Origin of the sequence: Mangrovicoccus sp. HB161399 (genome assembly GCF_013184745.1) — a bacterium.
Classification (GTDB): Bacteria; Pseudomonadota; Alphaproteobacteria; order Rhodobacterales; family Rhodobacteraceae; genus Mangrovicoccus.
On record NZ_JAATVU010000038.1, the window covers coordinates 1 to 53,608 of the forward strand.

At 69.5% G+C, this 53,608-nt stretch carries 47 protein-coding genes and 3 pseudogenes; 30 read left to right on the top strand and 20 right to left on the bottom strand.

Annotated elements, in window-relative coordinates; translation table 11 throughout:
- A pseudogene (locus HCC78_RS19415) lies at positions 1 to 777 on the bottom strand (IS110 family transposase); the annotation flags it as partial.
- A gap of 75 nt (positions 778 to 852) precedes the next feature.
- Positions 853 to 1,061 (bottom strand): annotated as a pseudogene (locus HCC78_RS33835) (IS110 family transposase); the annotation flags it as partial.
- A 302-nt stretch (positions 1,062 to 1,363) separates the two neighbouring features.
- On the opposite strand from HCC78_RS33835, the gene HCC78_RS19420 reads away from it, so the two are divergent.
- Positions 1,364 to 1,513 (top strand): hypothetical protein, encoded by a 150-nt coding sequence (locus HCC78_RS19420; protein ID WP_172330448.1) that lies wholly within the window; start codon positions 1,364 to 1,366, stop codon positions 1,511 to 1,513.
- A gap of 396 nt (positions 1,514 to 1,909) precedes the next feature.
- Here the strand turns inward: HCC78_RS19420 and HCC78_RS19425 are convergent, their stop codons facing one another.
- On the bottom strand, positions 1,910 to 4,195 hold the full coding sequence (locus tag HCC78_RS19425) for an NADP-dependent malic enzyme (RefSeq protein ID WP_172330449.1): 2,286 nt from the start codon (positions 4,193 to 4,195) through the stop codon (positions 1,910 to 1,912).
- 193 nt (positions 4,196 to 4,388) lie between these two features.
- On the opposite strand from HCC78_RS19425, the gene HCC78_RS19430 reads away from it, so the two are divergent.
- The 5 genes from HCC78_RS19430 to HCC78_RS19450 are packed head-to-tail and all read left to right on the top strand — an operon-like array spanning position 4,389 to position 8,965.
- Positions 4,389 to 4,775: a cytidine deaminase gene (locus HCC78_RS19430; protein ID WP_172330450.1), complete on the top strand. Its 387-nt coding sequence runs from the start codon at positions 4,389 to 4,391 to the stop codon at positions 4,773 to 4,775.
- A gap of 4 nt (positions 4,776 to 4,779) precedes the next feature.
- On the top strand, positions 4,780 to 6,090 hold the full coding sequence (locus tag HCC78_RS19435) for a thymidine phosphorylase (protein ID WP_172330451.1): 1,311 nt from the start codon (positions 4,780 to 4,782) through the stop codon (positions 6,088 to 6,090).
- Positions 6,087 to 7,295, top strand: coding sequence for a phosphopentomutase (locus tag HCC78_RS19440; protein ID WP_172330452.1), 1,209 nt, complete (start codon positions 6,087 to 6,089; stop codon positions 7,293 to 7,295). The genes HCC78_RS19435 and HCC78_RS19440 overlap by 4 nt, the downstream gene beginning before the upstream one ends.
- A complete protein-coding gene (locus HCC78_RS19445; RefSeq protein ID WP_172330453.1) occupies positions 7,292 to 8,278 on the top strand; it encodes an adenosine deaminase in 987 nt (328 codons plus the stop codon). The genes HCC78_RS19440 and HCC78_RS19445 overlap by 4 nt, the downstream gene beginning before the upstream one ends.
- 12 nt (positions 8,279 to 8,290) lie before the next feature.
- Complete coding sequence (locus HCC78_RS19450; protein ID WP_172330454.1) at positions 8,291 to 8,965, top strand: SPOR domain-containing protein; 675 nt, start codon at positions 8,291 to 8,293, stop codon at positions 8,963 to 8,965.
- A 683-nt stretch (positions 8,966 to 9,648) separates the two neighbouring features.
- Here the strand turns inward: HCC78_RS19450 and HCC78_RS19455 are convergent.
- Positions 9,649 to 10,677, bottom strand: a complete 1,029-nt coding sequence (locus tag HCC78_RS19455) for a hypothetical protein (RefSeq protein ID WP_172330455.1) — start codon at positions 10,675 to 10,677, stop codon at positions 9,649 to 9,651.
- Positions 10,678 to 10,736: 59 nt separating this feature from the next.
- A complete protein-coding gene (locus tag HCC78_RS19460; RefSeq protein WP_172330456.1) occupies positions 10,737 to 11,690 on the bottom strand; it encodes a hypothetical protein in 954 nt (317 codons plus the stop codon).
- A 381-nt stretch (positions 11,691 to 12,071) separates the two neighbouring features.
- On the opposite strand from HCC78_RS19460, the gene HCC78_RS19465 reads away from it, so the two are divergent.
- Genes HCC78_RS19465 through HCC78_RS19490 form a run of 6 tightly spaced genes read left to right on the top strand, consistent with a single transcriptional unit; the run spans position 12,072 to position 17,522 of the window.
- Positions 12,072 to 12,743: a glutathione S-transferase family protein gene (locus tag HCC78_RS19465; protein WP_172330457.1), complete on the top strand. Its 672-nt coding sequence runs from the start codon at positions 12,072 to 12,074 to the stop codon at positions 12,741 to 12,743.
- Positions 12,740 to 13,951, top strand: coding sequence for an acetyl-CoA C-acetyltransferase (locus HCC78_RS19470; protein ID WP_172330458.1), 1,212 nt, complete (start codon positions 12,740 to 12,742; stop codon positions 13,949 to 13,951). Before HCC78_RS19465 ends, HCC78_RS19470 begins: the two co-directional genes overlap by 4 nt.
- A 3-nt stretch (positions 13,952 to 13,954) precedes the next feature.
- Complete coding sequence (locus HCC78_RS19475; RefSeq protein WP_172330459.1) at positions 13,955 to 14,455, top strand: nuclear transport factor 2 family protein; 501 nt, start codon at positions 13,955 to 13,957, stop codon at positions 14,453 to 14,455.
- 8 nt (positions 14,456 to 14,463) lie between these two features.
- A complete protein-coding gene (locus HCC78_RS19480; protein ID WP_172330460.1) occupies positions 14,464 to 14,865 on the top strand; it encodes a GFA family protein in 402 nt (133 codons plus the stop codon).
- Positions 14,852 to 15,331, top strand: a complete 480-nt coding sequence (locus tag HCC78_RS19485) for a cupin domain-containing protein (RefSeq protein WP_172330461.1) — start codon at positions 14,852 to 14,854, stop codon at positions 15,329 to 15,331. Before HCC78_RS19480 ends, HCC78_RS19485 begins: the two co-directional genes overlap by 14 nt.
- Positions 15,324 to 17,522, top strand: a complete 2,199-nt coding sequence (locus HCC78_RS19490) for a 3-hydroxyacyl-CoA dehydrogenase NAD-binding domain-containing protein (protein WP_172330462.1) — start codon at positions 15,324 to 15,326, stop codon at positions 17,520 to 17,522. The genes HCC78_RS19485 and HCC78_RS19490 overlap by 8 nt, the downstream gene beginning before the upstream one ends.
- Before the next feature lie 54 nt (positions 17,523 to 17,576).
- Here the strand turns inward: HCC78_RS19490 and HCC78_RS19495 are convergent, their stop codons facing one another.
- Positions 17,577 to 18,425 (bottom strand): universal stress protein, encoded by an 849-nt coding sequence (locus tag HCC78_RS19495; RefSeq protein ID WP_172330463.1) that lies wholly within the window; start codon positions 18,423 to 18,425, stop codon positions 17,577 to 17,579.
- 1 nt (position 18,426) lies between these two features.
- Positions 18,427 to 19,932, bottom strand: a complete 1,506-nt coding sequence (locus tag HCC78_RS19500; protein ID WP_371743867.1) for a SulP family inorganic anion transporter — start codon at positions 19,930 to 19,932, stop codon at positions 18,427 to 18,429.
- A 207-nt stretch (positions 19,933 to 20,139) separates the two neighbouring features.
- Between HCC78_RS19500 and apbC the strand changes: the two genes are divergently transcribed.
- From apbC to HCC78_RS19520, 4 genes are all read left to right on the top strand, one after another.
- Positions 20,140 to 21,237: an iron-sulfur cluster carrier protein ApbC gene (gene apbC, locus HCC78_RS19505; RefSeq protein WP_172330464.1), complete on the top strand. Its 1,098-nt coding sequence runs from the start codon at positions 20,140 to 20,142 to the stop codon at positions 21,235 to 21,237.
- Between the two features lie 77 nt (positions 21,238 to 21,314).
- The gene (locus tag HCC78_RS19510) at positions 21,315 to 22,244 is read left to right on the top strand and encodes a cation diffusion facilitator family transporter (RefSeq protein ID WP_172330465.1); all 930 of its coding nucleotides are present in this window, start codon (positions 21,315 to 21,317) and stop codon (positions 22,242 to 22,244) included.
- A gap of 342 nt (positions 22,245 to 22,586) precedes the next feature.
- Positions 22,587 to 23,252, top strand: a complete 666-nt coding sequence (locus HCC78_RS19515; protein ID WP_172330466.1) for an NAD(P)H-binding protein — start codon at positions 22,587 to 22,589, stop codon at positions 23,250 to 23,252.
- A gap of 59 nt (positions 23,253 to 23,311) precedes the next feature.
- Positions 23,312 to 24,451 carry a capsular biosynthesis protein gene (locus HCC78_RS19520; protein WP_172330467.1) on the top strand — a complete coding sequence of 380 codons (1,140 nt, stop codon included), beginning with the start codon at positions 23,312 to 23,314 and terminating at the stop codon, positions 24,449 to 24,451.
- Positions 24,452 to 24,518: 67 nt separating this feature from the next.
- Here HCC78_RS19520 and HCC78_RS19525 read toward each other — a convergent pair whose 3' ends face one another.
- Positions 24,519 to 25,532: an LLM class flavin-dependent oxidoreductase gene (locus tag HCC78_RS19525; RefSeq protein WP_172330468.1), complete on the bottom strand. Its 1,014-nt coding sequence runs from the start codon at positions 25,530 to 25,532 to the stop codon at positions 24,519 to 24,521.
- A gap of 78 nt (positions 25,533 to 25,610) precedes the next feature.
- Between HCC78_RS19525 and HCC78_RS19530 the strand changes: the two genes are divergently transcribed.
- The 6 genes from HCC78_RS19530 to HCC78_RS19555 all read left to right on the top strand — a co-directional run bounded on the left by HCC78_RS19530 (position 25,611) and on the right by HCC78_RS19555 (position 30,459).
- A complete protein-coding gene (locus tag HCC78_RS19530) occupies positions 25,611 to 26,006 on the top strand; it encodes a VOC family protein (protein WP_172330469.1) in 396 nt (131 codons plus the stop codon).
- 78 nt (positions 26,007 to 26,084) lie between these two features.
- Positions 26,085 to 26,384, top strand: a complete 300-nt coding sequence (locus tag HCC78_RS19535; protein ID WP_172330470.1) for an SH3 domain-containing protein — start codon at positions 26,085 to 26,087, stop codon at positions 26,382 to 26,384.
- Positions 26,385 to 26,514: 130 nt separating this feature from the next.
- Positions 26,515 to 27,537, top strand: a complete 1,023-nt coding sequence (locus HCC78_RS19540; protein WP_172330471.1) for an aspartate-semialdehyde dehydrogenase — start codon at positions 26,515 to 26,517, stop codon at positions 27,535 to 27,537.
- 86 nt (positions 27,538 to 27,623) lie between these two features.
- Positions 27,624 to 28,202, top strand: a complete 579-nt coding sequence (locus HCC78_RS19545; RefSeq protein WP_172330472.1) for a hypothetical protein — start codon at positions 27,624 to 27,626, stop codon at positions 28,200 to 28,202.
- 158 nt (positions 28,203 to 28,360) lie between these two features.
- Complete coding sequence (locus HCC78_RS19550) at positions 28,361 to 29,335, top strand: alpha/beta hydrolase (protein WP_216671231.1); 975 nt, start codon at positions 28,361 to 28,363, stop codon at positions 29,333 to 29,335.
- Positions 29,332 to 30,459: a dienelactone hydrolase family protein gene (locus HCC78_RS19555; protein WP_172330473.1), complete on the top strand. Its 1,128-nt coding sequence runs from the start codon at positions 29,332 to 29,334 to the stop codon at positions 30,457 to 30,459. The genes HCC78_RS19550 and HCC78_RS19555 overlap by 4 nt, the downstream gene beginning before the upstream one ends.
- Before the next feature lie 51 nt (positions 30,460 to 30,510).
- On the opposite strand, the gene HCC78_RS19560 is transcribed toward HCC78_RS19555, so the two are convergent.
- Positions 30,511 to 31,182 carry a carbonic anhydrase gene (locus HCC78_RS19560; RefSeq protein ID WP_172330474.1) on the bottom strand — a complete coding sequence of 224 codons (672 nt, stop codon included), beginning with the start codon at positions 31,180 to 31,182 and terminating at the stop codon, positions 30,511 to 30,513.
- A 180-nt stretch (positions 31,183 to 31,362) separates the two neighbouring features.
- Here HCC78_RS19560 and HCC78_RS19565 point away from each other — a divergent pair, with 180 nt between their 5' ends.
- The 3 genes from HCC78_RS19565 to HCC78_RS19575 all read left to right on the top strand — a co-directional run bounded on the left by HCC78_RS19565 (position 31,363) and on the right by HCC78_RS19575 (position 34,104).
- Positions 31,363 to 31,725 carry a hypothetical protein gene (locus tag HCC78_RS19565; protein WP_172330475.1) on the top strand — a complete coding sequence of 121 codons (363 nt, stop codon included), beginning with the start codon at positions 31,363 to 31,365 and terminating at the stop codon, positions 31,723 to 31,725.
- 206 nt (positions 31,726 to 31,931) lie between these two features.
- The gene (locus tag HCC78_RS19570) at positions 31,932 to 33,332 is read left to right on the top strand and encodes a M17 family metallopeptidase (RefSeq protein ID WP_172330492.1); all 1,401 of its coding nucleotides are present in this window, start codon (positions 31,932 to 31,934) and stop codon (positions 33,330 to 33,332) included.
- Positions 33,322 to 34,104 (top strand): NlpC/P60 family protein, encoded by a 783-nt coding sequence (locus HCC78_RS19575; RefSeq protein WP_172330476.1) that lies wholly within the window; start codon positions 33,322 to 33,324, stop codon positions 34,102 to 34,104. Before HCC78_RS19570 ends, HCC78_RS19575 begins: the two co-directional genes overlap by 11 nt.
- A gap of 21 nt (positions 34,105 to 34,125) precedes the next feature.
- Here HCC78_RS19575 and HCC78_RS19580 read toward each other — a convergent pair whose 3' ends face one another.
- Positions 34,126 to 34,473: a DUF2794 domain-containing protein gene (locus HCC78_RS19580; protein WP_172330477.1), complete on the bottom strand. Its 348-nt coding sequence runs from the start codon at positions 34,471 to 34,473 to the stop codon at positions 34,126 to 34,128.
- A 440-nt stretch (positions 34,474 to 34,913) separates the two neighbouring features.
- Positions 34,914 to 36,554 carry a DNA polymerase Y family protein gene (locus tag HCC78_RS19585; protein ID WP_172330478.1) on the bottom strand — a complete coding sequence of 547 codons (1,641 nt, stop codon included), beginning with the start codon at positions 36,552 to 36,554 and terminating at the stop codon, positions 34,914 to 34,916.
- A 157-nt stretch (positions 36,555 to 36,711) separates the two neighbouring features.
- Here HCC78_RS19585 and HCC78_RS19590 point away from each other — a divergent pair, with 157 nt between their 5' ends.
- Both HCC78_RS19590 and HCC78_RS19595 read left to right on the top strand, forming a co-directional pair.
- On the top strand, positions 36,712 to 37,377 hold the full coding sequence (locus HCC78_RS19590; RefSeq protein ID WP_172330493.1) for a phosphatidylserine decarboxylase: 666 nt from the start codon (positions 36,712 to 36,714) through the stop codon (positions 37,375 to 37,377).
- Positions 37,378 to 37,380: 3 nt separating this feature from the next.
- The gene (locus HCC78_RS19595) at positions 37,381 to 38,133 is read left to right on the top strand and encodes a phosphatidylcholine/phosphatidylserine synthase (RefSeq protein ID WP_172330479.1); all 753 of its coding nucleotides are present in this window, start codon (positions 37,381 to 37,383) and stop codon (positions 38,131 to 38,133) included.
- A gap of 21 nt (positions 38,134 to 38,154) precedes the next feature.
- On the opposite strand, the gene HCC78_RS19600 is transcribed toward HCC78_RS19595, so the two are convergent.
- From HCC78_RS19600 to HCC78_RS19635, 8 genes are all read right to left on the bottom strand, one after another.
- Positions 38,155 to 39,885 carry a methyl-accepting chemotaxis protein gene (locus HCC78_RS19600; protein WP_172330480.1) on the bottom strand — a complete coding sequence of 577 codons (1,731 nt, stop codon included), beginning with the start codon at positions 39,883 to 39,885 and terminating at the stop codon, positions 38,155 to 38,157.
- Positions 39,882 to 40,187 (bottom strand): hypothetical protein, encoded by a 306-nt coding sequence (locus HCC78_RS19605; protein ID WP_172330481.1) that lies wholly within the window; start codon positions 40,185 to 40,187, stop codon positions 39,882 to 39,884. Before HCC78_RS19605 ends, HCC78_RS19600 begins: the two co-directional genes overlap by 4 nt.
- A gap of 127 nt (positions 40,188 to 40,314) precedes the next feature.
- Complete coding sequence (locus HCC78_RS19610) at positions 40,315 to 42,798, bottom strand: mechanosensitive ion channel domain-containing protein (protein ID WP_172330482.1); 2,484 nt, start codon at positions 42,796 to 42,798, stop codon at positions 40,315 to 40,317.
- Positions 42,799 to 43,173: 375 nt separating this feature from the next.
- On the bottom strand, positions 43,174 to 44,385 hold the full coding sequence (locus HCC78_RS19615) for a biotin/lipoyl-binding protein (protein WP_172330483.1): 1,212 nt from the start codon (positions 44,383 to 44,385) through the stop codon (positions 43,174 to 43,176).
- A complete protein-coding gene (locus HCC78_RS19620) occupies positions 44,382 to 44,726 on the bottom strand; it encodes a hypothetical protein (RefSeq protein WP_172330484.1) in 345 nt (114 codons plus the stop codon). The genes HCC78_RS19615 and HCC78_RS19620 overlap by 4 nt, the downstream gene beginning before the upstream one ends.
- Positions 44,727 to 44,948: 222 nt before the next feature.
- Entirely contained in the window at positions 44,949 to 45,989 is a 1,041-nt protein-coding gene (locus tag HCC78_RS19625) for a glycine betaine/L-proline ABC transporter ATP-binding protein (RefSeq protein WP_172330494.1), read from the bottom strand.
- A 7-nt stretch (positions 45,990 to 45,996) separates the two neighbouring features.
- Positions 45,997 to 46,887, bottom strand: a complete 891-nt coding sequence (locus HCC78_RS19630) for a proline/glycine betaine ABC transporter permease (RefSeq protein ID WP_172330485.1) — start codon at positions 46,885 to 46,887, stop codon at positions 45,997 to 45,999.
- A gap of 64 nt (positions 46,888 to 46,951) precedes the next feature.
- On the bottom strand, positions 46,952 to 47,962 hold the full coding sequence (locus tag HCC78_RS19635) for a glycine betaine ABC transporter substrate-binding protein (protein ID WP_172330486.1): 1,011 nt from the start codon (positions 47,960 to 47,962) through the stop codon (positions 46,952 to 46,954).
- 1,736 nt (positions 47,963 to 49,698) lie between these two features.
- On the opposite strand from HCC78_RS19635, the gene HCC78_RS19640 reads away from it, so the two are divergent.
- Complete coding sequence (locus HCC78_RS19640) at positions 49,699 to 50,886, top strand: amino acid aminotransferase (protein WP_172330487.1); 1,188 nt, start codon at positions 49,699 to 49,701, stop codon at positions 50,884 to 50,886.
- An 84-nt stretch (positions 50,887 to 50,970) separates the two neighbouring features.
- Positions 50,971 to 51,522, top strand: a complete 552-nt coding sequence (locus HCC78_RS19645) for a hemerythrin domain-containing protein (protein WP_253949264.1) — start codon at positions 50,971 to 50,973, stop codon at positions 51,520 to 51,522.
- 4 nt (positions 51,523 to 51,526) lie between these two features.
- Here the strand turns inward: HCC78_RS19645 and HCC78_RS19650 are convergent, their stop codons facing one another.
- Positions 51,527 to 51,853, bottom strand: coding sequence for an SMR family transporter (locus tag HCC78_RS19650; RefSeq protein ID WP_172330488.1), 327 nt, complete (start codon positions 51,851 to 51,853; stop codon positions 51,527 to 51,529).
- A gap of 603 nt (positions 51,854 to 52,456) precedes the next feature.
- On the opposite strand from HCC78_RS19650, the pseudogene HCC78_RS33840 reads away from it, so the two are divergent.
- A pseudogene (locus HCC78_RS33840) lies at positions 52,457 to 52,679 on the top strand (IS110 family transposase); the annotation flags it as partial.
- Between the last annotated feature and the right edge of the window lie 929 nt (positions 52,680 to 53,608).

Sequence of the window (53,608 nt, forward strand, 5' to 3'; positions counted from 1 at the left end):
TCGCACAGGGGACGGCGTCGAACCGGCGGTCTGCGTCTCGTCGAGCAGGGCGTCGCGCTCCGACTTCACGGCATCGATCTGCCGGTTCAGAAGCTCGATGAGCTCCAGCTCGCGCAATGCCACCGCCTTCAAGTGCTGCGGCAGCGGACGCCCGTCTCCGGTGCGCAGCTCTTCCAGCCGGGTCCGCCGGTCCTTGTTCCGGGGCTCATAGTCTCCGATGCCCTGTGCGAAGAGGAGCCCCTTCACCCGGTTCACATGCCGGATGCGTTCTCCGGTCAAGCTCTTCAGTTCGCGGCAGATGCGGCGGCGATCTTCCTCCTCCGGGGTCGGCACGCGAACCATGGCGCAAACCCGCGGCTCGCCCCGCCTCCAGGCCATGAGGGTGCGGACAAGGGCCTCGCCGTCGATCCGGTCCGTCTTGGCGCGGCGGTGCCGCCTGGAGACCGCGATCGAGGCCGGGTCAACCACGTGGCTCTCGATCCCCGACGCAGCCAATGCGCGGTGGATCCAGAACCCGTCCAGTCCGGCTTCCTGGATCACGATCACAGGGACGGTTTGGCCGGTCCGGCGCTGGACAGTACTTTGCAGGTCTGCGAAACGCTTCAGCAGCTCCGGCACATCGCCGCCCCGGACCTGATGCCGCGACATCTTCGAGCCGAGAGGCGCGGCAAGGGCCGTCATCAGCCAGGTTGACCGGCTCAATTCCAAAGAAACGAAAATCGCGGCGAATTCGGGCGAGGCAATCGCGGTTGAGGTGCTGATCTCGGTCGTCGGCATGGCAATGATCTCCGTGGGGTGGGTGGCGCCCCGACTCTTCCAGACCGAAGGGCGCTGGTCTCCTCCTCATGGGATCTTCACATCGGCAGGAGGGACGAGCCTGATGTCATGGCCGGGCCAGTTCCCGGCCCCGGCAATGCGCGCCGCCGCAGGCCTCCATCGCCACCAGGCAGGGCGGCAGCCTGGCGAAGAACTCCGGCACCTCGGCTCTCCGGAGCTTCCTGCGCAGAACCGCAGCGCCCCCTGGCGCCAGCGCCGCGGACCTGGACCACATTCTCCGCCAGCCTCCCGGAGATTGCCGCGCATTCGCCTGCCGGTCGGCGGATCGAGCCCGGCCGCGGCAATCTCCGGCATGGCCGCCTCCCAATTCGGATTGTTGCGATCCCACCTTGGCACAGCGATGCCGTCGGGGGGCGGTTGCAGCATCAAGGCCGATCGCTTCTGCCCCGCTGCAACGCGAGGAGATGGACGCCGGGCGCTGCCGGAACTCGGGCGCAACGGGATCCCGCCGTCGTCAGCCCATCTCGGCCGGCCGCTCCGGCAGTGCCGGAGCGCCGGTCATCGGAGGAGCGGCGCTGAGACGGACATGAACGTCGCGAAGCTGCCCGGACGGCGGCTGATTTGCCGCGATTTCGGCCGCCAGATGGCACGGGACCGGATTTGCGTGGCCGTCCTCGGCGTCCCGGTCATTGTTGCCGCAGGACTAGTGTGTCCGGGCAAAGGGGCCATCAACTGATGTTCGCGACAGCGCCGCCGGAGGGGGCGATGGCTGTTTCGGGGCCTTCAGCTTTGCCGTCGATCCCCTTGGCATTCCGCGCGCGCCCTCGGAGGCCGTCGCTTGCCGGGCTGCGGTGCGTGTTGGTCTCCCATGCGCCAGACGTTGTTCTGAGCCAGCGCTTGGCGCTTGGGCGGCGGTCCGGAACGGAGGCGGGCGGAAGCCGTCCGAAAGGGCCCGGGCTGCCTCGGTCCCGTGCCGGCAGCAACAGGCGCTGGAGAGATGTCTGCAGGGAGCTGCGATGCTGCGGCTGCGGAAAAGGCGGGCAGCGCGGGCGCGGCGCGATGCAGAATCTGCGGGCACCGGCGCGGGGCAGGGTCGGGCTGCCGGAGCGCGGGGCCCCGGCAGCCGGAGGGTTCAGCCGTATTGCGCGACCGGCGTGCCTGCGATGGCGGCCATGTTCAGCAGGCCGCGGGCGGTGATCGCGGGGGTCACCACATGGGCGCGGTTGCCCATGCCCATCAGGATCGGCCCGATCTCCAGCCCGTTGGCGCGCGCCTTCAGCACGTTCTTCACCGCCAGCGCGGTGTCCGTCGAGGAGAAGACCAGCACGTTCGCCGGGCCCTTCAGCCGCGACGATCCGGCCTGCAGCACGCGGTCGCGCACCCGCGGGTCGAGCGCGGCATCGACATGCATCTCGCCGTCATAGGTGAAGTCGCGGTAGCCGTGGTTCAGGATCTCCATCGCGCCGCGCATCACGCTGCCCGAGCGGTTGTCGAGGTTGCCGAACTGGCTGTCGGAACACAGCGCGATCTTCGGCTCCAGGCCGAAGCGGCGGACATGGCGGGCGCAGGCGATCACGGTCTTGGCGACCTGCTCGGGCGTCGGGTCGGGGTTCACGTGGCCGTCGGCGATGAAAAGCGGCCCGTCCTCGAGGATCATCATCGACATCGAGGCGACCGGCTTCAGCGTGTCGGTCCCGAGCACCTGGGTGACGTAGTTCAGGTGCCACAGGTACTGGCCCGACGTGCCGCAGATCACCGCGTCGGCCTCGCCGCGCCGCACCATGACCGAGGCGATGGCGGTGGTGTTGGTGCGCATGATCGCCTGCGCCAGCGAGGGGGTGACGCCCCGGCGCTCCATCACCGAAAGGTACTCGGTCCAGTAGTCGCGGTAGCGGACATCGGATTCCGGGTTGGTGACCGGGATGTTCTCGTTGGCGCGCAGGTTGATGCCCAGGCGCTTGCAGCGCGCGTCGATGACATCGGGACGGCCGACGAGGATCGGCGTCTCGGTGGTTTCCTCGATCACCGCCTGGGCGGCGCGCAGCACCCGCTCGCTTTCGCCCTCGGCGAAGACGATCTTGCGGTTGGTGGAGCGTGCGGCCTCGAACACCGGGCGCATCAGGAAGGCCGAGCGGATCACCGAGCCCTCGAGCTTGCGCTTGTAGGCCTGGATCGAGGGCAGCGGCCGCGCGGCGACGCCCGACTCCATCGCGGCCTCGGCCACCGCGCCGGCGACGACCGAGATCAGCCGCGGATCGAAGGGCTTGGGGATCAGGTAGTCGGTGCCGAAGGTCAGCTGCTCGCCCGAATAGGCGGCGGCGGCCTCGGCCGAGGTGGTCTTGCGCGCCAGCTCCGCGATGCCGTCGATGCAGGCCAGCTGCATGGCATCGTTGATCTCGGTCGCGCCGACATCCAGCGCGCCGCGGAAGATGAAGGGGAAGCACAGGACGTTGTTGACCTGGTTGGGGAAGTCCGAGCGCCCGGTGGCCATGATCGCGTCCGGGGCGACCTTGCGCACCTCGTCGGGCATGATCTCGGGGGTGGGGTTGGCCAGCGCGAAGATGATCGGCTTGGAGGCCATCTTGGCGACCATCTCGGGCTTCAGCACGCCGGGGCCGGAGAGGCCGAGGAACAGGTCCGCGTCCTCGATCACCTCGTCGAGGGTGCGCAGGTCGCTGTCCTGGGCATAGGCCTCCTTCTGCGAGGTCATCTCCTCGTTGCGGCCCTTCCAGACCAGCCCCTTGATGTCGCAGAGCCAGACGTTCTCGCGCTTGACGCCCATCTTGAGCAGCATGTTGAGGCAGGCGATGCCGGCCGCGCCGCCGCCGGTGGAGACGACCTTGATCTGGCCGGGCGTCTTGCCCGCCAGGTGCAGCGCGTTCTTCGCCGCCGCGCCCACCACGATGGCCGTGCCGTGCTGGTCGTCGTGGAAGACGGGGATGTTCATCTTCTCGCGGCAGATCTTCTCCACCACGAAGCAGTCGGGCGCCTTGATGTCCTCGAGGTTGATCGCGCCGAAGGTCGGCTCCAGCGAGCAGACGATTTCCGCCAGCTTCTCGGGGTCGCTCTCGTTCACCTCGATGTCGAAGCAGTCGATATTGGCGAATTTCTTGAAGAGGACGGCCTTGCCCTCCATCACCGGCTTCGAGGCCAGCGCGCCGATATTGCCCAGGCCCAGCACCGCGGTGCCGTTCGAGACCACCGCGACGAGGTTGCCGCGCGAGGTGTAGCGGCTGGCATTGGCCGCGTCCTTCTTGATTTCAAGGCAGGCCTCGGCGACGCCGGGGCTGTAGGCGCGGGCCAGGTCGCGGCCGTTGGCGAGGGGTTTCGTCGCGCGGATCTCGAGTTTCCCGGGCTTGGGGTTCTCGTGGTAGTCCAGCGACTGTTCGCGGAAATCTTCGGATTTCGTGTCCGTCATGGCGCGGTTCATCCCCCAAAGGTCGTAGGCGCGGTGTTTTCCGTGTGGTTACGTCAAGTGGACGTCCAAGAACAGGGGACAATTTTGCAGAACCGCACCTCGCGCCTTGCATCCCGCCGCGCGGGGTTCCAGTGTCGGGACAGATGCCCCGGGCCGCCCCGGGGCCTGCGTTAGGCAGTGGAGCAGGACGGACATGAGCCTCAGGGATGCAGCCCTCTTCGTGCGCGAGCGCGCCTACGCGCCCTATTCCGGCTTCAAGGTCGGCGCGGCGCTGAAGGGATCGGACGGGGCGGTCTACCGCGGCTGCAACGTCGAGAACGCCGCCTATCCCGAAGGCACCTGCGCCGAGGCCGGGGCGATCGCCGCGATGGTCGCGGCCGGGGTGTCGCGGCTGACCGAAATCTACGTGATCGCCGACTGCCCGCGCCCGGTGCCGCCCTGCGGCGGCTGCCGCCAGAAGATCGCGGAATTCGCCGATGCCGACGTGCCGGTGACGCTGGCCACGGTGGCGGGCGAGGAAATGACCACCACGGTGGGCGAGCTCCTGCCCGGGGCGTTCCTGTCTTCCGACATGGAGTGACCGCATGGAGGTGCGGCAGTTCCTGGCCAAGCTGCGCAAGGGCGAGCGCCTGGAGGAGGCGGAGCTGCGCAGCTTCGCGTCGGGTCTCGCCTCGGGCGAGGTGACCGATGCCCAGGGCGCGGCCTTCGCCATGGGGGTCTGCAAGGGCGGGCTCTCCGACGGGGAGACTGCCGCGCTGACCTGCGCGATGCGGGATTCCGGCGAGGTGCTGGAATGGGACCTGTCCGGCCCGGTGGTCGACAAGCATTCCACCGGCGGCATCGGCGACTCGGTCTCGCTGGTGCTGGCGCCGGTGCTCGCGGCGATGGGCTGCTACGTGCCGATGCTGTCGGGGCGCGGGCTCGGGCATACCGGCGGCACGCTCGACAAGCTGGAGACCTTCCACGGCGTGCGCACCGAGATCGACACGGCGAAGCTGAAGCGCATCGTCGGCCGGATCGGCTGCGCCATCGTTGCCGCCAGTCCGAAGATCGCCCCTGCCGACCGCAAGCTCTACGCGCTGCGCGACCATACCTCGACGGTGGAGAGCCAGGCGCTGATCATCGCCTCGATCCTGTCGAAGAAGCTCGCCGCCGGGGCCGGGGTGCTGGTGCTCGACGTCAAGGGCGGCACCGGCGCATTCATGAAGAGCCGCGACGAGGCGCAGGCGCTGGCCGAGGGGCTGGTGCGGGTGGCGCAGGCGGCGGGCTGCAAGACGCGCGCGGTGATCACCGACATGAACCAGCCGGTCTGCCCGGCGGTGGGCAATGCGGTGGAGCTGATCGAGGTGCACCGCGTGCTGACCGATCCGAAGCCCGAGCAGCGGCTGTGCAAGATGACCCTGGCGCTGGCGGGCGAGCTGACCGCGCTGGCCGGGCTCTACGGCAGTGCCGAGGAGGGCGCGCGCGCCGCGCTGAAGGTGCTGAGCTCGGGCAAGGCGGCGGACAAGTTCGCCCATATGGTGGCAGAGCTCGGCGGCCCGATCGACGTGCTCGACGGCGATTTCCGCAGCTACCTTCCGCAGCCGGCGGTCACCCGCGCGGTCTTCCCGGCCGAGCCGGGGGTGGTCACGGCGATCGACGGCGTGGCGCTCGGCGAGCTGGTGGTCCGGCTCGGCGGCGGGCGGCGGCGCCCGGGCGACGAGATCGACCATTCCGTCGGCCTGTCGCAGGTCGCATCGATCGGCGAGAGGGCCGACCAGACGCGGCCGCTGGCCGTCGTCCATGCCGCGGACGCTTCGGGCGCCGCCGAGGCGGTTCGGGTCGTGCGCCAGGCGATGCTGGTCGGCGAAGAGGCGATCCTGCCGCCGATGGTCTACGGGAGGGTCGATCCGTGACGCGGGCCTTCCTGGTGGTTATGGACAGCGCCGGCATCGGCGGCGCGCCGGATGCAGGCGCCTTCGGCGACGCGGGCGCGGACACGCTGGGCCATATTGCGGCAGCCTGCGCCGCGGGACAGGCCGAAGACGGCCGCTCGGGTCCGCTGGAGATGCCCAACCTGGCGCAGCTGGGTCTCGGGGAGGCGATGCGGCTGGCCACCGGCGAGGCGCCGGAGGGAACCGGCCATTGGCCCGCGCCCGGTGCCGGGGCTTTCTGGGCGGCGGCGACCGAGGTCTCGCCGGGCAAGGACACGCCCTCGGGCCATTGGGAGCTTGCCGGGCTGCCGGTGCCCTTCGACTGGACCTACTACCCCGATGCCGATCCGGCCTTTCCGCCGCAGGATCTGGCGCTGGTGCGGGAGATCGCCGGGGTGGAGGGCACGCTGTGCAACGCCCACGGCTCGGGCACCGACGTGCTCGACCGCTACGGGGCAGAGCATATGCGCACCGGCTGGCCGATCTGCTACACCTCGGTCGACAGCGTCTTCCAGATTGCCGCGCACGAGGAGCGTTTCGGCCTGGAGCGGCTGCTCGGTCTCTGCGCGCGGCTGGCGCCCCGCCTGCACGAAAAGCGCGTCGGACGGGTGATCGCGCGGCCTTTCCTCGGCTCGCCGGAAAAGGGCTTTGCCCGCACCGTCAACCGCCGCGACTACGCGCTGATGCCGCCCGAACCCACGCTGTGCAACTGGGCGCAGGCGGCGGGGCGCGAGGTGCGCGCGGTGGGCAAGATCCGCGACATCTTCGCGGGCTCGGGCATCTCGTCGGTGAAGAAGGGCAGCGACGCCCAGCTGATGGAGCACCTGCTGGACGACATCCGCGACGCGCCCGAGGGCAGCCTGACCTTCGCCAATTTCGTCGAGTTCGACAGTCTCTGGGGCCACCGCCGCAACGTGGCGGGCTATGCCCGCGCGCTGGAATGGTTCGACGCGCAGGTGCCGCGGCTGCTGGCCGCGCTGCGCCCCGGCGACCTGATCCTCTTCACCGCCGACCATGGCAACGACCCCACCTGGCGGGGCACCGACCATACCCGCGAGCGTGTCCCCGTCCTCGGGCAGGGCATCGCGCCGGGAGCGAAGGGCGTCTGCGCCTTCGTCGATGTCGCCGCCACCGTGGCGCGCCATCTCGGCCTCAACGATACCGGACCCGGAACCCCGCTGACATGAAATCCCTCCCCAAGGTCGAGCTCCACCTGCATCTCGAAGGCGCGGCGCCACCCGCCTTCATCGCCGGGCTCGCGAAGCAGAAGCATGTCAACCTGCGCGGCGTCTTCGACGAGCAGGGCCATTACGACTTCCGCGACTTCCCGCATTTCCTCGAGGTCTACGAGGCCGCGACCTCGGTGCTGAAGACGCCGGAAGATTACGCCCGCCTCGTCACAGCCGTGACTTCGGAACTGGCGGAGCAGGGCGTGGTCTATGCCGAGACGTTCGTCAGCCCGGATTTCTGCGGCGGCGGCGACGTCTCGGCCTGGCGCGACTACGTGGCCGCGATGCAGGAGGCGGCGCTGGCCATCGAGGCGCAGGGCGGTCCGATCCTGCGCGGCGTGGTCACCTGCATCCGCCATTTCGGTCCGGACAAGGCCAAGCGTGCCGCGCTCTGCGCCGCCGAGACCATGGGGGATTTCGTCACCGGCTACGGCATTGCCGGGAACGAGATGATGGGCCGTCCGAAGGATTTCGCCTGGAGCTTCGACCTTGCCCGCGAGGCCGGGCTGGGCCTGACCGCCCATGCCGGAGAATGGGGCGGGCCGGTCTCTGTCAAGGAGGCGGTGGAGGACCTCCGGGTCAGCCGCATCGGCCATGGGGTGCGCGCGATCGAGGATCTGGCGCTGGTCGACCGGCTGGCCGAGGACGGCATCGTGCTGGAGGTCTGCCCGGGCTCGAACATCGCGCTGGGGCTCTATCCGAAATGGGACCGGCACCCGATCTGCCAGCTTTGGGAACGGGGGGTGAAGGTCACCGTCTCGACCGACGATCCGCCCTTCTTCCACACCACGCTTTCGGGCGAATACGACCGGCTGGCCCATGCCTTCGGCTGGGACGAGGAGGTGTTTTCCGGGATCAACCGGGTCGCGGCCGAGGCGGCCTTCTGCGACGCCGGGACCCGCGCGCGGGTCGTGAAGCGGCTGGGTGCCGATGCGGGATAGAGGACAGGCCGCATGAGCGGGGCCGCCCGCCTCGCCGCCGCGCTGGCCGTGGCGCTGGCGCAGGCCGCCGCGGCCCAGCCGGGCGCGGATGCGCCGCAGGGGGCGGGCGGCTCCTTCCTCGATGGCAAGGGCTGCGCCTGGCAGAAGGTGGAGATCGGCTCCCGCGTGCTCTGGGCGGCCCTGATCGGGCCGGGCGGCAGCCAGCTCTGCGATCCGGACAAGGCTGCCCCGGCCGCGGTCCTGCCGGGACCGGAGGCCTTGCCGCCCGCTGGCGGCGATGCGCAGACCGAGGCCGCAGGGGACGGGACGGCGCCCGCCGCGATGGCGATGGGCGCACCGGGGCCGGACATGGCGGCCGGCAGCGCGGAAGCGGGTCCCGCTGCCGCCCCGGCCAAGGCGAAGGCCCATGCCGTCCGCCAGCCCTCGCGCGTGCGCTCGCCGCAATTCCCCGAGCCGGGGCTCTACATACAGGTGGCCGCCTTCCGCGAGATGCCGAATGCCGAGCGGACTGTGCGCTGGCTGCAGGGGCTGGGCCTGCCTGCGCTGCGCCAGGATTTCCCGCGCCGGCAGGGCGCGCTGCGGCTGATCTATGCCGGGCCCTTTGCCGATGCCGCGGCGGCCGATGCCGGGATGGCCGCGATCCGCGGCCTCGGCTTCCGCGATGCCTTCGTCTGGGACCGGCGCTAGGCGCGCCCGGCCGGAAGCCGGCGTGCGCCGCCGCTTCCGCGTGCATCCGGACGGGCGCTGTCCTCATGCGTCCCTCTCCGCGGCTGGTCCTCGTCCGACCCTCTGCCGATAATGCAGGAGCGGCGTCTGTCCGAGGCGCAACATCCTGCTTTGCCTGCCTGCCTGCGGGACGGGCGCGGCCCGTGGCCAGATGCAGATCGTTGGCCGACGCGCGCGGGGTGCCGCGATGCACCGGCAGGCCCGTTTGGCGGGCCGTCCAGGTACTCGCGCTCCATGATCCATGGCGGATGTCTTGCGGACACGCGGGCGATGCCGGAAGCGCGGAAGACAGCGCCCCCCGGCTTGCGGGATGCCTTCGCTCGGGACCGTCGCCGGTGCGTCCGGCTGCAGGCGGATGGCTGACGCAGGCGGCTGGACAGGGGCGGTCGCCGATCACTCGCTCCGGGACGTGCTGTTGCAGATCCGGGCCTGACCTTTGCCAGCTGCGCCGCCGCCTGGCAGGGATGGGGCCGATCCCGTCCGGTTTCGCCGGTGCGTCCGTCCGCGGCCGGCGCCCGGCGCACTCCCGCTGGAGACGGACTGCCGCCGCAGGATGGCAACGCGGGTCCGTGAGGTGAGATCCGTGGCGCGCGGCGGCCGGTTCATGCCAGAGGCTGCGCCGCCGCGGCCGGCACCAGTGGCGGTCAGCTGCAGACCGATTGCAGCCGCAGCCAGTCGGCGTCGCTGAGCACCGGGACCGGCGTGCCCCCCGGGTAGGGATCGCCCTCGATCATCTCGATCCAGGCGTCGCCGCCGGGCAGGGCGGAACGGCCGTAGGGGCCGGAGGACAGCTCGGCCTCGGAGAAGCGCTGCAGCACCGGGTCGGGATCGGCCAGGCCCGGAACCAGCGCCGGAGGCAGCTGGCCGAGCGCCAGCGCGTCGGCGGCCTGGCCCATCAGCTCCTGCGGAACCACGCCGGTGGTGAGCATGCGGAAGGTGTGCCAGGGCCCGGCCAGCTCGAGGAACCAGACCATCGGATCCTCCTCCGCGCTCATAGCCGCCGCCGCCAGAAGATGGCCCGCCACCACGTCCGGCCCGTCCTCCTCGGACAGCAGTTCGCCGCCGATCACCAGGATGCCGCCGGGCAGGGCCTTCACGTCGGTGCCGTTCTCCAGCACGCGCAGCTCCCATGGCGCGTCGCCGAACAGCCGCTTCTGCAGCTTGCCGAGCGCGCGGCGCCCCGGAATGTCGCGGCAGGGGCGGCCGGAATAGGGCTCGAGCGCAATCACCAGGCGGCGGCCGATATCCTGCCGCGTCGCTTCGGGCAGCGCCTGGGCGGTATGCGTGACCAGCGCGCCGGGCAGCCAGAGCACCGCCGCCGCCAGCGCCGCCGCGAAGAGGCAGAGCGTCAGGAAGACCCGCAGCGCGCCGGAGCGCGGCTGGCTGCGCGCCACTGCGCGGCGCACCGTGTCGATGGCGGCGATCATGTCGGGATCGGTCAGCTCCAGCCGCTCGTCATCCTCGGGCCCCGGGGCGTAGATCGCCGGATCGTTGCCGGGCGCGATGCGGCGGATGGCGGCCAGCGACCAATGGGTCAGCGCGGCGTCGCTGCGGTCGTTGATGACAAGCGTGGCCTCGCCCAGCGAGACGAAGACGTCCTTGCGCTGGCTGTCGGGGCTTTCATGCCAGACCCCGGGGGCTTCGAGCCGCTGGTACTGGGTCAGGGCGGTCATGGCCGGTTCTGCTCGTCCTTGCCGTTTTCCCAGTGCTTACCCGATGACGCCACGTTCGTCTATCGCCTGCGTTCGGGGCCGGGGTTGCGGATCAGCCGCCCCAGCACGGTTGCCAGCGCGATCGCCAGCCCTGCCGCCATCAGGGCGGCCTCGCCGCGGAACACCGCCGCATCCGGGGTCGGCGCGGTCAGCAGGAGCAGCGCGACGGTCAGCGCGGCGGGCGTCCAGGGCGGTCCCGAAGGCAGGCTGTGCAGGCCTGCCAGCAGCGCGGCCAGCGCGATGCCGTAGGACAGCGGCGGGCGGCTGGCGCCGATGCTTTCCAGCAGGATCGCCGCGGCGGTGCCGATCAGCACGCCGAGGGCGAATTTCAGCGCCGAGGGCAGGGCCATGTGGCCGGGGGCGAGGCCGCGCATCACGAAGAACTGAACGACCCAGATCGAATGGGACGAGCGCAGGTGCCCGGCCAGCGAGACCGCCAGCGCCAGCCCGATGGCCAGGAACAGGGCGTGGCGCAGCCCGGCATGGTCGCCCTCGGGCGGCTGGGCGGGAAAGTCCTGCAGCGAAAGCAGCCGCGCGGCGGCGAGCCCGTAGGCCACTCCGGCGGCGTAGATCGGCAGGGTCAGCGCCGGGGCCGCCCCGGCCCGGTCGACGGCCACGATCAGCCCCATGGACATCAGCGCCAGCGTGAAGGCGCGGCCGCCGGGCCGGGCGGCCTCCCATCCGGCGGCCAGCGGCAGGGCGAGGGCGATCAGCCGGATGTCGATCCCGGGCAGGGCGACATGCAGCAGCAGCAGAAGCAGGACCAGCGCGCCGCTCGCCGCCGCGCGGCCGGGGCTGCCCATCATCGAGCCGGCGATTCCCAGAAGCACGCCGCCGGCCAGCGCGGGCACGGCCAGCGCGCCGAAGGCGAAATAGCCCGCCAGGCAGGCCAGGATCGAGGCGGCGGCGATCCCCAGCGTATCGTGCCAGGACAGCAGCTTGGGACGCGGCAGGGACTTCTCGGTCGGGGGCATGGCGGAATTGCGGGCTCCGGTGGCGGGTCCGGGATCTATGCCACCGATGCCGCGCTGCGGCAACAACTGCGGGCCGGGCGGTGTATTCGATTCGTTAACCATGTTCGGTGCAGATGGAGGGGCGGAACAGGCCGGCGGGCCGATGGCCGCGCGGCCGCGCCCGGCGGGGCCGCCGATCGACGCGCTCCGGAACGTTGCGGCCCGGCCGGTTTGCCGCTGGCGGCGCACCAACCACACCTCCGCCCCGCACGGCGCCACGTCCCGTTCCCTGCGTCAGCCGGGGACGCAACGTTCCGGACCCCCTCGCGGAATTTTCCCTTCCACGCCCGCGGCTCCTGCGGCTAGCGTGAGGCCAGCGCAGCAGCCCGGGAGGACGACGCGATGACATTGAAACTCTACTGCTTCGGCGAGAGCGGTCATAGCTACAAGGCAGCGCTGGCGCTGGAACTGGCGGGCATGGACTGGGAGCCGGTCTTCGTCGATTTCTTCGCAGGCGAAACCCGCGGCGCGGCCTACCGCGAGACCGTCAACGAGATGGGCGAGGCGCCGGTGCTGGTCGATGCCTCCGGGCTGCACCTGACCCAGTCCGGCGTGATCCAGATGGCGATCACCGAGCTCAGCGGCAAGTTCGGCGGCGAGACGCCCGACGAGGCGCGCGAGGTGCTGCGCTGGGTGCTGTGGGACAACCACAAGCTCAGCTCGATCGCCGGCATGGTGCGGTTCCAGATGAACTTCCTGCCGGAGGACAAGCGCGTGCCGGAGGTCATCGGCTTCCTCAAGGGGCGCCTGGCCGCCGCGCTGGAGATCCTCGACAAGCACCTGGAGGGACGCGAGTGGATCGTCGGCGAGGGACCGACCAATGCCGACCTGACCTGCGCGGGCTATCTCTACTATCCGGAGGAATTCGGTTTCGACCGCGCCGCGCATCCGGCGGTCGATGCCTGGCTGTCGCGGCTCTCGGGGCTGCCGGGATGGAAGCATCCCTACGAGCTGATGACCCCGGCCCATCCGGCGGTCCGCGGCAAATTCATGAACGAAGCGGTGAGCAAATGACCGACGCCTACATCTACGATGCCATCCGCACGCCCCGCGGGAGGGGGCGCAGGGACGGCGCGCTGCACGAGGTGACCGCGGTGCGGCTCTCGGCGCTGGCGCTGAACGCGATCAAGGAGCGGAACGGGCTGGAGACCAAGGCCCTCGAGGACGTGATCTGGGGCAATGTCACCCAGGTGGGCGAGCAGGGCGGCTGCCTGGCGCGCACTGCCGTGCTGGCCTCGGATTTCGACGACCAGGTGCCGGGGCTGTCGATCAACCGCTTCTGCGCCAGCGGCATGGAGGCGGTGAATCTTGCCGCCAACCAGGTGCGGGCCGGGGCCGGGCAGGCCTATGTCGCAGGCGGGGTGGAGATGATGAGCCGCGTGCCGATGGGGTCGGACGGGGCGGCGGTGGCGGTCGATCCGTCGGTCGCCATGGCGCATTACTTCGTGCCGCAGGGCATCGCCGCGGACATCATCGCCACCGAATACGGGTTTTCCCGCGACGACGCCGATGCGCTGGCCGTCGAAAGCCAGCGCCGCGCCAAGGCGGCCTGGGACGAGGGACGCTTCGCCCGCTCGGTGGTGGCGGTCAAGGACCGCAACGGCCTGCCGATCCTCGAGCGCGACGAATACATGCGTCCCGAGACCGACATGCAGAGCCTGGGCGCGCTGAAGGCGTCGTTCAGGGACATGGGCGAGGTGATGCCGGGCTTCGACCAGGTGGCGATCATGAAATACCCGCATCTGGAGCGGATCGAGCATGTCCACCATGCCGGCAATTCCAGCGGCATCGTCGACGGCGCGGCGGCGGTGCTGATCGGCTCGAAGGAATTCGGCGAGGCGCACGGGCTGACGCCGCGCGCGCGCATCCGCCACACCGCCAAGATCGGCACCGATCCGACGATCATGCTGACCGGGCCGGTGCCGGTGACCGAGAAGGTCCTGGCCGAAACCGGCCTGGCGATCTCGGATATCGACCTGTTCGAGGTCAACGAGGCCTTTGCCGCGGTCGTCCTGAGATTCATGCAGGCTTTCGGTGCGGATCCTGCTAAGGTCAACGTCAATGGCGGCGCCATTGCCATGGGACATCCCCTGGGCGCGACCGGAGCCATCATCATCGGCACGCTCCTGGACGAGCTGGAGCGGCAGGACAAGGAAATCGGCCTGGCGACGCTCTGCATTGCCAGCGGCATGGGGGCGGCGACGGTGATCGAAAGGGTCTAGGTCTTGGAAACCGGGGCAGCGGCGCAGATCATCACGATCGAGATGGTCCGGACATATCTGGACCGCTTGGCCGCGTCCGTGATGGAGCGCGACTTCGACACGTTCTCAGGAATGTACGAGTTGCCCTTCGTCATCCATACCCGGCTCCACCGCTACGAGCGGCGCACCCTCGAGGAGCTGCGCGCCAGCTTCGACCTCTGGCAGCGCACCATCGTGGTCAACCAGGTGACGGCGGTGGTGCTGCGGCCGCGGCGGATCGAGAGTTTCGGGCCCGACATGCTGATGGTCGATTACGACGCCGACCTGCTCAACGGCGCGCAGAAGATGCTGCCCACCTTCGGCAATGTCGTCCTCATGCGCCGCCGCGGCGGCATCTGGCGGATGGAACAGGCGATGACCGGCACCGAGAACGATTCCGACTCGCTGTTTCTCAGGGTCGACCCCGAGAACCCGCAGCCGCAGACGGAAACCTATATCCTGGACCAGCGTCCCAAGAAGGACTGAGAAGACAGATGGAAATAACGGGCGGATGCGCCTGCGGGCAGGTGCGCTACAGCAGCCCGGGGCCGGTGAAATTCGCGCTGCGCTGCGCCTGCCGGTCCTGCCAGCGGGACTCCGGCGGCGGGCACGGCACGCATGCGGCCCTGCCGCTGGAGGGCTTCGAGATCGAGGGCGGGACGGCCAGCTGGACGCGTTCCGGACGCTCGGGGCTGTCCGTGACCAAGGTGTTCTGCCCGGCCTGCGGCTGCCCGCTCTGGGGCCTGCCCGAACGGGCGCCGGCGACGGTGATGGTGGCGGCCGGATCGCTCGACGATCCCTCGAAGGTCGCGCCGGGCCGCGTCGTCTACCGCGGGGAGGCCCCGCCCTGGGACCTCCTGCCCCCGGAAGAGGAGCGCGGCCATGCCGAAGCTTGATCCCGCGAAGGTGCCGGTGAAGACCGGCTCGATCTATCCCGCGCCCTATGGCGCCATGATGGCGGGGCGCTCCTCGCTGCGCCTCGGGCAGGCGGGCGGGCTGACCCAGTTCGGCGTCAACCTCGTGACGCTCGAGCCGGGCGCGGTCTCGTCGCTGCGCCACTGGCACCTGAACGAGGACGAGTTCGTCATGGTCACCGAAGGGGTGCTGGTGCTGGTCGACGATGCGGGCGAGCACGAGATGCGTCCCGGCGACTGCGCAGCCTTCCCGGCGGGCGATCCGAACGGGCACTGCTTCGAGAACAGGACGGGAGAGGCCGCGCGCTTCCTCGTCGTCGGTTCCAAGGCGCCGCGCGAAGTGGCGACCTACAGCGACAAGGACCTGGTGGTCACCGTGGAGGACGGCACGGCCACCTTCGCCCGCAAGGACGGGCGGCCCTACGAACAGGAGGAGAGCGATGGCTGATTTTTCCTACGAGGTGGACGGCGGCGGCGTCGCGGTGATCACCTGGGACGTGCCGGAGAAGTCGATGAACGTGATGAGCCTCGAGGGGCTCGCGCTTTTCGAGGAGCTGATCGACCGGGCACTGGCCGATGATGCGGTCAAGGGCGTGGTCTTCACCTCCGGCAAGGACAGCTTCGCCGGCGGGATGGACCTCAACATCATCGCGAAGATGAAGGCCGCGGCGGGCGACAATCCCGCCAAGGGGCTGTTCGAGGGGATCTGCGGCATCCACCGGATGATGCGCAAGGTGGAACTCGCGGGCATGGACCCGAAGACCCGAAAGGGCGGAAAGCCGGTCGCCGCTGCGCTGCCGGGCACCGCGCTGGGGCTGGGGCTGGAGCTGCCGCTGGCCTGCCACCGCATCTTCGCTGCCGACAATCCGAAGGCCAAGATCGGCCTGCCCGAGATCATGGTCGGCATCTTTCCGGGCGCGGGCGGCACAACGCGCCTGTCGCGCAAGCTCGGCGCGATGGCGGCCTCCCCGGTGCTGCTGGAGGGCCGTCTCTTCGCGCCGGACAAGGCCAAGGGCGCGGGGCTGGTCGACGAGGTGGTCCCGGCCGGCGAACTGCTGGCGCGGGCTAAGGCCTGGGTGCTGGAGGCCAAGGAGGCCGATCTGGTGAAGCCCTGGGATGCACGCGGCGAGAAGATCCCCGGCGGCACGCCCTATCACCCGGCGGGCTTCATGACCTATGTCGGCGCCTCGGCGATGGTCAACGGCAAGACCAAGGGCGTCTATCCGGCGGCGAAGGCGCTGCTCTCGGCGGTCTACGAGGGCGCGCAGGTCGATATCGACACCGCGCTCAGGATCGAGGCGCGCTGGTTCACCAACGTGCTCATGAATCCTTCCTCGGGCGCGATGATCCGCTCGCTCTTCATCAACAAGGAGGCGCTGGAGAAGGGCGCGCGGCGGCCCGACGTGCCGGACCAGAAGGTCAGGAAGCTCGGCGTCCTGGGGGCCGGCATGATGGGGGCGGGGATCGCCCATGTTTCCGCGATGGCCGGGATCGAGGTGGTTCTGATCGACCGGAGCCAGGAGGCCGCGGAGAAGGGCAAATCCTATTCCGAGGGGCTGCTGTCCAAGGCTGTCAGCCGCCGCATGTCGACCCCGGAGAAGATGGCCGAGGTGCTGGGCCGGATCACGCCGGCCACGGATTTCGCCGCGCTGGCCGAGTGCGACCTGGTGGTCGAGGCCGTCTTCGAGGACCCGGAGGTGAAGGCCGCGGCGACCGCCAAGGCCGAGGCGCACCTGCCGGAGACGGCGGTCTTCGCGACCAACACTTCGACCCTGCCGATCAGCGGGCTGGCGAAGGCGAGCGGCCGGCCGGAGGAGTTCATCGGCATCCATTTCTTCTCGCCGGCCGACAAGATGATGCTGGTGGAGATCATCCGCGGCAGCCAGACCGGCGACCGCGCCGTGGCCAAGGCGCTGGATTTCGTCCGCCAGATCCGCAAGACGCCGATCGTCGTCAACGACGCCCGGTACTTCTACGCCAACCGCTGCATCCTGCCCTATGTCGACGAGGGCGTGCGGATGGTCCGCGAGGGCGTGGTCCCGGCGCTGGTCGAGAACGCGGCCAAGCTGGCCGGGATGCCGGTCGGGCCGCTGCAGCTGATCGACGAGGTCTCGATCGACCTCGGCGCCAAGATCGCCCGGGCGGCCAGGGCGGCGATGGGCGCGGCCTATCCGGCGGACAATACCGACGACGTGATCTTCTGGATGGAGGAACAGGGCCGTCTCGGCCGCAAGGCCAAGGCCGGCTTCTACGCCTATGACGAAAAGGGCAAGCGGACCGGTCTCTGGGAGGGCCTGGGCGCCCGCTACGACTGCACCGGCGACCAGCCCGAGCTGGCCGAGATCCAGCACCGGCTCCTGATGATGCAGGCGCTGGAGGCGGTGCGCGCCCTGGAGGAGAGCGTTCTGATGGATGTCCGCGAGGGCGACGTCGCCTCGATCCTCGGCTGGGGCTTCGCGCCCTGGTCGGGCGGGGTGTTCAGCTGGCTCGACATGATCGGCGCGGCCAGGGCGGTGGAAATCTGCAACGGGCTGGAGGCCAAGTTCGGTGCCCGCTTCGCGGCGCCCGAATTGCTGCGCGACCTCGCGGTGAAGGGCGAGGGCTTCTATTCCCGCTACCTGCCTGCGCAGGCGGCCTGAGCCCGCGCGGGCGAGGGGGCAAGGGGGAGAGGGCGGGCCCTCTCCCCCTCTCCGTCAGCGGATCAGCAGAACAGGCACATGGCAGCTGCGCACCAGTTCGGAGGTGGTGGAGCCCAGGAGCAGCCCGCGGATGCGGGAATGGCCGTACGCGCCCATCACCAGAAGGTCGGCGCCGCGCGCCTCGATCTCGCGGGCGATCACCTCGTCCGGGGCGCCGGGCAGGATGTCGCCCTCGGCGGCATGGCCCGCGCCGCGCAGCATCGCCAGCGCGCCGTCCAGCCGGCGGCGGCCCTCGACGGACTCGGTCCCGGCCATGATCACCTGGAAATCCAGCCCGGCGAAGATCGGGTCGCGCATCGCATGGTCAACCGCCTTCAGCGAGGCCGGCTTGCCGTCGAAGGCGATCATCACCTTGGAGATCGGCTTGAAGGCGCGCGAGGCGACGATGATCGGCTTGGTCGAGGACCGCGCCACGCGCTCGAAATTCGAGCCAAGGTGCAGCTTGGCATAGTCCGCCGCCTCGCCGCGCTTGCCGATCAGCACGTAGTCGGCGCCGCCCTCCAGCTCGGTGATCGCCTCGACGAGGTCGCCCGAGCGCAGCCGGACCTCCACGTCGCCGATCCCGGCATGCTCGATGCGGGTCATGGCGTCCTCCAGGATCGCCCGCCCGCGCTTCTGCGCGAGCTTGGCCTTGGCCGCGTCCAGCTCGGCCAGTTCCTCCAGCAGCTGGGTGCGCGCGCCGAGGCCGATATTGCCCGACAGGTCCTGTTTCACCCCCTGGCGGTGGCCCATCACGTGCACGGCCGTGACCCCGGCCTTGATGCGTTCGGCTGCCCAGGCCGCGAGGTCGCAGACGCTTTCGGAATAGGTGGATCCGTCCACCAGCGCGATCAGTTTGCTCATCTCAATGCCCCAGCAGGTCTTCCATGGCGCCCGGTTTATCATGGACCGCCAGCTGGTCCACGATGGTCTCGGAGGCCTTGTTCATGCCGACGATTTCGACCTCGGCGCCGTCGCGGCGGAATTTCAGCACCGCCATGTCCAGCGCCTGGACCGAGGAAATGTCCCAGATATGGGCCTGCGACACGTCGATGACCACCTTTTCCAGCGCCTCGCCATGGTCGAAGCTCTGCGCGAAGGCATTGGCCGAGGCGAAGAAGATCTGGCCCTGGAAACGGTAGGTCCGGGTCCGGCCGTCGTCCGACAGCACGCTTTCCACGCGGAAGAGCTGGGCGATCTTGGCGGCGAAGAAGATGCCCGACAGCAGCACGCCGGTGAGCACGCCATAGGCCAGGTTGTGCGTCGCCACGGTCACCGCGACGGTCGCAAGCATCACCGCCGAAGACGAGGTCGGATGCTCCTTCAGCGACTTGATCGAGGACCAGGAGAAGGTGCCGATCGAGACCATGATCATGATCGCGACGAGCGCGGGCATCGGGATCTTCGAGACCAGCACGTCGCCGAGGATCACCACCAGGATCAGCAGGAAGACGCCCGCGACGAAGCAGCTCAGCCGCCCGCGGCCGCCGGATTTCACGTTGATCATCGACTGGCCGATCATGGCGCAGCCCGCCATCCCGCCGATGAAGCCCGAGGCGATGTTGGCCAGGCCCTGGCCCACGCATTCGCGGTTCTTGTCGGATTTCGTGTCGGTCAGGTCGTCGACCAGCTGCGCGGTCATCAGGCTTTCCAGGAGGCCCACCACTGCGATCGCGGCGGATACGGGAAGGATGATGAAGATGGTCTCCAGGCTCACCGGGATGTCCGGGATCAGGAAGACCGGCAGGCTGTCGGGCAGCTGTCCCATGTCGCCCACGGTGCGCACGTCGAGCCCCAGCCCCATGGCCAGCGCGGTCAGCACGATGATGTTGACCAGCGGCGAGGGCACGGCGGTGGTGATCCGCGGGAAGAGGTAGATGATCGCCAGCCCGCCCGCGATCATCACGTAGGTCAGCCAGTTCACCCCCGGCGTGGCCGGGTTCATCTCGGGGATCTGCGCCAGGAAGATCAGGATTGCCAGCGCGTTGACGAAGCCGGTCATCACCGAGCGCGACACGAAGCGCATCACCTGGCCCAGCTTCAGCGCGCCCAGGCCCACCTGGATCACGCCGGCCAGCACCGAGGCGGCCAGCAGGTATTCCAGCCCGTGGTCGCGCACCAGCGTCACCATCAGCACGGCAGTGGCGGCGGTGGCGGCCGAGATCATGCCGGGCCGCCCGCCCGCGATGGCCGTCACCACGGCAATGCAGAAGGAGGCGTAGAGCCCGACCTTGGGGTCGACGCCGGCGATGATCGAGAAGGCGATCGCCTCGGGGATCAGCGCCAGGGCCACCACCAGCCCGGCCAGCAGGTCGGCGCGGACATTGCCCAGCCAGTCCTGCCGCAGATTGTCGAATACCGATGCGGTCACGGGCTACACCTCACTTCCTGTTCTTCAAACGCTGCCGCTTTAGCGCAAACGGGCCGCGGAATGCGACCCAAATATGCCACCGTGCCAATTCCACGCGGCCCGCGGCGGCCCCCGCCCTTGTGCCCCGGGCGGGACGGGCGCATTATCCTAGTAAAACAGACTGGTTTGCCTTCCGCCCGCGCGGAAGGGGTGAAAGGAGAAGCTCCGATGGTGACCGAAGCAGACGTCAAAGCCAAGCTCGCCCTTGTCACGGGGCCCGACAAGCAGGGCGACCTCGTCTCGCTTGGCATGATCGAGGGGCTGTCGATCCGCGGCGACCGGGTGACCTTCGTCATCAAGGTGCCCGCCGCGCGCGCCCGCGAGCTGGAGCCGATGCGCCAGGCCGCCGAGCAGGTCGTCGCCGAGATTCCCGGCATTTCCGGCGTGACCGCGGTGCTGACCGCCGAGCGCGACCCGAATGCGAAGCCGCCGGAAATGCCCAGCCTGAAGCCGAAGAAGGCGCCGCCCCATGGCGGGCTGAAGCCGAAGGCGCCGATCGCCAATGTCGGCGCGGTGATCGCGGTTGCCTCCGGCAAGGGCGGAGTCGGCAAGTCCACTACCTCCGTCAACCTGGCGCTGGCGCTGAAGGCCGAGGGCAAGCGCGTCGGCATCCTCGATGCCGACATCTACGGCCCGTCGCTGCCGCGGATGCTGGGCTCCACCATGCGGCCCGAGTCGGTCGGCCAGCGGATGAAGCCGATCGAGGCGCAGGGTCTGCAGGTCATGTCGATGGGCTTCCTCGTGGACGAGGCGGCGCCGATGGTCTGGCGCGGCCCGATGGTGATGTCGGCCCTGACCCAGATGATGCGCGAGGTCGACTGGGGTCCGCTCGACGTGCTGGTGGTCGACATGCCGCCCGGCACCGGCGACGCGCAGCTGACGCTCTGCCAGTCCGTGCCGCTGGCCGGGGCGGTGATCGTCTCCACCCCGCAGGACATCGCGCTGATCGACGCCCGCAAGGGGCTGAACATGTTCCGCAAGGTGGAGGTGCCGGTGCTCGGCATCATCGAGAACATGAGCTATTTCCTCTGCCCGTCCTGCGGCGACCGCTCGGACATCTTCGGCCATGGCGGCGCGCGCGAGGAAGCTGCCAAGCTCGGCATTCCGTTCCTCGGCGAGATCCCGCTGCACATGGACATCCGCCGCAATGCCGATGCCGGCACGCCGGTCGTGGCCAGCGAGCCCGACAGCGCCCATGCGCAGGCCTACCGTGCCATCGCGCGCGGCGTGCTGGAGCAGATGGCGAAGGAGCCCGCCACCGCCTGAGCGCGGGACGTCATCCCCGGAAACCAACGAACCTCCGGTCCCGCCGGAGGAGCACAGCGCAGCGACAGGAGGCGGGCATGCCGCACGACCATCACGGCGACGGCCGCGGGCATCACACCCATGTAGATCCGGCGGCCGGCGATGCCCGCGTCATGCTGGCCGTGGGCGTGAACATCGCGCTGACCGTCGCGCAGGTGATCGGCGGGGTGCTCTCGGGCAGCCTCGCGCTGATTGCCGATGCGCTGCACAACCTGTCGGACGCGATGGCGCTGGTCATCGCCTTCGCGGCGCGCAAGATCGCGCGGCGCCCGGCGGACGAGGCGATGACCTTCGGCTATGCCCGTGCCGAGGTGGTGGCCGCCCTTGTCAACTATACCACTCTGATCGTCCTGGGGCTGTTCCTGGCCTACGAGGCGGTGATGCGCTTCTTCTCGCCCGAGCCGGTGGCCGGCTGGGCGGTGGTGATCGTGGCGGGCATCGCGCTGGCCATCGACTTGGTGACCGCGGCGCTGACCTATTCGATGTCGAAGGACAGCATGAACATCCGCGCGGCCTTCCTCCACAATGTCGTGGACGCGCTTGGCTCGATTGCGGTGATCGTCGCGGGCAGCCTGGTGATCCTCTTCGACTGGTGGATCGTCGACCCGCTGGTGACGCTGGGCATCGCGGGCTACATGCTGTGGATGAGCTTCGCCGAGGTCGGCGGCGTCATCCGCATCCTGATGCTGGGCAGCCCGCCGCAGATGGATGCGGGCGAGGTGCTGGACACGGTGCGCGGCACCGACGGCGTCGCGGGCGTGCATCACGCGCATCTTTGGCTGATGGACGAGCGGGGGGCCTCGCTCGACCTGCATGTCGTCGTGCAGGAGGGTGCCTGGGACCGGGCCGACCTGATCAAGCACGACGTGCGCCGGCGGCTGAAGGCGGCACATGGCATCGGCCATGGCACGATCGAGCTGGAAAGCGCGGGCCATGCCTGCCGCGATGCACGGATCTGGGGCCACTGACGCTGGTGCGCCCGCCGCTGGTCCGGGGCGGGGGCGGAGCTTGATCCGGCTGGCGCAAGCGGACCCGGCGGCGGCGTAGCGGCCAGGCCGCAGGGGCGTGTGCGGCCGGGCATGGCTGCGGGACCGCCTGCCGGACGGCGGTCCGGCTGCCGCGCGGCGCCGGTGCAGGAACCGGTCCTGCCGTTCGGAGCCCGGCTGCCGCCGGGTCAAGGTTCCCGCTAGTGTCCGGCATGGCGTCAGGCTGCCTTGGAGCGTCCTTGCACGCTTTGCAGGGCCTGCGGCTGGAACTCCGGCCCGGGGCCGGGCATTTTGCCTTCCGGACCTGACGCAAGGAGTTTTCCCATGTCCCGCATCTTCGTCATCGGCGCCACCGGCGGCGTCGGCCGCCGCCTCTGTCCGCTGCTCGTGGCCGGGGGGCACCAGGTTTCGGGGCTGCACCGCGATCCCGGACAGGCGGCGGCGCTGCGCGCCGCGGGCGTTGCCCCGGTTGCGGGCGACCTGACGGAGATGACGGCGGATGCCATGGCGGCCGCGATGGCGGGCCATGACGTGGCGGTCTTCTCCGCCGGTGCAGCGGGCAGCGGGCCGGAACGCACCCGCACCATCGACGGCGACGGGCCGCTGAAGCTGATCGAGGCGGCGCGCCGCAACGGGCCGCGCCGCATCTACCTGGTCTCGGCCTTCCCCGAGGCGGGCCGCGGCAAGGAGCCGAAGGAGGGGTTCGAGCTCTACATGCGGACCAAGAAGGCGGCCGACGCGGCGCTGGCGGCGAGCGGGCTCGACTGGGTGATCCTGCGGCCCGGCACGCTCCTGCACGAGGAGGGCGACGGCAGGGTCAGCCTCGGTGCGGCGCTGCCCTACGGCCCGGCGGCGCGCGGGAACGTGGCGCAGGTGCTGGCGGCGCTGGTCGGCGCGCCGCAGATCCGGCGCGAGATCCTGGAACTGACCGACGGCGATGTGCCTGCCGATCAGGCGGTGGCGGCGGTCGGGCGCAGCCGCGCCGCCTGAGGCTTTGCCAATTCGGCTGCCGCCTGCTAACCCCCGGAGGAAAAGTGCGGAGACCGGCTATGTTCTACTATCTCAAGGATGGCGATCCCGAAATCGACAGGATGTTGGCCTCGGTCTGCGCGATGGGCGGCGAGGTCTCCTGCGTCTCCAAGGTGCGCTGGCGTTTTTCCGACTATGCCGAGACGGCGGACCGTTCGGCGGAGTCGCTGAAGCATGCCAAGCACCAGCCGCGCTCGAAGAACACCCGGGCACTGAAATCGAAGCTCTATGCCGTGCAGTACAACTGGTTCCGGCAGAGATTCGAGAGCGATCCCGAAGCGGTGGCGGTGGCCTGGAACGGGCTGACCGGCACGCGTCGGGCCTTCATGTCGGCCGCCAAGGATACCGGGACGCCGCATATCTATATGGAACGTGCGCCCTTTCCCGGACGGGTCACGGTGGACGAGGTCGGCGTGAACCAGGTGAACGGGCTGGCGCGCGAAATCGGGTTCTACCGCGATTGGGCGGATGCCGCGGACGGTCATGGCGGGGGCTGGCGCGCGCTTAAGGACATCCTCGTGTCCCGCAAGGCCAAGAAGCGCAGCGATGTCGGCCAGACCGACGCGACGGCGGATCTGGCCGAGACGCCCTACATCTTCTGCCCGCTGCAGGTGCCGGACGACACCCAGATCAAGATGTTCGGCGGCTGGGTGAAGAACATCAACCGCTTCATCGACCTTCTGGAGGTTGCCGCCGAGGCGCTGCCCGAGGGCTGGCACCTGCGCTTCAAGGAGCACCCCAGCTCCAAGATCCCGCTGACCGACTTCCTGGAGCAGGCAGCCGCCGCGCAGCCCGGCAAGATCGTCATCGACAACTCCACCGACACGTTCCAGCAGGTTGCCGCGAGCCGCGCGGTGGTGACGCTGAATTCCTCGGTGGGCTTGCAGACCTTCTGGTACGACAAGCCGGTGGTGGTGCTGGGCGAATGCTTCTTCCGCATGCCGGAGCTGGTGACGCCGGTGGACAGCATGTCGGCGCTGTGGAGGGTGTTCTCCGATCCGGCCGCGCTGGGCTATGACGCCGCAGCGCGGGACGCGTTCATGAACTATCTCGACCGGGTCTACTACCCGGAAGTCATCCGCGAGGACGGCAAGGTCGGCGTCGCCCCGGAAAAGGTCCTGCCGAAGATCGAGGCCGCGCTGGCGTCACGCCGCCGCTGAGGCGGCGTGCAGACCGGTGGCGTGCCGTCCGCTGGAGCGGCGTGCGGACCGGCGCCAGGTCAGGCTGTCAGCAGGCCTCGCGGGTTCCGGCCTCTGCGCCCAGCTCGCGCATGACCTCGGCGCCGATCTCGAAGGACCGCTTGCGCGCCTGGTGGTCGTGGATATGTCCGGTCAGGATGATCTCGTCCGGCTCCAGAATCTCGATCAGCCCGCGCAGCCGGTCCTTGACCGTGGCCTTGGACCCCACCACCGAGATGCGCAGCTGGTGGTTGGCCATGCGGATCTCCGGCTCGCTGGCCACCGTAGCCAGATCGTCGACCGGGCGGGGCAGCGGGCCCGCGGCACCCTTGCGCAGGTTGATGAAGCCCTGCTGCATCGAGGTGCGGATGCGCGCGCCTTCCGCGTCGGTATCGGCAGCGAAGATGTTGACCGCCAGCATGAAATGCGGGCTCTGGATCGCGCCGGGGCGGAAGGAGGCGCGGTAGACCGAGATCGCGTCTTCCAGCGCGTCGGGGGCGAAATGGCTGGCGAAGGCGTAGGGCAGGCCGAGATGCGCGGCCAGCTGCGCGCCGAAGAGCGAGCTGCCGAGCATCCAGACCGGCACCTCGGTGCCCGCGCCCGGCACGGCGACGATCTTCTGCCCCGGCTCCGGGTCGCGCAGGTAGCCCATCAGCTCCACCACGTCGTTCGGGAACTGTTCCGAGCGGTCGGCGCCGCGGCGCAGCGCGCGCGCGGTCAGCTGGTCGGTGCCGGGCGCGCGGCCGAGCCCGAGATCGATGCGCCCCGGAAACAGCGTCGCCAGCGTGCCGAACTGCTCGGCGATCACCAGCGGCGAGTGGTTGGGCAGCATGATGCCGCCGGCGCCCACGCGGATCGTAGAGGTATGCGCGGCCACCTGGCCGATCACGACCGCGGTCGCGGCCGAGGCGATGCCGGTGGAATTGTGGTGCTCGGCCAGCCAGTAACGGGTGAAGCCGAGCGCTTCGGCATGCTGCGCCAGGTCGACGGTGTTGCGCAGCGCGTCGGCCGGTGTGGCGCCCTGCGGGATCGGCGAGAGGTCGAGAAGCGAATAGGGGAGCATGGGGGCCTCGTCATCTGTTCCCTTCCGACATAGGTAGCTGGCGGACAGATGGAACCCCGAAAGGGCAAGGAGGCCGAGATGGCAAAGATGATCCACAGCATGATCCGGGTGCTCGACGAAGCGCGCTCGGTGGCGTTCTACCGGACGGCCTTCGGCCTGGAGATCGCCGACCGGCTGGATTTCCCCGAGTTCACGCTGGTCTACATGTCCAATCCCGAGACCGGCTTCGAGCTGGAGCTGACCGTCAACAAGGGCCGGGCCGAGCCATACGATCTGGGCGACGGCTATGGCCATCTGGCCGTGTCGGTGGCCGATCTGGATGCGGAACACGCCCGGTTCGAGGCGGAAGGCCTGGCGCCGCGCAAGCTGGTGGAATTCGCTCCGGCGGGCACCAGGGTGGCGCGGTTCTTCTTCGTGGCCGATCCGGACGGCTACCAGATCGAGGTGCTGGAACGCTCGGGCCGCTTCGGCTGAGGCGCATCTCCTGTTCATTTCGCGGCCTCCGCGCGGTACACTCCGCGCGAGGCAGAAGAACAAGAGCAGGAGAAAGCAATGCACAGGGCAATCCTGGCCGCTCTTGCGGCAAGCATGCTGGGCGGCGCGCTGTCCGGCCCGGCCACGGCGGAACCGCGCGGCCGTTACGAGGTCTACGGCGTCGAGGGCGAGGACATGCTCAAGATGCGCGCGGGTCCCGGCACCGGCTACAACATCATCGTCGGCCTGCCGAACGGCACGGTGGTGCGTCTGGCCAGCTGCGAGCAGACCGGCGGCACGCGCTGGTGCAAGGTGTCGCTCGACCGGGCGCGCGGGCTGACCGGCTACGTCTCCGAGGCCTATATCCGCAAGCTCTGACGCGGGGACGGCGCCGGACGGCAATTTCCGGAAAGTTTCCGGCCATGCAGGGGGCGGGATTCCCGCGCCCCCTTTCTATTTGCCGCAGTTTTCTGTATGCGGCCCCCGTCGAACCAAGGAGAAACCCGAAATGGGCTACAAAGTCGTCGTCTGCGGCGCCACGGGCAACGTGGGTCGCGAGATGCTCAACATCCTGGCCGAGCGCCAGTTCCCCGTTGACGAGATCGCAGCGCTGGCATCGCGCCGGTCGCTGGGCACCGAGGTGAGCTTTGGCGACAAGACACTGAAGACCCAGGACCTGGAGCAGTTCGACTTCGCGGGCTGGGACATCGCGCTGTTCGCGATCGGTTCCGACGCGACGAAGGTCTACGCGCCGAAGGCGGCTGCCGCGGGCTGCGTCGTGATCGACAACTCCTCGCTCTACCGCTACGACCCGCTCGTGCCGCTGGTCGTGCCGGAAGTGAACCCGGAAGCGGTCCACGAGTACAAGAACAAGAACATCATCGCGAACCCGAACTGCTCGACGGCGCAGATGGTGGTGGCGCTCAAGCCGCTGCATGACCGCGCCAAGATCAAGCGCGTCGTGGTCTCGACCTACCAGTCGGTCTCCGGCTCCGGCAAGGAAGCCATCGACGAGCTGTGGAACCAGACCAAGGGCATGTACGTTCCCGGCCAGGAGGTCGAGCCGACGGTCTATCCCAAGCAGATCGCCTTCAACGTGATCCCGCATATCGACGTCTTCCTCGAGGACGGCTCCACCAAGGAAGAGTGGAAGATGGTCGCGGAGACGAAGAAGATCGTCGACAAGAACATCAAGGTCACGGCCACCTGCGTCCGCGTCCCGGTCTTCGTCGGCCATTCGGAATCGATCAACATCGAGTTCGAGGACTTCCTCGACGAGGACGAGGCCCGCGAGATCCTGCGCGAGGCGCCGGGCATCATGGTCGTCGACAAGCGCGAGGCCGGCGGCTACGTCACCCCGGTCGAATGCGTCGGCGACTACGCCACCTTCATCAGCCGCATCCGCCAGGATTCGACGATCGAGAACGGCCTGAACATCTGGTGCGTCTCCGACAACCTGCGCAAGGGCGCGGCCCTGAATGCCGTGCAGATTGCCGAGACGCTGGGCAACCGCGTTCTCAAGAAGGCCTGATTTCCGGGGCTGCGGCCCCGAAGCAGCTGGTTTGCCGGGCCGGAGCGGGTACGCTCCGGCCCGGTTGCGTTTGAAAGGGTGCTGCGATGTCATGCAGGCAGGGCGGGGCGGTTGCGCTCCTGGCGGGGTGTCTCGCTGCGGCCGCTCCGGCCGGGGCGGAAGAGTGGCGCTCCGCGCTGTCGGTCTTCGCCGGGCGCATGACCTGGGGCGATTACGGCACAATCGCCTATTCCCCGCAGGATATCGACTGGGCCGGTTCGCGGCTCTACGGGCTGGCCTGGTCGCGCGACCGCCCCGCCGGCTGGGGCGGGCTCAGGGTCGGCTGGGAGGCGCAGCTGGTCGCCCACGAGGGCGTCAGCAACCATGTCGCGGTGAACCTGCCCGCCACGGTGCGCTACCGCTTTGCCGATCCGGTGATCCCCTGGCAGGGCGCGGCCTTCGGCCTGGGCGTGTCCATCGCCAGCGAGCCGCCGGAACTGGAGGAGGAGCGCAAGGGCCAGAGCCAGCAGGTGCTGCCCTACTGGCTGATGGAGCTGGAATTCGGCAGGCCCTCCTGGCGCGCGGCGCCTTTCCTGCGCATCCACCACCGCTCCGACGGGTTCATCTTCGCGCCGTTCGACACCGGCTCCAACGCCGTTGCAGTGGGGCTGCGCGTCTCCTTCTGATCTCCGCTTCCGCGCGTCGCGGCCTCCCGCTCCGGGATCTGCCGTCATTCTGCGGCAATTTGATCAACTAGCATATTAGCAGAGAAGAATCCTTGCCCCAGGCCGGAACGGGCCCCAGACTGGGCCAAAACAACGGAAATTCTGGGAGGAAACCGGCTGTGTCCGAAACCGTGCGCGCCTGCGGGCGCTTCATCGCCCTTGCCGTCTGTCTGTCGACCGGAGTGCCTGCCATGGCCGAGCCGCTGACCCACGAAGCGACCCTGAGCCTCTGGGGCGGCCGCGCGCCCGGCGCGCCTGCCGGTCTGGAGCAGGTGATCGCCGAGCGTTCGAAAAGCCTCTACCGCGCCGACCGGGCGCTGATGGGCATCGCCGATCCCAGCCTGACCGTCTTCCTGCCGGAGAACCCCAGCGGCGTGTCGATGATCGTCGCGCCCGGCGGCAGCTACCGCAGGGTGGTGCTCGACAAGGAGGGGATCGAGATCGCCAGGGCGCTGGCGCCCCGGGGCATCACGACCTTCCTGCTCAGCTACCGCCTGCCCGGTGAAGGGCACGAGAACGCCACCGAGGCGCCGCTCGCCGATGCGCAGCGCGCGGTGCGGATGGTGCGCAGCCATGCCGCGGAATGGGGGCTCGATCCGGCGAAGGTCGGCTTCCTCGGCTTTTCGGCGGCAGGCCATCTCGGCGGGGCCATCGCCACCATGTATGACCGCGAAGTCTACGATCTCGGCGATGACGAGGCCTCGGTCTCGGCGCGGCCGGATTTCGTCGCGCTGGTCTATCCGGTGATGACCATGGAGGACGGCCCGGTCCACGAGGGATCGCGCGAGGCGCTGCTGGGTGCAGACCCCGCGCCGGAGCAGATCGCCGCCTGGTCGCCGGAGCAGCATGTCACCGCGCAGACGCCGCAGACCTTCCTGCTTCATGCCGATGACGATCCGTCGGTCGATGCCGAGAACTCCATCCGCTTCTACATGGCGCTGCACAGGGCGGGCGTGCCGGCGGAGTTGCACATCTTCCGCGACGGCGGCCACGGGTTCGGCATCCGGGCGGCAGGCGAGAAGCCGGTGGGCGAGTGGCCCGCGCTGCTGTCGGACTGGCTCGGCGCGATCGGCATGGCGGAGAACACGCAATGAGGGGGCTGATCATGGCGCTTGCGATGGGCGCGGCAACCACGGCGGCGGCAGGCGGCTACGAAACGCAGATCGTCGACGAAAAGAACCTGCCGGTCTTCTACCAGGCGCTGAAGGCGCGGCTGACCTATCCGCTGGCCTATCAGGGCGGCGACCCGGCAGAATGGCACGAGCGGGCCATGGCGGCGGCGTCCCCCCTGATGCTGCCCTACGAGGCGGAGGCGCCCTTCGCGCCGGAGGTGATCGACGAGGTGGACCGCGGCAGCTACATCGCCCGCCGCGTCGCCTTCAACGTCACCGACGAAAGCCGCACCGCCGCGATCCTGCTGGTGCCGAAGGGCGAGGGGCCGTTCCCCTCTGCGCTGATGCTGCATGACCACGGCGCGCGCTTCGACATCGGCAAGGAGAAATGGGTTTCGCCCTGGTATGACGAGGTCCGTGCGGCCTCGGCCGAGGAATGGGCGGGCAAGTATTTCTCCGGCCGTTATCCGGGCGAGGAACTGGCGAAGCGCGGCTATGTCGTGCTGGCCACGGACGGGCTCGGCTGGGGCGACCGGGAGGGCAACGGCTACGAGGCGCAGCAGGCGCTGGCGGCGAACCTGTTCAACCTCGGCTCCTCCCTGGCAGGTCTGATGGCGCTGGAGGACATGCGCGCGGCCGAGTTCCTGTCCGGCCAGCCCGAGACCGATCCCGGGCGGGTCGCGGCAGTGGGATTCTCGATGGGCGCCTTCCGCGCCTGGCAGGTCGCCGCGCTCTCGCCGCACATCAAGGCGGCGGTCGCGAATTGCTGGATGGGGACGTACGAGGGGCTGATGGTGCCGGGCAACAACCAGCTGAAGGGGCAGTCCGCGTACTACATGCTGCATCCCGGCCTGCCGCAGCTGATGGACTACCCGGATGTCGCCGCGCTGGCCGCACCGAAGCCGATGCTGGTCCATGCCGGGGCCGAGGATCCGCTTTTCCCGGTGGCCTCGGTGGAGGCGGCCTTCGCCAAGATGCACGGGGTCTGGGACGCGTTCGGCGACGACGCCGCGCTGACCACGCGGATCTGGGAGGGCAAGGGCCATACCTTCACCGCCGACATGCAGGACGCCGCCTTCGACTGGCTCGATGCGGCGTTCCGCTGATCATGTGCCGGAGGGGCCGTTTCCCTCCGGTTCCGGCCGGCTCCGGGGCAGCTAAATGCTGCCGAACTCGCCGGATTCCGGGTCGTACTGGCTGAGCGTGCCCGACCCGATGTCCATGTAGAGCCCGTGCACCGAGAGCATTTCGTTGTCCAGCGCCTCGTGCACGAAGGGGAAGGTCATCAGGTTTTCCAGCGAGACGACGACGGTCTGCTTCTCCATGGCGATGCGCAGGTCCTCAGGGTCGTCGATCTCCTTCACCCGCTCGTAGCCCGGGCGCAGCACGTCGAGCCAGCGGCCCAGCATGCTCTCCTTGACGTCGAGCTCGGGCGCGTGGCCCTGGCACATCTCCTTGCAGCCGGCCGCGCCACCGCAATGGGAATGGCCCATCACGATCAGGTTCGACACCTTCAGCGCGGTGACGGCATACTCGATGCAGGCCGAGGTGCCGTGATGCTGGCCGTCGGGCTCGAAGGGGGGAATCAGGTTGGCCACGTTGCGGTGCATGAAGAACTCGCCCGGGCCCGCGCCGAACAGATTCGTCACGTGGACCCGGCTGTCCGAGCAGGAGATCACCATGGTGCGCGGGCGCTGGCCCTCTTCGGCCAGTCGGCGGTACCAGGCCTTGTTCTCCTGGTGATCCGTGGCGCGCCAGCCATGGTATCTTTCGCTGAGATAGGACGGAAGCTTGCTGATCTTTGCAAGCTGCTGGCTGGGTACATCCATGATCGGTCTCCACGCTGCGTCTGCCGCTTAATAACCATGAATGATCCGAAATTTTAGCGGAAAATCCACGGAGATTGCCGCTTTGCTGAAACGGTTTCTTGAGGCTGCCGACGCTAGAAGGGCTGCACGCTGTGGGGGCGTTCTATCTTCGACGGGGTTATGTCTGTGGCCGTTATTTCCATGAAGTTCGACGAAGCTGTCCGCTTCGAACCGCGCAAGCTTGCCGATTTGTACCGCACGCTGGGCGAGATCGGCGCCGAGAATGTGCTGTGCGACACGATGGAGGAACTGACCATCCAGCTGGTGCGCATCGAGAAGCTGGGCCGCCGCGCGCGGTTCGACGACGTGCGCGAGATCGCCGAGCGCATCGCGCCTAAGGCCGACCAGATCGGCCTGGCGGGACTGGGCAATGTCGCCCGTGCCGTGGCCGACTGCGTGCGCAACGGCGATCTGGCGGGCTTTTCCGCGACGCTGGCGCGGCTGACGCGGATGGGCGACAAGTCGCTGACCGCAATCTGGGACCCGCAGGGCATGATGCTCTGATCTCCCGGCATGGATCGCGGCGGGCGCGCAAGCGCCCGCGGCGGGGACGGTGCCGCAGCCGCGGGACTGGCAGGCACGGCAAGCGGGCGGCCCTCGGGCCGCCCTTGCCGTTTCGCGGCGCGGTTAGGGCTTGCGGGGGGAAGGCCAGCCGATAGAGTGGGGCCAAGACCCAAGTCCCGTGAGGTTTCTCCTTGCCAGATCTGCCGATGGCCACCTTCGCCGCAGCGCAGGACGCCGCGCGTCCCCTGCATCTCGTCTTTGCCGAAGACCTTTCCGATTTCACCGGCACGTTGCCGCCCGATGCCGCCGCCTGGGCCTCTGCCGCCGGGTTCAAGGCTGCGCAGGGCGAGCTGCTCCTGCTGCCCGGCGATGGCGGGGTCGGGTCGGCCGTACTCGGCCTCGGGGCGAAGGCCCTGGCGGAGCGCAGCCGGTTCGCCGTCGCCCAGGCCGTGCCGCGGCTGCCCGCGGGCGCCTGGAAGATCGCGACGCCGCTCGATCCGGCGGCCGCCGGCGAAGCCGCGCTGGCCTGGCTTCTGGCAGGTTACAGCCATACGCTGAAATCCGGGGCCGAGCCGCCGAAAATGCCGTCTCTGGTGCCGCCCGAGGGCGTCGACGCGGCGCGGATCGCGGCCATCGCCGCGGGCGAATGCCTGACGCGGCAGCTGATCAACACGCCGTCGAACCTGCTGGGTCCGGCGGAGCTGCAGGCGGCCGCCGAGGCGCTGGCCGCCGAACATGGCGCCTCGATCGAGGTGATCGAGGGCGACACGCTGCTCGAACGCAACTTCCCGATGATCCATGCGGTCGGCCGGGCCTCTGACCGCACGCCGCGCCTGATCGACATCCGCTGGGGCGGCTCGGGCCCGTCGCTGACGCTGGTCGGCAAGGGCATCGTCTTCGACACCGGCGGGCTCGATCTCAAGCCGTCCTCCTCGATGGCGCTGATGAAGAAGGACATGGGCGGCGCGGCGACGGTGCTGGGGCTCGCCCACATGATCATGGCGACGGGCATGCCGGTGAAGCTGCGCGTGCTGCTGCCGGTGGCCGAGAACGCGGTGGGCGGCTCGGCCTTCCGTCCGGGCGACGTGCTGACCTCGCGCGCCGGGCTGACCGTGGAGATCAACAACACCGATGCCGAAGGGCGGCTGGTGCTGGCGGATGCGCTGGCCTATGGCGGCGAGGAAAGCCCCGATCTGATGGTGTCGATGGCGACGCTGACCGGCGCCGCGCGGGTCGCGGTCGGCCCGGACCTGGCGCCGTTCTACACCGGCTCCGACAGCTTCGCGGCGGCGCTGTCCGCCGCCGGGGCGGAGGTGCGTGACCCGGTCTGGCGCATGCCCTTCCACGCGCCCTACGAAACGATGATCGAGCCGGGCATCGCCGATCTCGACAACGCGCCGAAGGGCGGCTTCGCCGGGTCGATCACCGCGGCGCTGTTCCTGCGCCGCTTCGCGGGCGGCGCGAAGGACTACACCCATTTCGACATCTACGGCTGGCAGCCCTCGGCGGCACCGGCCCGTCCGCTCGGCGGGGCCGGGCAGGGCGCCCGGGCGCTCTTCGCGGCGCTCCCCGGGGTCCTGGGATTGGACGGGCAAGATGCTGTTTAAGAAGAAGCCGCCGGAAATCCTCAATGTCGCCGTGCCGGTTGCGGATATCCGCGACAAGCCCGGCGGCGCGCGGCTGCGCCAGCTGCTGTTCGGCGAGACGGTGAAGATCCTGCGCAACAAGGGCGACCATCTGGCAATCGAGGCGGTGCGCGACGGCTACAAGGGCATGATGGCGCGCGCGGATCTCGGCGATCCGAAGCCGCTGAGCCACCGGGTCTCGGCGCTGGCGACCCATGTCTATTCCGAGCCGGACATCAAGTCGCCCGAGCTGATGACCCTGTCCTTCGGCGCGCGGCTTTCGGCGGAAAGCGCGAAGCCCGGCCCCTTCCTGCCGCTGCTGACCGGCGGCTACGTCCCGTCGGTGCATTGCAGGCTGGCCAACCGCCGCTTTTCCGACCCGGTCGCGGTGGCCGAGATGTTCATCGGCACGCCCTATCTCTGGGGCGGCAACAGCCGGCTCGGGATCGACTGCTCGGGTCTCGTCCAGGTCTCGGCGCTGGCCTGCGGGCTGCAATGCCCCGGCGACAGCGGCGAGCAGCGCGATGCGCTCGGCGACGAGCTGGACGCGGCCGCCGAGCTCCGCCGCGGCGACCTGCTGTTCTGGAAGGGGCATGTCGCCTGGGTCAGCGGGCCGGACCGTATGATCCATGCCAATGCCCATCACATGGCCGTGGCGATCGAGAATCTCGGGGCCGGGATCAAGCGGATCAAGGACCAGGGCGGCGGCGACGTGATCGGGCGCCGCCGGATCAACCTTTTCAAGGCGAGCTGAGCGGGCGCTCCGCTCCGTCGCTCAGTCGTCGACCGGGCGGATCAGCTTGCGCTCCAGCACGCGCAGCACCTGGCGCAGGTCATGGCCGCGCTTCAGCACCTGCCCGTCCATTGCCGTGACCGAATACATCCCTTGGCGGTTGCGCAGCTTCGGCTGCTTCTCGATGCGGTAGAGCGGGTGCTCCGCGGTGCGGCGGAAGACCGAGAACACCGCGCGGTCGCGCAGCGTGCTGATGCCGTAGTCGCGCCATTCGCCCGCGGCGACCATGCGACCGTAGAGCGTCAGGATGACGGACAGTTCGTCTCGCTGGAAAGCAACGGCATCGGGGGCTACCCCGGAAGCCGGGAACGGGGAAGGGTGCAAGCTCATTGAGGCATCTTGGGCGTGGCGCGGTTGCAAATCAAGCGGTTGATTGGCGCTCCGGGGGCGCGCGGCGGGGATGCCGCAATCCTGCCCTGCTTCGTTCCCGAAACCGCCTCATTCGCGTGCCAGCCTGCGCGGCAGGCGGGTCACCGCCCAGTCCGGCGCCGGTGATCATGCCCCCAAGCAGCCGGTGCCGGACGCGCCATACTCGGCAGCGCAGCGTCGCCGCGGCAGTGTCCGAGCTCCGGAACCGTCCCATATTCAAGAGAGATTTTGGCGGTTTGCCCCGATGCGTTGTCTTGCAGCCCCCACCGCACGCACATCGAGGCAAACCGTCCGCGGCAGGGTCGTGTCCCGCCGACGCATTCCCATTTTTATTTATGAATTAGATTTTCGCAAGCGGTGATTTTTCCGGAATTGTCTCGAATGCGGGCTTCCGCGCGGCCTCAGTCGAAGCTGCCCTGGCAGAACCAGCCGGGCGAAAGCGCGCCGCCATGGGCGAAGAACAGCCACAGCCGCACCCCGTCCGCGGTCGTCACCTCCCAGTAGTCGCGGGTGCCGCTGCGCCAGGCCGGATCGTCCAGCCACCATTCCGGCGCGATCCGCTCGGGGCCGCGGGCATGGGCAGGGACCCAGCTGCGCCGCCGCCAGCGGAACGGCCCCTCCAGCCGCGGCCGCTCCGGGGCATGGACCGGCTCGGGGCGCCACATAGTCAGCGGCCGCGGCGTCGGCGCGGGCGGCCAGCTGCGGGCGGGCTCCGACCAGGCGGCGGTCATCGCCTTGGCGGTCTTCTCGGGGATGTGGCTTTCCGCGGGATGGAGCCGGGTCAGCGCCTCCATCCCGATCCGCGCGCCGAGCCGCCCGATCAGGTCGTCGAGCCCCGGCCCGCGCGCCAGCCGCTCGGCCGCATCGCGGGCGGCGTCCATGTGGCCGCGGGTCTGGCGGGCATGGACGGGCTCGGTCACATGCGCCTCCAGCCGCAGCCCGTCGATGCCGAACCCGGCCTCGATCTCCGGCAGCTTCAGCGACAGCAGCGTCCGGATCCGCTCCGGCTCTGCCGAGGGGCGGGCGAGCCCGGCCTCGATCTCGCCGAACCCGCCATCGGCGCGGAAGGCCTGCAGCCGGATCCGCCGGGCGCCGCGGCCGGCGCGGGCGAGCCTGGCGCAGAGCGGCGGCAGCAGCCGGTCGAGCCCGGCCTCCAGGTCTTCGAGCAGCCCGATCGGCTCGGGCAGGGTCAGCCGCAGGGCGAAGACCTCCTCGGGGCGGACGGGCGAGACCGGCTCGGGCACCATGCCGAGCGCCTGGTCCAGCCGCAGCCCGACCTGCCGCCCGAAGCGCCGGGCCAGCGCGGCGCGCGGCATCCCCGCCAGGTCGCCGATCTGCCGCAGCCCGAGCCGCGCCAGCGCCTCGGCATCCTGCGGATCGAGCCTGAGCGCGGCGACCGGCAGTCCGGAGATCGCCCCGATTGCGCCGCCGGGCGGCGCGATGGCAAGGGCGGCGCCCTGCAGCAGCGCCGGGGCAGGCCCGCCCGGATGGCGCCGCGCCGCGCGCGAGCGGGTGGCTCGGGCCTCCTGGTCGATCGCGTCGCCGCTGCGCAGCCGCGCCGGGCGGGTGCCGCCATGGCGTGCCAGCGCCCAGGCGGCGCCCGGCGTGTCGGCAATCGCGGCGCGCACCGTCAGCCGCAGCCCCTCGCAATCCGAGGCGGCCTGCGCGGCCAGGCCTTCCTCGCCGCCGAAGAGATGCGCGCAGCCGGTAATGTCGAGCACCAGCCCGTCCGGCGGCAGCTCGCCCACCCAGGGCGAGAACTTGCCCGCCCAGCGGCGCAGCCCGGCCAGGAAGGCGGCCTCGGCCTGCGGCCGCTGCGGCCGTGTCACAAGCTGCGGGCACATCGCCATCGCGTCGCGCAGCGGCTGGCCGGGGCGCAGCCCGGCCGCCGAGGCCTCTTCGGACAGGCTGGAGATCACCTGCGCGCCATTCCGCTCGCACAGCACGACGAGCGGCGCCATGAGCGTTCCCCTTTCGAGGCGCAGGCACCGTTCGGCCCCCATCCGGGGGAACCAGAGCGAGAGAACGCGTTTGGCAGGCATCGGTGTGGCAGCACGGATGTTCCATTTATGTTCTCATCTAGCGGGAGTCGGACGGCAGAGTCGAGTCTTCCGGCGCGCCGGCGCGGGCGCCGCCCTTGTGCCTTCCGCCAATCTCCCTATGACTGTGTCGCGAATGACAAGAAGGGGACTGCCGCCGATGCGGATGCGCGACACATTCATCAAGCCGATGCACCCGGAGGGGCGCCGCTTCGTGGCGATCTTCGCCGCCGTCACGGTGGTGCTGTTCCTGATCTGGGACCCGCTGGGCTGGATCGGCGTCGGGCTGACGGTCTGGTGCTACTATTTCTTCCGCGACCCCGAGCGGGTGACGCCGCAGCGCCCCGGCCTGGTCGTCAGCCCGGCCGACGGCATCGTCTCGCTGATCGAGTCGGCCGTGCCCCCGGCGGAGCTGGGGATGGCGGACGCTCCGCTGACCCGGGTCAGCGTCTTCATGAGCGTGTTCAACTGCCATGTGAACCGGATGCCCGTGGCGGGCGAGATCACCGCCGTGGCCTACCGGCCGGGCAAGTTCTTCAACGCCTCGCTCGACAAGGCCAGCAAGGACAACGAGCGCAACAGCCTCGCCATCCGCATGGCGGACGGGCGCGAGGTGGCGGTGGTGCAGATCGCGGGCCTCGTGGCGCGGCGCATCGTCTGCTTCGTCAAGCCCGGCGCGCGGCTGGCCACCGGCGAGCGCTTCGGCCTGATCCGCTTCGGCTCGCGGCTCGACGTCTACCTGCCGCCGGGGGTGGAGCCGCTGGTCAGCCTCGGCCAGACCATGGTTGCGGGCGAGACGGTCATCGCCGAGCTGGAGGAGAGCTGAGCCATGGCCACCGCGCCCAAGCCCCCCGCCAAGGAGCGGCAGGCCTTCTCGCCGATCCTGCTGCTGCCGAACATGCTGACCGTGACGGCGATCTGCGCCGGGCTGACCGCGATCCGGGCGGGGGTCCACGGCAATTACGAGCTGGCGGTGCAGCTGATCATCGTGGCGGGGATCCTCGACGGGCTCGACGGGCGTCTGGCGCGCGCGCTGGGATCGGCCAGCAAGATCGGGGCGGAGCTCGACTCGCTGGCGGATTTCGTCAATTTCGGCGTGGCGACGCCGCTGACCCTGTATTTCTGGGGGCTGCAGGACTACCGCGGCATCGGCTGGATCGCGGTGCTGGTCTTCTCGATCTGCTGCGTCTTCCGGCTGGCGCGGTTCAATGTCGGCAGCAAGACCGGCGGCGGGCTGGGCGGCGCCTATTTCGAGGGCGTGCCCTCGCCCGCGGGGGCGCTGGTGGTGATGCTGCCGCTCTATGTCTCCTTCGCCTTCGCCGACGGACCGGTGGTGCCGCCCTGGCTGATCAGCCTGCAGCTGATCGTTGTCGGGCTGCTTATGATCAGCTCGCTGCCGACCTGGTCCTTCAAGACGACGCGGATCCAGCGCGGGAACGTGAAGTATTTCCTGGTTGCGGTGGCCGCCGTCGGCGCGGCGCTGGCCACCTATGCCTGGCAGATGCTGATCCTGCTGAGCCTGGCCTATATCGGCATGGTGCTCTGGGCGCTGATCACCCGGAGCCGCCGGTCGCGGCGCTGAGCCTGGACGGGCAGGGCTGCCTCAGGCGGCGCTGCCCTTCCGCTGCGGGACGGCACCGTCCTCCTGCGTGAGCAGGAAGGTGTTGATGATCTTCAGCAGCGCCTCGGTCTGGCCGCGCAGCTCCTGGTTGGAGGCGGTGGTCTCCTCAAACATCGCCGCGTTCTGCTGGGTGACCCGGTCGAGGCCGCCCAGCGTGGTGTCGATCTCGGCCAGGCTCGTCGACTGGTGCATGGCGGATTCGGTGATTTCCCGGATCCGGTCCGAGATCTGCTCGATCCGGCTGCGCACGCTCTGCAGCGACTCGCCGGTGCGGTTCACCAGCCCGACGCCGTTCTGCACCAGCTGGGTGCTGTTCTCGATCAGGGTCTTGATTTCCAGCGCGGCATCCGATGATCGCTGCGCCAGCGCCCGGACCTCGGAGGCCACCACGGCGAAGCCGCGGCCCGCCTCGCCGGCGCGGGCGGCCTCGACCCCGGCATTCAGCGCCAGCAGGTTGGTCTGGAACGAAATTTCGTCGATCGTGTCGATGATCGAATGGATCTTGCCCGAGGATTCCTCGATCTTGCCCATCGCGGCCACAGCATCGCCGACCAGCGCGGAGCTTGCCTGGGCATCGCTGCTGGTCTCGCGCGCCTCGCCCGACGCGGTCTGCGCCAGCTGGGCGGCGTCCTTCACCTGGCGGGCGATCTGGCTGACGGTGGCCGAAACCTCGGCCAGCGAGCTTGCCTGGGTCTCGGTCCGCTTGGCCAGGTCGGTCGTGGCGCCGGAGATGTCGTTCGACTGCACGCCGATGCTGCCGGCCCGCTCGAGCACCTCGGCCATCGCTCCGGCGAGGGTCTCGGCCGCACTGTTGAAGTCGAGCCGGAGTTCCTCGTATTCCTCCGGCAGAGGGTCGGGGATGCGGCTGTAGAGCTTGCGTTCCGACAGCTCCTTGAGCGCGGTCTTCAGCGCGTCGACCACGGCCTGCTGGGCGCGGTTGGTCTCGGCCTGGCGTTCCGTCTCGCGCTGCTCGGCGGCGCGGGCGGCGGCATCGGCCTCGCGGGCACGCTCCATCTCGCTCTTGGCCTGTTCGGCGGCCTGCTGCGCGGCGGCCTGGGCCTCCTGCGCCTCGCGGCTGGATGTCTCGGCGGATTGCAGCGCCGCTTCCGCCTCGCGCAGGCTGCTTTCGGTCTTCTCGTTGGCGGCGGCGATGCGGTCGCTGTCGGCGGCGCGGTGCGCCTCCATCCGCTTGCGCACGACCACGGCATAGATCAGCACGGCCGACTCGATCCCCGCCGCCGCGCCGTGGATCAGCACGCGCTCCACGTTGTGGAGGAAATCGGCGGGCGGGTAGATCAGGGCGGGGAAGAGCACCGCCAGAGAGACATGGTGGACCACGATCAGCAGGGTCGCCGCCAGGATCGGCCGGAAATCGTTCAGCACCATCAGGCAGGCCAGCGCGGCGAAGAAGGCCATGTGGCTGTCGACCTGCCAGGGATGCCCTGCCAGAGAGGCGGTCAGCACCATGATCTGCCCCATCAGCGCGGTCGAGGCAAGGATCTGGCCGTTTGCCGCCGCGAGCCGCGGCGCGGCCAGGGCCATGGCCGAGAAGATGCCGATCCCGGCCAGGATCGGCGGGAGCGTGTTGCCGGACGCGATCGCCGAGACCAGCGGCAGCGGGGCAAGCCCCAGGGCGCCCCAGGCGATCTGGCGGATGGCGCCGCGGCCGCGGGCGTCGTCGGAACTGGCGTCGGGTGCGGGCGTGCCGGTCAAGAGTTCGCTCCGCAGATCGTGGACAGGAACGCGGCATCGAGCACGAACCAGGCCCCTGCCGCCTCCAGCCGGGCGGCAAAGCCGGGCTGGTCGGAGGCCGCCAGCGTGGCCATCGGAGCGGAGACGGGACCGACCGGATAGCCCCCGGCCTCGGCGACGAGCCTGAGCCGCGCTTCCGCGCCGGAGCCCGACACGACCAGCACCGGCGCACCTTCGCCCGCGGGCGCCGACATGACGAGCGCCAGCAGCGGCGTCGCCGCCATGGTCGCGATCAGGCACAGATATGTCAGGCCGGTCTGCATGCATCCTCCGGATAAAGCCGGGCGAAGCAGTACGCGACCAACCCTTAGACCGGGATTAACGGGCCACTGAATTTTAGCGAGTTTCCGCGGGTCCGGGGCGGCGCGGCGGCCGCCCCGGCAAAGCCCCTCAGTCCGCGTCGGGACCGTCGTCGCGGGCCGGGCCGGCGGTCGGCCCGAGCGGCTTGGGATCGTGGGACGGATCGTGCACCGGCGTCGCGGAAGAGGAAATGACCGTCCCGCGCTGCTGCGCCATCTCGTGCAGCCGCTCGAACAGCTCGTTCGGCATCTTCAGCTCGCGGTGCGGGAAGGGGATCTCGATGCCGTGCTTGTCGAAGACCTTCTTGACCTGCTCGGTATAGGCCCGGCCGACATCCCACTGCTTGCCCGGCAGGGTCTTGATCCGGGCGCGGATATTGACCGCGCTGTCGCCCAGCCCGACGACGCCGTGCATTTCCAGGTCGCCCAGGATGAAGGCGCCGAACTGGCCCTTGCGGACATTCTCGAAGGCCTCGAACATGGCGTCGCGCGCCAGGTCGATGTCCGATCCGTAGCTGATGCCCGCGACCTCCACATGGTAGGAGAAGCGGCGCATGAAGTTCGACACGGTATCCACCGCGGAGAACGGCACCAGATGGTAGGTCCCCGACAGGTCGCGGATGCCGACCGAGCGGATCGTCAGGCTCTCCACCGCGCCGGAGATGCCCGCCACGGTGACCACGTCGCCCTCGTTGATCGCGTTCTCGAGCTGGATAAACACGCCGGTGATGATGTCCTGCACCAGCTTCTGCGCGCCGAAACCGATGGCCAGGCCGATGACCCCGGCACCGGCAATCAGCGGCGCGATGTTGATGCCGAGCTCGCTGAGCGCCATCATCCCCGCGAAGACGATCACCGCGATGGTGATGGCGTTGCGCGCCAGGCTCAGCAGCGTGCGCTGCCGCGCCGAGACGGTGCGGAAGGGCGAGGTCGTGGTCAGCCGGTCGTCGATCCAGGCGCTGATCGACGCCCAGATCGCCAGCGCGATCAGCACGATCAGAAGAGCCGTGCCGAGGCCCCAGATCCGCTCGGCCTGCAGGATGTTCTCGAAATGCGCGAGATCCCAGGCCGCCAGTTCCCAGACGATGGCGACGATCACGCCCGCGAGCCCGGCCAGCACCGACAGGGTCGGCAGGAAGCCGTTCACCCGCTCGATGAAGAGCTGCAGAAGCCGGCCCTTGCCCTTGGGCACCGGGAAGGCCGCGTCGCCCGCCTTGGAGAGGATGCGCAGGCAGACGAGGAACAGCGCCAGTGCGCCGACGCTCCAGAGCGTCGCCTTGCCCAGCACGTCGAGCATGCCGTAGGGCCGGGTGATGGCGATCCAGTAGCAGGTCAGCACGTAGAGCGTGGCCAGGGGCGGCCAGGCCTTGTTCCAGATCGTCTGGGTCGTGTCGGAGACGAGGTTGGCGAATTCGTCCTCGTCGCTGCTCTGGCTCCTCTGGCGCTCCTCCTCGGCCTTCTTCTCCTCCAGCCAGTCCTGCAGGCTGCGGTGCAGCCGCCGGATGGCGAACAGGGCGAAGATCATCGTGACCGTCAGCAGCACCGAGCGCAGCGAGGAGGCGATGGTGAAGTTCGACCAGACCCGGGCGATCGGCACGACCGCGACAAGCGTGTAGACCAGCAGGCCCGACACGCGCTTCACGCTTCGGAAGATCGTGGTGTCGATATGCTGCGGCAGGCGCGAGAACGTGACGTCGCGGGGGCTGTAGGACACGAAGAGGCTCAGCACCAGGGTGATGGCGCCGACCACCAGGAAGGCGTTGAGGTAATAGGCCTGCACCACCGCGACCGAGCCGCCGCCGAAGGCGGAGGCCAGCGCATAGCCCGCGACCCAGGCCAGGAGCAGTCCGACCAGGCGCAGCACCGACTGGATCGCGACGGCCTTGGCCACGCGGCGGATGGTGCGGGTTTCCGGCGGGCGCACCACCGCGCGGGCGAGGATGCGCAGCACGCGGTAGATCGCGACCGTGGCGACGATCGTCGCGAGGAGCCGCGGGGCCTCTTCCATGATCCGCGCGCGGCGCGAGTCCGACAGCACGGCGGGCAGCTCGGTCAGACGCTTCACGTCGGCAAGCAGCGCCAGGCTCCGGTTCTGCAGGTCGTTGGCGAAATCGGTCATGATCTCGGCGGCCTGCTGGGCGAAGCCGTGGATGTCCGGCGCGGCGAAGGTGTCGCCGGCATCGCCTTCGTCGGTCCCGTCGGCGGATGCGGCCGCTTCGGTGCCGGATGCGGCGGCGTCCGCGGAGGCGGCGTTGCCGTCCTGCGCGGTGGCATCCTGCTGCCCGGCGCCGTCCTGCCCGGCCGCGGCGGGGGCGGCCTGGGACAGCGCCTCGATCAGCTTCTGCCGGGCGGCGTCGTCCTGCAGCACGTCGAGCAGCACGCCGAGATCGCCGCCCTGGGCGGTTCCGCCGGCAGCGGCGGCATCTCCGCCGGAGCTGCCGGCGGACTGGTCCTGCGCGCTTTCCTGCTGCGCCGAGCCCTGCTGGAGCGAGGGCAGCAGCGACTGGGCCGGAGCCTGGGTGACGTGGAAGGCGATCAGGAGGATCGGAAGCAACCGGAACAGCATCTTCTTCATGCGGCGGCTCCGGGCATGCGGCGGACATGCGGGGCGTGGGGGACGGCTGCCGCGCGGGCTTCCCGGCGGAACATGCCGAACAATGGATTCATCTTCAGGTCTTCTCTCGCGTCAGGCTCTGGTTCTGGTCTGGCGGACCGTCTGCACGACGGCCCCGCCGGAGAACGCCGGGCACGCGGATTGGTTCCGCACCGCAGCGTGCACGGTCCCCTTCTCGGAATGACGCGCCGACAAGTCAACCGCCGGCCGGAAAAACGGCAGGCTCCTGCCGATGCTCGCTCCCTGCAGGCAGCGGCAGGCCCGGACGTCCCGCGTGCCGGAGCGGCGCGCCCTCCCTCTCCCCGCCGGGGAGAGGGCCGGGGAGAGGGGGCTGCCCTACGCGCTGCCGCCCAGACCGGCCCCGGTGGCGAGCATGACCCAGACCTTCATCCGCATGACCACCGCCTTTTCGATCGCCCAGGCCTGGATGAGCTCTCCCAGCGCGGTCCCGGCCAGGCGGCCGGAAATGCGCGTGGTATAGGCCTGCACCAGGCAATGGCTGCCATTGACCAGCAGCGCGCGCTGCTCGGGATGCTCGAGCTTGAGATAGGCGACGATCTCGCCGCGCCGCGCCAGCTCCATCGGCTGGATCAGCTTGCCGGTGGGGCCGACCTGTCCCGGGGCGATGGAGTCCTGGATCCGCACGATCCGCGCGGGCAGCACCGAATTCTGCATCCCGTTGTTGACGTTGCTGGCACAGGCGATCTCGGCGGGCATGCCGACATGCAGCACCGAGAGGTTCACCTGGGTGAATCCTGCCACGACCTCGGCGGACCAGGCATCCGTCGGATCGGGCACGATCACCATCGCCGGGTTGAGCGCAACCTGGGCGGCGCGGTCGCCGACGCTCAGCGTCAGCTGCTCGATGCGGCCCGGCACCTCGGCGGTGACCGTGGTTTCGTCGAGCGCGACCTGCGCCTGCTGCAGCTGGGCCTGCGCGGTGGCCAGCTGGGCCGGTGCCAGGTTCTGCGCCTGCAGCGTGGCCGTCGCCAGCTCGGCCTGCGCGCCGGCCAGCTCGGCGGCGCGCTCCTTCTCGTCGTTCTGCGCGCGCAGCAGGCGGTCCTGGGCGAAGGCCGGCGATTTCTCGTCGCGGAATTTCTCCTGGTTCGACAGCTGCACGTTCGCCTCGTCCAGCCGCGCCTGGGCGGTGTCCACTGCGGTCTGGGCGTCCTTCATCTGCGAGACCGCCACCGCGACTTCCTCGCGGGCGGCCTCGACCTCGCTCCGGGCGACGGCCACCGCAGCGGCCTGGCGGGAATCATCGACCGTGAAGAGCAGGTCGCCCGGCGCGACGCGCTGCCCGGCAACGACATGGATGGCGGTGACGGTGCCGCCCTGTTCGGAGACCACCGGGACCACGCGGAACGGCACGATGCCGGTCTCGGATTCCGGGTGGTAGTACTCGATCGTGAAGATCAGCGCGAGAAACAGCAGGAACCAGACATAGAGCGACCGGTGCACGCTGTAGAGCGAGATCTCCCGGTGCCGCAGCCGCAGGTAGAGCACCCGGATCAGGAACGGGAAGCTGGTGAGGAGAAGTTCGATCACTCTTTGCGCCCCCGGGTTTCGGTGGTCCAGAGCACGACGTCGCGCGCGGCGGCGGCGAGGATCAGCGACAGCGGCAGGAGGATGTTCACCCCGGCCAGCGGCGGCAGGATGTCATAGGCCAGCCCGACCGTCAGCATGGTGGGGATGGTGGTGCGCAGCAGGGTTTCCTCGCCCTTGCGCCCGGCATAGCGGTCGAAGACGGCATAGAGGTAGATGACCAGGAAGCCGACGAGGAGCAGCGTGACCAGCCCGTATATGGCGAAAATGTCGGTCGTTCCGGGGTCGACCCATGAATTCGGTGCCGGATCCAGCGCGGCGGCTTGCGCTTCGGTCGTGCTCATGCAGGCTCCAATCGCTACGAATGCCTAGAAATTGCTTGCTGGCACGCTAGCAAACCGTGGCGCGCGGAGAAGGGATTAACCGTCGCGGCACGGTATTTTCGTTTCCATAACGGCAACGGAGCAACAATTTGCGCGGGCCGCGGCAAACAGCGGAGACGGAACGGGCAATCCGGCCTTTCGCGCCTGCGCGGGACGGGGAGGGGCGTGCCCTCCCCGCGGGGCTCAGCTGTAATGGGCGCTGGCCGCGGCGGGGGCCTTCAGCGCCTGGATGGCCGAGTCGATGCCGACCGTGCCGCGCAGATCGCCGCCGGCCATGACCGGGCAGCAGCCGTCGGGCGCGGCATGGAGCTTCTGCAGGGCTTCCTCGATCGTGTCTCCGGGCGCGACCGGCGCGCCCTGCGCCGGTGCGGGCGGCCCCATGATCGAGCGCATCCGCACCACCTTGGCCCGGTTCACGTCCTTGATGAAATCGGTGATGTAGCCATCGGCCGGATTCATCAGGATCTCCTGCGGGTCGGAGGCCTGGATGATCTCGCCGTCGCGCAGGATGGCGATGCGGTCGCCGATCCGCAGCGCCTCGTCGAGATCGTGGGTGATGAAGATGATGGTCTTGTGCAGCTCCTCCTGCAGCTCCAGCAGGATCGTCTGCATGTCGGTGCGGATCAGCGGGTCGAGCGCCGAGAACGCCTCGTCCATCAGCAGGATCTCGGCATCGGTCGCCAGCGCCCGCGCCAGGCCGACGCGCTGCTGCATGCCGCCAGAGAGCTGCCCGGGATAGTGGCCCTCGAACCCGGCGAGCCCGACGCGCGCGATCCATTTCGCCGCCCGTTCGGCCGCTTCGGTGCCGTCGACGCCCTGGATGTCGAGCCCGTATTCGACATTCTCCTGCACGGTGCGGTGCGGCAGCAGGCCGAATTTCTGGAACACCATCGACATCTTGAAGCGCCGCAGGTGGCGCAGCGCCTTGTCGCCCATCGCCAGCACGTCCTCGCCGTCGACCCAGATCTCGCCCGAAGTGGGCTCGATCAGCCGGTTGAGATGGCGGATCAGCGTCGACTTGCCCGAGCCCGACAGGCCCATGATCACCTGGATTTTGCGGCCCGGGATGTCGAGATTGATGTCGCGCAGGCCCAGCACGTGGCCGTGCCGCTCCAGCAGCTCGGACTTGGTCATGCCCTGGCGGACATGGCCGAGCGCCTCCTGCGGGACATCGCCGAAGATCTTGTAGAGCTCCTTGATGCGGACTTTCGGTTCTTCGGTCATCGAGGGATCACTCACGGCCGGTCTCCCGGTAGGCTTGCAGGCGCTTGCCGTAGGTCTGGCTGACGCGGTCGAAGATGATGGCGAGGGCGACGATGGCGAGGCCGTTCATCAGGCCGAGCGCCAGGTACTGGTTGGAAATCGCGCGCAGCACCGGCACGCCCAGTCCCTGCACCCCGATCATCGAGGCGATGACGACCATGGAGAGCGCCATCATGATGGTCTGGTTGACGCCCGCGAAGATGTTCGGCAGCGCCAGCGGGATCTGCACGCCGAAAAGCTTCTGCCGGTAGGAGGCGCCGAAGGCCTCGGCCGCCTCCATCACCTCGCGGTCGACCAGCCGGATGCCCAGGTTCGTCAGGCGCACGATCGGCGGGATGGCGTAGATGCACACGGCCAGAAGCCCGGGCACCTTGCCGATGCCCAGCAGCATCACCACCGGGATCAGGTAGACGAAGCTGGGGATGGTCTGCATCACGTCGAGGATCGGCGTGATCACCGATTGCGCCCGGTCCCAGCGCGCCATCAGGATGCCCAGCGGAATGCCGATCGCGATGCACAGGACCGTCGCCACAGAGATCATGGCGAGCGTCGCCATCGTGTCTTCCCACATGTCGAAGATGCCGATCAGCAGGAAGGCGATGACGGTGCCGCCGGTGATCTTCCAGCTGCGCGCGCCGAACCAGGTCAGCGCGGCGATCACCAGGATCACCAGCGGCCAGGGCGCGTCGGTCAGCAGGTCCTGGAACCAGACGAGGAATTTCAGCAGGGGGTTGAAGAAGGCTTCGAGCTGCTCGCCATAGGCGCGCGAGAAGGTGCGGAAGCTTTCGTCGATCCCCTGGCGGAGCGCCGAGAGGTCGCGGCGGCCCAGAGAGGGGAATTCGGTCAGGAAGTCGAGCATGGGACTCCTTTCGATGGGAAAGCCCGCGGCCGGAGCCGCGGGCGGGCAGGGGCCCGGGCCGCGCTCAGAGCGCGTCCTTGACCTTCTCGGCGACATCCTCGGACACCCACTGGGTCCAGACGTCCTCGTGCGAGATCAGGAACTCGTAGGCGGCATCCTCGCCGTTGGCCTGGTTCTCCGTCATGTAGACGAGCATCGCGTTCATCACGTCGCCGGGGAAGACGCGGGCCTTGAAGTAGTTCTGGGCGACGCCGCCTTCATCGAGGAAGCCCTTGGTCACCACGGTCTCGACCTCGGACTTGGTCCAGCTCGTCGGCTTGGGATCGAGGCACTCCTGCTCGGACTTCGCGATGCAGCCGTCCCAGTTCTCCCTGCCGGCCCATTCGGTTTCGAAGGGAAGCATGACGAGGCCGTATTTCCCGATCACCGCTGTCGGCGACCAGTAGTAGCCGAACCAGGGCTGCGAGCGGTTCACCGCCTTGGCAATCGAGCCGTCGAGACCTGCCGCCGAGCCCGGATCGACCAGCTTCCAGCCTTTTTCCTCCATGTCGAAGGCGCGGAACAGGTTGGCGTTGACCAGCTGGCAGCCCCAGCCGGCCGGGCAGCCCATGAACGCGCCCTTGTCGGGGTCCTCGACATCCGGGACCAGGTCGGGATGCGCCAGCATCTTCTCTACGGTGTCGATCTCGGGATGCGCCTCGTGGAATTCGGACGTCACCCACCAGCCTTCGCCCAGCCCGGTGATCGGGCCGTCGTTCAGCGCCTGGAGGCGGCCCTCTTCCTTTGCGGCCGACAGCGGATCGCGCACCGCGTTGATCCACAGTTCCGGCGCGACGTCCGGCTGGGCCTTCTCGTTCATCGAGGCGAAGGTGGTGTTGGTGGCGCCGGGGATCAGCTCCACGTCGCAGTCATAGCCCTCTTCCAGGATGATGGCGTCGACATTGGCCATCAGCTCGGCCGAGGCCCAGTTCATCTCGGCGATCGAGACGTCGCCGCATTGCTCCTGCGCCATGGCCGCGCCCGCGCCGGCGGCAAGCCCGAGGAGGGTTGCCGCGCTCAGTCTGGTAAATTTCATGGGAAACTCCCGCTCTCTCTTCGTGTGTCTGCCGCGGCGGAGCCTTGCAATCCGGCCTGCGGTCACCACCCCGAATGGGCGATTTCTCCGCGCGGACCGGCTTGGCGCCGGGCGCGATCGGCGGAGCGTCGTCAAAGGGAAGCATAATCAACCCCTTCGTGCAAGCAGGCATCCTGTCCGGCGGAAATCCGCGTGCCGCGCCCGGCTCCGCGGCCCAGAAGGGCATGGCACGAGGCGGTCCATGCCGCGCCGCCTTCCCCCTTCCGTCCCCGGCCTTTTCCTCGCCGCGCCGCTTTCTGCGGCCGGCGCGACGTCGCACGGAGGTTGGTGCCGGACCCGGAAGGGCGTGTGCCCGGCTTCACGGCGCATGCGCCGGGCCTGCATGGCGGCGATCTCCGCGAGCACAAGGCCGGGGCCTGCCCGGGCCGCCGCAGACCGGACATGCCGGGATGGAACCGCTGCCGGTACCGAATGATGGCAGGCGATGGAATTTCTGGCGCGCGGCGCAGGCCTGCACCTCCGGCCATTTCCCCTGGACGCCTCCGGAAACGGCCCGGCGGCGCTGCGCGTCCGGAAACCGGACACGTTGCCGGGCGGACCCTCAGCACATGGCTCCCGTTCGCTTCGGGCATTCCATCGCGGGACTTCCGGTCCTGCTCTTCGTCCTGATCCGTGGGCTCACCCGCGGCGCAGTCCTGCGAGATGAAGGTCCATTCACCGCCTCTAGACCAGAGCCCCGGAGCGCACATTCTCTGCCCTTGCGGGCGGAAGGTGCCGTGCCGTGCAGCCTCCGGGACGTTGGCGCGTTCGGCAGCCCGGCCAGCACTTGGTCCGCAAGCTGCCTGCGCCGGAATATGCGGGCGGCCCCGGCAACGCGATGATCGCTGCGGGCAGCAGCATCCGGCCCGCCGCGAGCGGTCGCTGGGCACTTTCGCCGTCAAGGCGTCCGGCGGCCGTCCTTTGTGGCGCGACCTGCATGCGATGACCGGGATCTGCACGGGCGCTTTCGCTGTCTTCCCGGCAATGGACGACCGGCTTTGGTCCTCGATCCAGGGGGAGCAAATTCCATGGGCCTTCCCATGCGCCGGGGCTCGGCATGTCAGATGGCTGATGGGCCGGGCAAACCGCTCTTGGCCGGTCCGGCGGCCGAAGTGCCTAACCGCGCGCGACGGATAGTGGGGAGGCCGCCGGTGCCGCTCTCCGGATTTCCGCGGCGGGGGACGGCGGAGCTTGACAAGGTGGTGATCCGGGTCGAGGCGCGGGCAATCGTTCCGGTCCATCCCGGCGATATCCGTGCAGGCAGGCGAACCATTTCGACCCGCATGCGCGCGAGGTGCCCGGCGGGGCGGGCTTCGCCGCGCCCGGCACGCTGGGGCGCCGGGCCGAAATGGGGCAGGAACGGGGGGTGGTGCCGCGCGTGGCCTGCGCGTCACCGGCCGTGCTCTGCATCTCCCCCGCTGCGATGCGGCGGCCGTGCGCCCATCGGATGCGCCGGGCGTTCCGCAGCTGCGTGCAGACCGGCGCATCCCGCGGACGCTGCCGGCAAAGGCGGCGGGGGCCGTCTTCCCTCTGGCCGGTCTGTCCATGGCCGCGCGCGGCTTGGCTGTCACCAGAAAACGCTCCGGTGGCATCGGGCGCAGATCGCGGCATTCCTGCACGCCGCTGCGGAGGCAGTCATTGCCCTCCGCGGCCGTTTCGCCTAAGCCGCGCGCATCACACCTGACAGCGAGGTTCCCATGTTCAGCGCTCTGCCGGACCAGCCCGAAGACAAGATCCTGAAGCTCATGCAGATGTACCGCGAAGATCCGCGGGAGCAGAAGATCGATCTGGGCGTCGGCGTCTACAAGGACGCCAGCGGCCATACGCCCATCATGCGCGCGGTGAAGTCCGCCGAGAAGACGCTTTGGGAAACCGAGACCACCAAGACCTACGTGGCCCTGGCCGGCGCGCCGGAATTCAACGACGCCATGGTCGGCCTCGTGCTCGGCAGCGCGGTTCCGCGCGGCGATGTCGCCTGCGTCGCGACCCCGGGCGGCACCGGGGCGGTGCGCCAGGGCTTCGACCTGGTCAAGCTGGGCAATGCCTCGGCCACCGTGTGGTATTCGACCCCGACCTGGGGCAACCACATCTCGATCCTCAAGCACATGGGCGTGGCCCACAAGCCCTACCGCTATTTCGACGCCGAGTCGGGCGAGGTCGATTTCGCCGGAATGATCGCCGATCTCGACACCGCGCTTCCGGGCGACGTGATCCTGCTGCACGGCTGCTGCCACAATCCGACCGGTGCGAACCTGACCCAGCCGCAATGGCGCCAGGTCGTCGACCTGCTGAACGAGCGCGGCCTGGTCCCGATGATCGACATTGCCTACCAGGGCTTCGGCGACGGGCTGGAAGAGGATGCCTTCGGCGTGCGCCTGGTGGCGGAGAACTGCCCCGAGACGATCATCGCGGCAAGCTGCTCGAAGAATTTCGGCGTCTACCGCGAACGCACCGGCGCGCTGATGGCGGTGTCCCGCGGCGGCGCGGAAACCGGCCGGGCGCAGAAGACGCTGGCCTATCTCAACCGCCAGAACTACTCCTTCCCGCCGGATCACGGCGCGCGCCTGGTCTCGATGATCCTGACCGACGAGGCGCTGAAGGCCGAGTGGATGGCCGAGCTGGAAGAGGTCCGCACCGGCATGCTGGCGCTGCGCGAGCAGCTGGCGGGCGAGCTGAAGCGGCTGACCAACTCGGACCGCTTCGATTTCATCGCGCGCCACCGCGGCATGTTCTCGATGCTGGGCCTGACGGCGGAGGAAATGGACGTGCTGCGCGAGACCCACGGGATCTACGGTGTCTCCGACAGCCGGATCAACATCGCCGGGCTGAACAGCGAGACGGTGCCGCTGCTTGCCAAGGCCGTGGCCGAGGTCGTCGGCGGCTGATCCGCTGCCGGACGGCACGGCAATGCAAGGCGCGGGTGGACAGCCCGCGCCTTTTTCGTCTCACTGTGCGCAGGAGGTGCCGCCTTGGCCGATGACGACTCCCTCTCTGTCCGCCCCTGCCTGCCGGACGCCCTGCGCGCGCTGGTCGAGGACCTGCCGCGTTCCGCCTGGAGCGCGCATCCCAGCTTCCGCGGCCTCGCCGAATTCTGGCTGGAGAAGCACCTGAGCTTCCGCCGCCTGTCGGACCTGCTGCTGCGCGACCTCCGGCTGGCGCTCGACGGCAATCTCGCGCCCGAGATCCTGTCGAACCGGGTCTGGCACCATGGCGGCATGCTGGTCGGCGGGCTGCATGACCATCACGGGGTTGAGGACCATCACTACTTCCCCGCGATGCTGCGGCTGGAGCCGCGCATGGACCGCGGCTTCGCGCTGCTCGATGCCGACCACCATGCGCTCGATCCCTGGCTGGAGCGGCTGGCGGCGGAGGCGAATTCGCTGATCGGCGCGTCTTCCGACCGGGAGGAGGCGGCGAGGCTGCTTGCCTCTCTGGAGGGGTTCGCGCCCTTTCTCGAACGGCACCTGGAGGACGAGGAGGACCTTATCGTGCCGGTGATCCTGCGCCACGGCATGGGGTAGGGGCTCAGCCGTCGGGCAGCATCAGCAGCACGGCGGCCAGCGCGCAGGCCAGCCCGGCGGCCTCGCGCAGAGAGAAGGGCTCGCCGAAGACGACGACCCCGATGGCGCAGGCGCCTGCAAGGGTGAAGCCGGAATAGGCGACGGCCCCGGCGCCCAGCGGGATGTGCCGCATGGCGAGGAACCACATCAGCGCGGAGACGACATACAGCAGGCAGCCCCAGCTGAGATAGGCGCTGCTGCGGGCGGTTCCGCCATGGTCGGCAGCAAGCTTGATGACATAGTCGCCGAGGATCACCACCAGTGCGGTTGCCAGCGAAAACCCCAGTCCCATCAAAGCGCTCTGCATCGCAAATCCCCCAAATCCATCCCTTTTCCCGCAATGGTCCGACCACGGCGCGGGGGCGGCGGCTGCGCTAGGCAGGGGATCCTGACCCGGACATGTCCTGCGATGCATGCGGGATTTGGTGGAGCCTTGGGGCGTTGCTGCGCAGATTCAGGGGGATTCATCTTGTGACTCCAGCATGCTAGCCGGTAGGCATGAGCAGACCTCCGAAGACGAGGTGCACGAGGGCCAACTGGAAAAGCTGCGATCAGGCGCTGAGGCAGTGCGGGTTGCCGACCGTCTGGTTCGAGGCCGCAGGCGGACGGCTTTGTGGCGAGCCTGCTGGAACGGTCCAGGCTTGGCTGATCCGTGCTCTTCGCCGTCCAGGGCTCCACCCGTCCGGCCCTCAAATCCTCCCCTGGAGGATTTGCCGCTTCCGCGGACCGGACCGAACTCCGCCGGATGGCTTCCCGATGGCGTTGATGCTGCAACCGCCCCCCGACGGCATCGAGGTGCCAAGGTGGGATCGCGGCAATCCAGTTTGGCAGGCGGCCATGCCGGAGATTGCCGCGGCCGGGCTCGATCCGCCGACCGGCAGGCGAATGCGCGGCAATCTCCGGGAGGCTGGCGGAGAATGTGGTCCAGGTCCGCGGCGCTGGCGCCAGGGGGCGCTGCGGTTCTGCGCAGGAAGCTCCGGAGAGCCGAGGTGCCGGAGTTCTTCGCCAGGCTGCCGCCCTGCCTGGTGGCGATGGAAGCATGCGGCGGCGCGCATTTCCGGGGCCGCGAGCTTGCGAAGCTGGGCCATGAGGTCAGGCTCGGCGCGCCCGGGCACCTGGCCCGCGCGGATGCCGGAGCGCAAGCCGCCGATGCCGGTCCGCGTGGCCCTTGCGAACAGCGAGCGGTGACGCGCCACCGGTCCGAGCGCATCGCGAGCGGCGCGCGTTCGCCCGCTCACGCGAACCATGGCGCTCGCGGGCCCACTCCGGGCGTTGACGAAGAGCGGAGAGACCTGCCGGGCTCCGGCCGCGGCGGCGCAAGGCCGGCCAGCGGCCGCGAGACGCCGGAGCGGAGGAGGGCAAGGAGAAGTTTGGCGCAACGGCCGTGAGACGGGATCGGCAGAACCAGAGTGCAACAATGTGCCTTCGGGCACGCGGCATCTCTCTCGGACCGTCGCCCATCGGGCTCGAACCAATGGCGCCAGGATGGGCAACCGTTCGATGCCTTACTCCGCGAACACCATGCGGGCCCGCGGCATTCGATGATGCCGCCGGCCCATGTGCAGCCGCATGCAAGGCGGGGGAAGGCGGACGCGGCCGGCGCGGAAGCGGTCCGCGGGGCCGCTGCCCGGCCCGCCATGCGCTTCGTGCCGGCGAAGCCGGCAGGCCGACAGGCGGCGGGCCCGGATCATGCGGCGCGGGATGTCCCGGTTCGCCAGCGGACACGGACGGCGAACGCGATCCGCGCGCATCTGCCGGAGTTCGGGATCGCGGCCGCGGAGGGCATTCGCGGCTTGGACCGGCAGCTCGGAGCCGCGCGCGGCGGGCCCGGCACGCGGCCTGCCCGCCGGCCGGCTGCGCGGTCCGGAGGGGAGGACCGGCATCGTGGCGGCGCGGAAGACCGGCCCGCCCGCCCGGCGGCCCGCCACGATCCCCCGCCTCGGCCTCTGCGGCAGCCGCGCCCGGCGTGGCTGTCTTCCGGTCCGCCCGGCCCGGGCCGGCGCCGCGGGCGCACCCGCCTGGCGGCAAGGAGCGGTCCGGGCGGATC

What these genes read in the sequence shown, in the direction of transcription:
- HCC78_RS19470 (WP_172330458.1), top strand. Translation starts at nt 12,740, where the DNA reads ATGACCGACGCCTACATCTACGATGCCATCCGCACGCCCCGCGGGAGG.
- HCC78_RS19530 (WP_172330469.1), top strand. Translation starts at nt 25,611, where the DNA reads ATGGCAAAGATGATCCACAGCATGATCCGGGTGCTCGACGAAGCGCGC.
- HCC78_RS19480 (WP_172330460.1), top strand. Translation starts at nt 14,464, where the DNA reads ATGGAAATAACGGGCGGATGCGCCTGCGGGCAGGTGCGCTACAGCAGC.
- HCC78_RS19575 (WP_172330476.1), top strand. Translation starts at nt 33,322, where the DNA reads ATGCTGTTTAAGAAGAAGCCGCCGGAAATCCTCAATGTCGCCGTGCCG.
- HCC78_RS19510 (WP_172330465.1), top strand. Translation starts at nt 21,315, where the DNA reads ATGCCGCACGACCATCACGGCGACGGCCGCGGGCATCACACCCATGTA.
- HCC78_RS19610 (WP_172330482.1), bottom strand. Translation starts at nt 42,798, where the DNA reads ATGAAGAAGATGCTGTTCCGGTTGCTTCCGATCCTCCTGATCGCCTTC.
- HCC78_RS19595 (WP_172330479.1), top strand. Translation starts at nt 37,381, where the DNA reads ATGGCCACCGCGCCCAAGCCCCCCGCCAAGGAGCGGCAGGCCTTCTCG.
- HCC78_RS19605 (WP_172330481.1), bottom strand. Translation starts at nt 40,187, where the DNA reads ATGCAGACCGGCCTGACATATCTGTGCCTGATCGCGACCATGGCGGCG.
- HCC78_RS19650 (WP_172330488.1), bottom strand. Translation starts at nt 51,853, where the DNA reads ATGGGACTGGGGTTTTCGCTGGCAACCGCACTGGTGGTGATCCTCGGC.
- HCC78_RS19495 (WP_172330463.1), bottom strand. Translation starts at nt 18,425, where the DNA reads ATGAGCAAACTGATCGCGCTGGTGGACGGATCCACCTATTCCGAAAGC.
- HCC78_RS19630 (WP_172330485.1), bottom strand. Translation starts at nt 46,887, where the DNA reads ATGCTCGACTTCCTGACCGAATTCCCCTCTCTGGGCCGCCGCGACCTC.
- HCC78_RS19560 (WP_172330474.1), bottom strand. Translation starts at nt 31,182, where the DNA reads ATGGATGTACCCAGCCAGCAGCTTGCAAAGATCAGCAAGCTTCCGTCC.
- HCC78_RS19540 (WP_172330471.1), top strand. Translation starts at nt 26,515, where the DNA reads ATGGGCTACAAAGTCGTCGTCTGCGGCGCCACGGGCAACGTGGGTCGC.
- HCC78_RS19580 (WP_172330477.1), bottom strand. Translation starts at nt 34,473, where the DNA reads ATGAGCTTGCACCCTTCCCCGTTCCCGGCTTCCGGGGTAGCCCCCGAT.
- apbC (WP_172330464.1), top strand. Translation starts at nt 20,140, where the DNA reads ATGGTGACCGAAGCAGACGTCAAAGCCAAGCTCGCCCTTGTCACGGGG.
- HCC78_RS19515 (WP_172330466.1), top strand. Translation starts at nt 22,587, where the DNA reads ATGTCCCGCATCTTCGTCATCGGCGCCACCGGCGGCGTCGGCCGCCGC.
- HCC78_RS19545 (WP_172330472.1), top strand. Translation starts at nt 27,624, where the DNA reads ATGTCATGCAGGCAGGGCGGGGCGGTTGCGCTCCTGGCGGGGTGTCTC.
- HCC78_RS19485 (WP_172330461.1), top strand. Translation starts at nt 14,852, where the DNA reads ATGCCGAAGCTTGATCCCGCGAAGGTGCCGGTGAAGACCGGCTCGATC.
- HCC78_RS19465 (WP_172330457.1), top strand. Translation starts at nt 12,072, where the DNA reads ATGACATTGAAACTCTACTGCTTCGGCGAGAGCGGTCATAGCTACAAG.
- HCC78_RS19625 (WP_172330494.1), bottom strand. Translation starts at nt 45,989, where the DNA reads ATGACCGAAGAACCGAAAGTCCGCATCAAGGAGCTCTACAAGATCTTC.
- HCC78_RS19535 (WP_172330470.1), top strand. Translation starts at nt 26,085, where the DNA reads ATGCACAGGGCAATCCTGGCCGCTCTTGCGGCAAGCATGCTGGGCGGC.
- HCC78_RS19435 (WP_172330451.1), top strand. Translation starts at nt 4,780, where the DNA reads ATGGAGGTGCGGCAGTTCCTGGCCAAGCTGCGCAAGGGCGAGCGCCTG.
- HCC78_RS19450 (WP_172330454.1), top strand. Translation starts at nt 8,291, where the DNA reads ATGAGCGGGGCCGCCCGCCTCGCCGCCGCGCTGGCCGTGGCGCTGGCG.
- HCC78_RS19460 (WP_172330456.1), bottom strand. Translation starts at nt 11,690, where the DNA reads ATGCCCCCGACCGAGAAGTCCCTGCCGCGTCCCAAGCTGCTGTCCTGG.
- HCC78_RS19525 (WP_172330468.1), bottom strand. Translation starts at nt 25,532, where the DNA reads ATGCTCCCCTATTCGCTTCTCGACCTCTCGCCGATCCCGCAGGGCGCC.
- HCC78_RS19430 (WP_172330450.1), top strand. Translation starts at nt 4,389, where the DNA reads ATGAGCCTCAGGGATGCAGCCCTCTTCGTGCGCGAGCGCGCCTACGCG.
- HCC78_RS19490 (WP_172330462.1), top strand. Translation starts at nt 15,324, where the DNA reads ATGGCTGATTTTTCCTACGAGGTGGACGGCGGCGGCGTCGCGGTGATC.
- HCC78_RS19520 (WP_172330467.1), top strand. Translation starts at nt 23,312, where the DNA reads ATGTTCTACTATCTCAAGGATGGCGATCCCGAAATCGACAGGATGTTG.
- HCC78_RS19570 (WP_172330492.1), top strand. Translation starts at nt 31,932, where the DNA reads ATGGCCACCTTCGCCGCAGCGCAGGACGCCGCGCGTCCCCTGCATCTC.
- HCC78_RS19590 (WP_172330493.1), top strand. Translation starts at nt 36,712, where the DNA reads ATGCGGATGCGCGACACATTCATCAAGCCGATGCACCCGGAGGGGCGC.
- HCC78_RS19565 (WP_172330475.1), top strand. Translation starts at nt 31,363, where the DNA reads ATGAAGTTCGACGAAGCTGTCCGCTTCGAACCGCGCAAGCTTGCCGAT.
- HCC78_RS19420 (WP_172330448.1), top strand. Translation starts at nt 1,364, where the DNA reads ATGAACGTCGCGAAGCTGCCCGGACGGCGGCTGATTTGCCGCGATTTC.
- HCC78_RS19635 (WP_172330486.1), bottom strand. Translation starts at nt 47,962, where the DNA reads ATGAAATTTACCAGACTGAGCGCGGCAACCCTCCTCGGGCTTGCCGCC.
- HCC78_RS19640 (WP_172330487.1), top strand. Translation starts at nt 49,699, where the DNA reads ATGTTCAGCGCTCTGCCGGACCAGCCCGAAGACAAGATCCTGAAGCTC.
- HCC78_RS19555 (WP_172330473.1), top strand. Translation starts at nt 29,332, where the DNA reads ATGAGGGGGCTGATCATGGCGCTTGCGATGGGCGCGGCAACCACGGCG.
- HCC78_RS19585 (WP_172330478.1), bottom strand. Translation starts at nt 36,554, where the DNA reads ATGCCTGCCAAACGCGTTCTCTCGCTCTGGTTCCCCCGGATGGGGGCC.
- HCC78_RS19425 (WP_172330449.1), bottom strand. Translation starts at nt 4,195, where the DNA reads ATGACGGACACGAAATCCGAAGATTTCCGCGAACAGTCGCTGGACTAC.
- HCC78_RS19620 (WP_172330484.1), bottom strand. Translation starts at nt 44,726, where the DNA reads ATGAGCACGACCGAAGCGCAAGCCGCCGCGCTGGATCCGGCACCGAAT.
- HCC78_RS19445 (WP_172330453.1), top strand. Translation starts at nt 7,292, where the DNA reads ATGAAATCCCTCCCCAAGGTCGAGCTCCACCTGCATCTCGAAGGCGCG.
- HCC78_RS19455 (WP_172330455.1), bottom strand. Translation starts at nt 10,677, where the DNA reads ATGACCGCCCTGACCCAGTACCAGCGGCTCGAAGCCCCCGGGGTCTGG.